This is a genomic window from Terriglobia bacterium (genome assembly GCA_035712365.1).
Classification (GTDB): domain Bacteria; phylum Acidobacteriota; class Terriglobia; order UBA7540; family UBA7540; genus SCRD01.
The window spans coordinates 1-57,671 of record DASTAW010000017.1 but is presented as its reverse complement, the minus strand read 5'-3'; the positions used below and the strand labels follow the sequence as shown (position 1 = coordinate 57,671).

Sequence of the window (57,671 nt, the reverse complement as noted above, 5' to 3'; positions counted from 1 at the left end):
CTTGAGAAGGTCCGCAGGCGCGACCGTGACCAGGTGAAGGCCGATGCGCAGGCGATCTATCGGGCCGAGAGCCGCCAGGCGGCGCGGGCGGCTTTCCGAGTCTTCCGCTCCCGCTGGCAAAGCAGCTATCCGGCCATGGTGAAGCGCCTGGAGCGAGACCTGCCGGAGTTGCTCACCTTCTTCAGCTTTCCGCGGCACCTCTGGAAAAAGCTGCGAACGACCAACGCCATCGAGCGCTGCTTTGTGAAAGTCCGTCGCCGCACCCGGCCCATGGTCTGCTTCGTCAACGTCGAAAGCCTCGACCGCATCATCTATGCCATCTTCAATGGAATAAATGAGAAGCATCAATGGAAAAACCGAACCCTCCACCTTTTTACACAAGCAGCTTGACATCACCGCTTGGGTGCAACGCTTACCTGGGCTCACCCATATGACATGCTTCGCTTTCGCTCGATGGGCGGAGACGGGCCACGGGCAGACGAGTAAGATACCCACACCTTGCAAATCAGCAATTGAGTCCGGCTGCTTGTCTCGATGCCACGGGAAGGCCATCGAGAAAATTCCTTGCGCCTCGCGGCCGAATCCGTCAACCTGAAATTCAGCAATGAGCGTGACGCCAGTGGAAAAAAGGGAGGTTGCGAGCGCGCATAAACCGGATGCGCGCTTCGAGCGCGGCGCCCGGCCGGTTTCCGAGTCAACGCCGCTTTTGTGGCTGACGGTGCTCAGTCTGGACGCACCTGCGGTGGCCGTGCTGTGGCAATTGCTTTTTGCCAAGTCGTTCCACGTGCGGCTTGGCGCGGGCGTCACTCTTCTTCTGGCGCTGGTGGTGTGGCTGATCTATGTAGCGGACCGGCTGCTCGACGCTTTGGGATCTCCCCCCGATGATGCCGAAGCCACGCGGCATATGTTTTATCGCCGGCATCTTTGGTTGTTTCTGTTTCCCCTCTGCGCCGGGTCCGTATTGGCGGCGTGGCTGGCGCTGACGCAGTTAGACGTCAGGATCTTTGGCGACGGCGTCATCGTCCTTCTTGGCGTCGGGATTTACCTGCTCATCGTGCATCTGGTGTCGCCGCGGCGCGGGTGGCTGCTGCCCAAAGAAATGCTGGTGGGTATTCTGTTTGCGCTCGGCACGTGTTTTCCGGTTTGGCAGAACATGACGGAGAGCACCGTCACGCTGGCGCCGTCTTGCGTGGTTTTTGCAGCTTTGTGCTGGATGAACTGCGCGGCCATTGAGTACGCAGAATGGAGCCGCCTGCGCGGCCGTCGATTCGGGCTGCCACACCCATGGACCGTCTGGATGGGCAGGCGTTTCACGTTGCTTTCCCTTGTGGCAGCCGCCATTGCCGCCACTTATATGATTTCCGGTTACGGACGGCTGCACTGGCAAATTCCGGCAGCGGAACTGCTCAGCGCCCTGGCTTTTACTTTAATTCGTTACAAGGAGAAATCACTGGCCATTGATCAATTCCGGGTGCTGGTGGATGTGGCATTGTTTACTCCGGCCATCTTTCTTCTCCTTTAGAATCAATAAGAACTCGGGGGTGGTAACCAAGCCCCATCGGGGCCGGATGATGTTTTCCCGATCTGAAAAAGCCCTCGAATTATGGGTCGGGTCGCGGACGGCGCGACGCAAGTTATGCTAAGATGCACACCGTATGAGGAAGGCGAAGCCCATCGTGCTGCTCGGTGCATTCCTTTTTGCGACCATGGGAGGCTGCTTCGGTCCGCTGATGGCAGGCCATGCGTCGATGAATTGTTGCACTTCGATGCCTTGCGCTCCGGCAAGCCAGCTTCAGACCTGCTGCACCACGGGAGTACCCGGGCCAGCCAATCAGCTTCAGCAGGCAGCCGAAGTCACCGCTCCGGCTGTCGCCTACGCGGTCGTGGCAACCCTTCCGCATTCCAGCGCAATTCCCGGCGCGATACGGGCAGCGAACGTCCAGTATGATGTCCATTGCTACTCACCGCCCGGCGAGCTTTACACCATCCACCACTCTCTCCTGATTTAGCAACCCGCCTCGCAGCGTGAAAACCTTCACGCTATCGTTTCTCCATTTCACACCATCAGCTTTATCAGGAGGTCCGTCATGCGAGGAGTCTTCCATATTGCTTCGCTCTCTTTAGCGCTTTGCGTTGTTCCCGGCAGCCCATTTGCCGCGCGTCCGGGGCCGCAAGCCAAGCTGGGATCCGGAGCGGGAACCACACTGTGGCAGTCGCCTGCGCGGTTGCGCCATGTGATATCAAAAACTTCCGGGACTCTCGAGATCAATGATCGAGGTGTCGAATTTCGTCCGAACAAGGGGTCGCCGCTGCGCTGGCCGTATACCGAGATTCGGAGCTTCCGCCTCGAAGCGAACCGCCTTGACCTCGAAACTTATCAGAATCGAGGCTGGCATCGTTCGGGCGATCGCGCATTTCACTTCCGCCTTACTGACCCCGTGCCGCCGTCAGTGGCCGAAGCCCTTGCGCGCCGGGTCCAAAAGCCGGTGGAGAACGGCCGGCCTGATCCTGACGCCTCCTGCTTTGCGTCTCTGCCCGCCCGCCATCGCACTTTTGGCGGAGGAACCAACGGAGCACTCTGTTTCCGCGACGGAGGGATCGACTACGTGACGTCCGGCGGGCGCGGCGGCAGGAGCTGGCGCTGGGCGGACATCGAGACGATCGCCCATCCCGGTCCCTACCACTTCCGCATGCAGGGCTACCGCGAAACCTTTGAGTTTGAACTCAAGCAGCCAATGTCGCGCAAGCTGTTTGACAGGCTCTGGGATGCCGTCTACAGCCGCGATCTAAAAGGCCTTGCGTATTCCGAAGGGAGGCAGCAGTGAGCATTCTTCAACCACTCAAAGGGTATGGTCATCGACGAACGGGCCCGGCCCGTGGCCGGGACATTGCTCTGCCCGTCGCTATTCTGCTGGTTGCTGTTGCCTGTCCGATTTCAACGCCAGCAAGGGCCGCGCAGCTTGCGGAAGGGCCGACGCCGGCGCAACCCGCCCAATCGCCCATGCCTTTGGCGCAACTGGTAAAAGAAGCGGAACAGAACAATCCGCAAATCCTGGCGGCAAAGCGGGAATGGCAGGCAGCCACGCAGGCGCCTTCCCAGGTTTCGACGCTGCCAGACCCCCAAATTACCGTCCAGCAGCTCGCGGTTGGAAGCCCACGCCCTTTCGCCGGGTTCTCAAATAGCGACTTCGCCTATATCGGAGTGGGCGTTTCCCAGGATTTGCCTTATCCGGGCAAACTGCGGCTTCGAGGGGAAATTGCCCGCCGCAAAGCGGACACTCTGCGACAGCAGGCTGACGCGGTCAGGCGGTCAGTTATTGAACAAGTCAAAGCCGCATATTTTCGTCTCGACTATGTTCGACAGACGCTTTCGATCCTCGAAAAGGACAAGAAACTTCTGGAGCAGATTGAAAAGATTGCAGAGGCCCGTTACCGGACAGGCCAGGGCAACCAGCAGGATGTGCTCAAGGCGCAGTTGCAGCAGACAAAACTCCTGCGGGACGCCACGCAATACCGCCAGCAAATGCAAACCCTCCAGGCGCAACTCAAACAGCTTCTGAACCGGCCGCAGGATTCAGCGGACATCATCACGGAGAAGCTCACAGAAACCTCACTGCCCTATAGCTCCGATGACCTGCTGGCAGCCGTCCGCACAGGGAACCCGGAAGTCGGCGCTCAGCATGAGATGGTGCAGGACCGCAGCCTGCAGGTGGAACTGGCCCGGAAGGATTTTTATCCTGACTTCAGCCTGCAATACATGTGGCAGCACACGGGCGCGCCCTTCCGCGATTATTACATGGCGACGTTCGGCGTCAGGCTTCCCATTTACCGCAGTCGGCGGCAGAGGCCGGAAGTGGCCGAAGCGGGCGAACAACTGAATAGCGCGCGCCGTGAATATGAAGCGCAGGTCCAGCAGACCTATTTCGAAGTGCGCGACCAGTATCTGGTGGCCGACTCGGACTCCAAAGTCCTCAAGATTTATCGCGAGGGACTGATTCCACAGGCTACGGCCACGTTCAATGCCGGACTTGCCGCCTACCAATCAGCCCAGCAGGACTTTGAAACGCTGCTCAGCTCTTTTGTGGACGTACTCGACCTGGACATCGAGTACTGGCGCACGCTGGCCGAGCACGAAAGCGCGCTGGCCCGGCTTGAACAACTGACCGGAATCCAGATTCCCTGATGAAGCAAGCCGGAGAGAGGAAATGGCCATGAAGGATTATCGCAAAGCATTCCAGATCACGCTGGGGCTGAGCATCGCGCTCGCCGCTGCCGTGGCGTTGATCGCGTGGCGCTACGTCGCGCAAGAACGCCGGGCTTCAGGGCCGAAACAAATGGGCACGGCGGCCCCGGCAGCCGAGCAAAGCCCTGCTGCTGAAACCGCTCCCGGAGCCGCTGCTGCCGCGCTCGCGCCGGTCCAGCTCTCCCCCCAGCGGCTGCAAAGCATCGGCGTCACCAGCGGCGAGGTTGTATTGCGGGAACTGACGGACGAAATCCGCGCGGCGGGCAACGTTGCGGTGGATGAGCGCCGCCAGGCCTACGTGCAGACGCGCTTCTCAGGCTGGATCACCAAAGTTTATGCGGACGCAACCTATCAGTACGTCCGCAAGGGCCAGCCGCTCTTCACCATCTACAGTCCGCAACTGGTGACGACGGAGCAGGAGTATCTGCTGGCCAGAAAGAACAGCGGCTTGCTGGCGCAGAGCACCGTACCGGGCGTGGCCTCGGGCGCCGAATCGCTGCTCACCGCCGCGCGCGCGCGACTACAGCAATGGGACATTCCATCGCGCGAGATTGACCACATTGAGAAGACCGGGGAAATCCGGCACGATCTTGAGATCGATTCTCCGGTGTCGGGCTATATCACCGAGCGCAACGCCCTGCCGAACCTTTACGTCGAGCCGGCCACGCGGCTTTACACCCTTGCCGACCTTTCCACCGTCTGGGTCAATGCCGAAGTTTTCCAGAGTGACATCGGCCAGATTCGCCGCGGCCAGCCCGCCACGGTGACGACCGACGCCTATCCCGGCCGCACGTTTTCAGGGCGCGTGGATTTCGTCTATCCCGAAGTCAACATGGACACACGAACCACAAAGGTGCGGCTCGTTTTCCAGAACCCGGAACTGAAGCTTACGCCCGGCATGTTCGTTAACGTCATGCTGAAAATTCCGATCGGCCGACGTCTTGCAATTCCGGTGCCCGGAGTGTTCCACACCGGCACGCGCAACGTGGTTTTTGTCGATCATGGAGGCGGGTATCTCGAACCGCGTGAGGTGACGCTGGGGCGGCGCGCGGGTGACTACTACAGCGTGCTCAAAGGACTGAAGCCGGGCGAGAAGATTGTGACCTCGGCAAACTTCCTGGTCGATTCCGAAAGCCAGCTCCAGGCAGCGCTCGGCTCCTTTGTACCGCCACCGCCCGGCGCCGGAGCAGCGGCCTCGATGAACATGGCGAACGCCCGTCAGGCAACCGTGGACTTCACCACCTCACCGTCCCCGCCGACCAAAGGCCAGAACACGGTGCGAGTCAAGCTGACGGGGCCCGACGGCAAACCGATCACCGGCGCAGAAGTGAAAGTCCGGTTCTTTATGCCGGCCATGCCGGCCATGGGCATGGCAGCGATGCAGAGCATCTTCACGCTCACCGACCGCGGAGGCGGCTTCTACCAAGGCAGCGGACAACTCCAGACTGGAGGAACGTGGCAGGTGGCGATCACAGCGCAGAAGAACGGGCAGACCGTGGCCATGAAGCAACTGAGCGTCAACGCGCAAGGAGGGATGTAACGTGATAGCCCGCCTGATTGACTGGTGCGCGCGCAACCGATTCCTGGTTTTTACCGGAGTGTTCCTCCTGGTCCTCGCCGGCATCTGGTCGATGAAAAATATTTCTCTGGACGCGCTACCCGACATTTCCGATGTTCAGGTGATCATCCACACCGGCTGGGCAGGGCAGCCGCCCAATATCATCGAGGATCAGGTGACTTATCCCATCGTCACCACCATGCTTGCGGCGCCGCGAGTGAAAAACGTCCGTGCTGAAACGATGTTTGGCGATTCGTATGTCTATGTCGTTTTTCAGGATGGCACCGACCTCTACTGGGCGCGCTCACGAGTGCTGGAATACCTCCAGCAACTGCAGGGCAAACTGCCTTCGGGAGTGAATCCGGTGCTGGGTCCGGACGCCACCGGCGCAGGCTGGGTTTACGAATACGTTCTGGTGGACCACAGCCACAAACAGAACCTGGCCGACCTTCGCAGCCTCCAGGACTGGTATCTTCGCTACCAGCTTGCGACTGTTCCCGGAGTCGCGGAAGTGGCGACCATCGGCGGATTTGTACGCCAGTACCAGGTCCGCCTCGACCCTGAAAAGCTCCAGGCACTGAACATTCCGCTCTCAACGGTCATCGAGCGCGTCCGCGCGAGCACCAACGAAGTCGGCGGACGCCTGCTCGAACTCGGCGGCGCGGAATACATGGTGCGCGGGCTCGGCTATTTCAAGTCTCTCGATGACCTTGCTGATGTTCCCGTCGGTACGCACAACGGCGTGCCCGTGATGGTGAGCGACCTGGGAACGGTTGCCTTTGGGCCAGACATTCGCAGCGGAGCCATCGACTGGAATGGCAGGGGCGAAACGGTGGGCGGAATTGTGGTGATGCGTTTTGGGCAGAACGCGCTCAACGTGATCAACGGGATCAAACAGAAAATCTCAGAAATCAGGTCTTCCCTCCCTGCCGGTGTGGAAATCGTTCCGGCATACGACCGATCTGAGCTGATCCACGAGTCGATCGGCACGTTGCAGCGGGACCTTCTGGAAGAAGTCATCATCGTCAGTCTCGTCATCATCATATTCCTTTTCCACTTTCGTTCTGCCCTTATCGCTATCCTGACTCTTCCCATCGCCGTCGTTGCATCCTTTATCCCGATGTACTACTTCCACATAACCGCCAACATCATGTCGCTGGGCGGGCTGGCACTGGCCATTGGGGTCCTGGTTGACGCCGCCATTGTGATGGTGGAAAACGGCTATCGCACCCTCTCGGAACGCCAGCACGAACTTGAGGCAAGCGCCTCGCCGGCACTCCCGCCGGAGGGGGAACAACCGCCAGGGCCGGGTGTTGCCGAGACAGGCGGGAGCGGGTCTGCAGAGGCTGTTCCGGGCGCCGTCAGTCGCCGGGAACGCCGCAGGCTCCTGTTATCCGCAGCCAAGCAGGTCGGATCTCCCATCTTCTTTTCGCTCGTCATCATTGTGGTTTCGTTCCTTCCTGTCTTTCTGTTGGAAGCGCAGGAAGGCCGGATGTTCCGTCCGCTGGCCTGGACCAAAACTCTGGCCATTGGCTTCTCGTCAATCCTCGCCATCACCCTTGTCCCCGTGCTGATGCTGATCTTTATTCGCGGGCGTTTGAGGCCGGAATCAGCCAATCCCATTTCACGATTTACGCAGGCCGTTTACCTTCCTGTTCTGCGCTGGTGCCTGCGCCACCGGGTCCTCACTCTGCTTGCCAATCTTCTTTTCTTTGCATTGACGATCCCTCTGGCGTTTCGCATGGGCAGCCAGTTTATGCCGCCGTTTTACGAAGGCGACGCCTTGTACATGCCGACGGCCTACCCGGGCATTTCAATTACGCAGGCCTCCAGCCTGATGCAGGAGCAGGACCGAATCATCAAGTCCTTCCCTGAGGTTGAAACCGTTATGGGGGCCGTGGGCCGGTCGGACAGCGCAACGGACAACGCCCCGCTTTCCATGTTTGATACGACGGTCGTCCTGAAGCCGCGATCGAAGTGGCCCGCGGGGATGACGTACTCGAAGCTGGTGCAGGAGATGGACGCCAAGCTGCAATTCCCAGGCCTAACCAACACCTGGACGATGCCCATCCAAAACCGGCTGGATATGGAACTCACTGGAATAAAAACACCTGTTGGCCTGAAAATCCAGGGCGCGACCGTGGCAGACATTCAGCAGGCCGGCGAGCGTGTCGAAAGCCTGCTGTCGGGCCTCGATGGAGTGCGCTCGGTGTTTGCGGAACGCGTCTCGCAAGGTTTTTATGTCAACGTCCAGGTGGACCGCGCGCAGGCGGCGCGTTATGGCTTGACGGTGGCGGACGTGCAGCGGGCCGTGACTTCTGGAATCGGCGGTGAGAATATCGCAGTCAATATTCAGGGGCGCGAACGGTACCCGGTGAACGTCCGCTACAATCGCGACTTCCGCGACAACCTTGATGCCCTTGGGCGCGTGCTGCTTTCCACGCCCAGCGGAGCGCAGGTGCCCCTAAACGAAGTGGCAAGCACCTCCTACTCGCGCGGCCCGGCAATGATCCGGGACGAGGACGGGCAGTTGACCGGTTACGTTTATGTGGACTTGAATACCAGCGACTACGGAGGTTTTGTTCAAAAGGCCGATGCGCTGCTCCAGCAAAAGTTGAATTTACCTCAGGGCACTTCCTATCGTTGGTCCGGTGAATACGAGTTCGAGGTTCGGGCGAAGGAGCGGCTGGAACTGATCGTCCCGCTGGTGTTCTTCGTTATATTCATGCTCCTCTACCTGATCTTCCGTTCTGCGACTGAGGCTTTTGTGCTGATTCTTCCAACCTTCTATGCCCTGACCGGCGGCCTGATCTTACAATGGCTGCTCGGCTATGAGTTCAGTGTGGCGGTCTGGGTGGGCTACATCGCGCTGTTTGGCATTGCGATTGAAACCGGCGTGGTGATGGTTGTCTATCTGCACGAAGCGCTCGACCGGCGCCTTGCCGCGGCCACGCCTGTTGCGCATGAGGACATCGAAGCCGCCGCGATTGAGGGCGCGGTCATGCGCCTGCGGCCCAAGCTGATGACCGTCAGCGTGGTGCTGGCCAGCCTGATACCGATTTTGTGGGAAACCGGCGTGGGGTCCGACGTCATGAAGCCTATCGCCGCGCCCATCGTCGGCGGTATGGTGACGTCAACCATTCATGTGCTGATCCTTGTCCCAGTGTTCTTCGCCATGATGAAAGAACGCGCGCTTCGTCGCGGCACGCTGCGGGCGTCACAAGAAAACAGCGATGAGGACATAGCATAGACCTTCCGTTGTATCAGCGAGATACAGAACATATCCTCGGCCGGGCAGGCGGATAAAGCTTCGTCTCCGGCTGGTTGTTCAGTGGCCAACCTTCCGAGTGGTACAATAAAAGCAATCCCAGGAGAAAGCCATGAGACGCAGCCGGCTCTCGATTGCGGTTTTAATCATTGCGATTGCCGTCGGCGCGGCCTGGCTGGTCCATCGCGAGTTGACTCCAAAGCAGCCGGCCGTCTGCGAGATCTGCGGACGCGGAATCATGAAGCAATTAGAATTTCGAATCGAGACGGCCCATGGCGCCATCGATGCCTGCTGTCCCGCCTGTGCGATGCACCACATCATCAACAACCCTGGAGAGGCGCGTAAGGAACTGGCCACCGACTTCAACTCCGGACGCCTGATTGCCGCGCGTTCGGCATATTACGACATGGGCGGCGACGTGCAGTATTGCACTCGCCACAATCCTGCCATCCAGCGCATGCCGGGCCATGGAGTGGAGATGCGCATCTATGACCGCTGCCTGCCCGTCCTGGTCGCCTTCGCCTCACAGGAAGACGCCGAAGCCTATCGCCAGCAGCACGGCGGCCAGGTCGTCACCTTTGAGCAGGCCCTCGAAAACATCCACAAAGATTAAACGAATCCCGCACATCTAGAGCTAAGCCCTCCCAGGAGCGCGTTAACGGAAACCCATTTTGCGCGGCGCGACAGTCGGGCGGGATTTTGACTTCTCTGGCCGGAAAGAAGCAAATCCGCAACCGCAGGGGCTGCCTGCCCCTCGGCTAAGCTCAACTGAACAACAATGATAGCCGTTACCTATGGTTGCAGGTCAAACAATGTTCATTTTTTATCGTCGTTCACGTATAATGAACATTGATGTTCAATGAACAGCCGGAGCCAGGCGGTAAGGTAGAGACAACCTTCACCTGAGAAGAAAGAAAGGCTAACCCAGATGCTCGAACATACCGCCGAAGTGGAAATACTGGAGAGGGCCCTGAACGCGTTCCAGGAGGCCATCGGTCCCAAGCTCCACGCCGAACTGGTTGAGCCAAGGGGGCCGCGCTGGAGAAACGCGGCTGCTGTGGTCCGGCTGGCCACGCACGGCGTCACGAAGCGGTTTGTGGTGGAAGTCAAACGCGTGGTTAATCCGAACAGCCTAGGCAGAGTCGCAGAACAGGTTGCCCGCCTGCCGCAGCCTGCTCTACTGGCGGCAGAGTATGTGAACCCGAATATGGCCGAGCGGCTGAAGCGGATCAACGTATTCTTTCTGGACACTGTGGGGAACGCCTACCTGGACGTGCCGGGCGTTTTCATCTACATAAAGGGCCAAAAGCCCCCGGCCAAACTCTTCACGGAACGGCCGAGGCGGGCATTCCGGCAGGCAGGCCTCAAAGTGATTTTTGCGTTGCTCTGCAAGCAAGAACTGCTCAACGCTCCGTATCGAACCGTCGCCGAGGCGGCTGATGTGGCCCTTGGAGCAATCGGCTGGATTTTTGGGGACTTGGAAAGGCTCGGCTATCTGCTGAAGCTCCCCGAACATGGCAGGAAGCTGGTCCAGAAGGAGCAACTGCTGGAGCGATGGGTAACCGCTTACCCGGAACAACTGAGGCCGAAGTTGGTGATAGGGCGGTACGCCGCCCCGGATCGAGACTGGTGGCAAAAGGCGCACATCCAAGAGCAGCAGGCCTTTTGGGGAGGCGAGATTGCAGCCGCCCGGCTGACCCAATATCTGAAGCCGGAAGACATAACGATTTATGTGAGAGGCCTGCCGGGCCCGCTGCTGGCCACCCACCGGCTGAGAAAAGATGCTCGGGGAAGCGTGGAAGTTCTGAAGGCATTCTGGGACGCCCGCGTGGACTGGACGAACCAGGGGACTGTCCATCCCATCCTGGCGTATGCCGATTTACTGCGTACCGGAGACGCCCGGAATCTTGAAACGGCTAGGCAGCTTTACGATGCTCAAATTGCTCGATTTGTCCGCGAACATTGATCAATCGACCCTCGAATTTTATGAAGCGCTCGGCGGGGCTGCTGCATCCATGGGTGTCCCGTTTTTCCTGGTTGGGGCAACTGCGCGGGACACCATCATGGAAAAGGGGTTCAGCATCCGCAGCGGACGCGCCACAAAGGACGTTGATGTTGCAGTACGGGTCTCTGGCTGGAATGAATTCGACCAATTGAAGCAGGCTTTGCTCGACTCCAAGCAGTTTGCTGAAGCCAGAGAGACTCAGCGGCTGATCTACCGTAACGAGCTGCCGGTGGACATCATACCCTTTGGAGGGACCGCTGACCCTGACCGCAAGCTAAGCTGGCCTCCTGACCATGATTTCATCATGAGCACGTTGGGCTTTGAGGAAGCCTACCAGGCCGCGCAGCTAGTCCGCGTGAGAGCCCGCCCGCCTTTGGACATTCGCGTGGCGTCCCCGGCAGGGCTGGCGATCCTAAAAATTGTCGCCTGGGCTGATCGCCCGTCAGAAAGGGACAAGGATGCCTACGACCTGGCGTTTATCATGGAAAATTACCTGGACGCAGGGAATTACGGCCGGTTGATGGAAGAGCATCATGACTTAATGGGCGTTGAGGATTTTGACTACACTCAGGCCGGTTGCCGGCTGCTGGGGCGTGACATCGGCAGCATCGCCAAACCGGAAACGCGTGCCAGGATTCAGCAAACACTCCAGGCCGAAACTGCCGGAACAGGCCAATACCGCCTCGTCCGCCAGATGGCAAAGCATTTTGAATCGTTTGGGGAAGACGAGAGACGAATTGACCACATTCTGGTTTTCCTGAAAGAGCTCATCAGGGGGATCAAGGAAACTCCGTTGTAGTAGTGAGATGGGCCTTCCGCCGTTTTCCAATCCCTGCTCTCAGTCGGTCTGCTGAACCTTCTGGCGATTTCCAAACGGCGCCGCGGGTGTTACTACCACGCGGTCATGGCGTCGGAGAAGAGTTGTGCCAGGTCGTCGGCTGAGGCAGATCGTGGAGACAGTTTAGTGACGCGGTGCTGGGGCAGCGTGCCTTCCACGAGGGCCGGGATGTCGCTCGCGTCGTATCCAAGCGCGCGCAGGCCGTTGGGCACCTTGAGGTCGAGCATGAACTCGACCACCTGATCGGCGAGAATCCTGCCCGCATCTTCCAACTTCGCGCCGGTTACTTTGGCCCCGAGAATTTCCGCCGCCTTCATGTGGCGCTCCGGGCATGCCTGCGCCGTGAAACGATAGACGGCGGGCGCGTTCAGGATCACCGAGATCCCGTGCGGGACCATGGGATGATCAACGCTGTAGCCGCGAGGCCGGAAATTCCTCACCAGCCCCGACACTGGATATGACATCCCATGCGGTAGATGCACACCGGCGTTTCCAAATCCGATGCCGGCATACGAGGAGGCCAGCAGCATGGACGCCTGGGCCTCGTCATCACCCGGATCGGCCACGGCGCGCTTCAAGTAGGCGGCCACAAGCCGCAGCGCCTCCAGGCTCCAGACGTCGCTGATGGGGTTCGAACCTTGATACGCCGGACGCATAATCGGCCGGTCAGGCCGGGGGCGCTCGAGGTAAGGCAATGCCGTGAAGGATTCGATGGCGTGGGACAGCACATCGAGTCCCGAGGAGGCGGCCACTTCCGGAGGCAGCGTGCGCGTGTTCTCCGGATCGACCAGGCCGATGGTTGGTTTCAACCGGCGGTGGGCAATTCCGGTCTTGGCATGGAGCGACTCGAGGTCACAGATGGCAACCCCGGTGGTTTCGCTGCCGGTGCCCGCCGTAGTGGGTATGGCGATCAGCGGCTTGAGCGGACCCGGGACGGGCTGGCCCCTGCCGATCGGCGGGTTGACGTATTCCAGGAAGTCAGCCGGGTAGCAGGAGTAAAGGTTGGCGGCCTTGGCGGTGTCCATCGTGGAGCCGCCGCCCACCGCGACAAACGCATCAAAGTCGTCCGCCTGCGCTGCGGCAATGGCTTCCTTGAATGATTCGTCGGTGGGCTCGATGCGCACGCGGTCGAAAACTGAATAGCGGATTTTCTGGCCGCTCAGCGACTCAAGCACCGTGGCAACCGGCGGCAGGCTGCGCAGATTCGGGTCCGTGAGCACCAGAACGTGCCGCTTGCCCAGGTCAGACAACTCCGCGCCTAGCTCGCGCGTGACCCCAGCTCCGAACCGGATGCCGGATGTCACCATCTCAAACGCGTATTCGCGCTCCATAAGTTCCTCCTGGGGCGGGCCTTACTTCTGGCGACCGGCCCGGCCGCTTCATTTCACTGGAAGAATTGCCGCGCACAGTATACTACGGCCTTGAGAATGAGTAAGTACCGGGCGCTCCTGGGAGGGAGATAACGTCGCCGGGATGTTGAATAGAATTCCGGGAAGGAAGGGCTGGCATGCCGTCCCAGCAGGCCCGGAGGTAGAACTAAAGTAACATTGGCTTGCCTCGCCAGAACGGTTAGCATGCTACGGTGTGGGGCAGTCTTGCCCTGGGAGAGTAGTCCGTCAAATGACGTTCTTGCAGGCGCAGCCAAAGGGGGCTTTTCAGGCCGCATGACCCATCCATAAGGGTGAGACAGGCCTGGAAAGGGAGGTTGAAGGTGAATTTCAATAAACGGCTCCAGAAAGTCCATGATTCCGGAGCTGAACGTGCAGCCTGCAGAGTCTTCGTGGCGAACAAATCAGCCAACCGGAAGGTCCTGATTGTCGCGGACGAACCCGCTATCGATAATCTCCTGACCTTGATCAGGAAGCTGGACAGCCGGCGGGTAGTCGCCGCAAACTCAAGACTTGATTTGTTCACGCTTCATCGCAGGTCGTTTGACACCGCCATCCTTGACCTGAGGTGTTCACGGGGCAAGCCCGCCGGCAGGGGCTACGGCATTGGAGAGGTCTGGCCGAACATGGTGGGAAAAGTCCTTGTGATCAACGCCGAAGTGAATGACCAGAAAACGTTCGAATCAGTCGAGCGATACATCTATCATCGGCGGTCCGTCGAGGGGCTTTTGTTCGACCTGGCAAGGTTTGTCCGGTCTCTGTTTGGTCATTCGCCCTCGCCGAACGAGACTTGACCCGAGCGGCGGCGCAAGAGGCAAAACTCCCCCCGCGTGCGCTATTGCGCGCCTCTATGTTACCAACCTGTCTCGCATTCGTGAAGCTCGGCCGAATTGCTTGCCGGAATTTCTCAGCGCCAAACGAATCAGACTTCTTCCTTCGCGGGGAAAGGCGGGTGCGAAAACCGCCCCCGAAATGCCGCACACCGGGCCAGCGGACGCTTCACAGGAGCGCCAACAGGGTGTGCGGGCCTACTTCCACTCCCAAAACTTGGAGCGAGTATTCCCTTCGGCATCCGCATCAAACTCAAAAACGGCGGCGACGGTATTCAATCGCGCCAGGTTGGGCGAGGCCGTGCTGTAATAGATGGCGCCGCGATAACTAACCGCGCCGCCATCGCCAAACCTGCCGACACCCTGGCCTTTCCATGTTGCGTTGTTACCATCAGCCCCGACAATGACCCCATGCCCTTCACCATAGAGTGTGCCGTCCGGCCTTGACTCTGACCAGTAGGTCACGACTTCCATGACGTCGAATCCGAGCAGCTTTCCAGTCGATTCAACCGACACTTCCACTTTGAATCCCTTGTCCACCGACAGGACTCTCCTTCCTGTTCGCTTGCCCTTCAAATCAGCAATCATTTCGCCGAGCATAGTCCCCTCCTTTGTCGGGCGACGTGACGCGCCCTGTTTTAGCTTTCGATGCCGGAACAGAGGACTGTAGTGTACACCAAGTCTGGCCAGATTCCCGCCTTCAGCAACGGACCCGCTGCGAGGGGTCAAATGAGCTCCAGGGACTTAAAGAGTTACCGGCACCACCGGTTATGCCGCCCGAAACCCCGGTACCAGCGCCGTTGGAACTAAAGTTGAATTGTTAAGGTGACGGCCCCAGGCTAGGATGGGATTGTCGATTTGGTAGGTTCGCCCGTGGGGAGGGGGGCCCAAATGACCTTGCTATTGCAGTTTCTCGCAGTTCTCAGTGTCTTTTGTTTCCTCTATTTTCATGCGTTTGACGAGAACGGAACACCCAGGAAAAGACAGTCGCGGCTTGTACCCGTTTTGCGTGGCCCTGAACGCCGCTCGGTAACCCGCTCACAGTGGAAAAGAGGGGAGTACTGAGGCGTAAGCTTTTCAAGCGCGTTATGCCAGGGCGGCAACGAGCCTGTCGAGGCGCCGCCCTGCAACACCTCTGAACTGACCCCGAACTCCGAAGTTCCACCTGATTCCTGCCAGGTTTTCTCATTCAATAAATCGACATCGTGGAATATTCCGCGTTGCAGTCGCCTGCAAGAACGACTCGCGTCGCGGGGGCGCAGGCACTAGAATAGTAAGTTTCGCATTCGTCATCTAATCACCGAAGAGAGGGGCCGTTCCTGACTGGCCCGGAAGCGAGGATGAAAACCCTAAGATGAAAGCGCTATTTCTCGAAAACATTCACGAAACCGCCGCCGCTCCATTCATTAAGGACGGCTATGAAGTGAGAACGCTGCAAGGCAGTCTGGATGAGTCCGCGCTCATTGATGAGGTCAAGGACGTGGAGGTGCTGGGAATCCGCTCCAAGACCAGGGTCACGGCGCGCGTGCTGGACGCTGCCCCCCGGCTGCTGGTGGTAGGCGCGTTCTGCATCGGCACGGACCAGATTGAGCTGCCCGCCTGCTCGGACCGTGGCATCGCTGTCTTTAATGATCCCCATAGCAATACGCGCTCTGTGGCGGAGCTGGTGCTGGGAGAGATCATCATGCTGGCGCGGCGCGTCTTTGACGGCAGCGTGGCGCTCCACCAGGGGTCATGGCAGAAGAGCGCCGCAGGCTGCCACGAGGTGCGCGGCCTGACCGTGGGCATTGTGGGCTATGGCAAAATCGGCTCGCAGCTTTCAGAGCTGGCCCAGGCCATCGGGATGAAAGTGATCTTCAATGACGTGTCGGAGGTGCTGGCGCGCGGCAACGCCAAGAAGGTCAGCTTTGAGGAACTGCTCGAAAAATCGGATTTCGTAACGCTGCACGTTGACGGCCGCCCGCACAATCGGGGGTTCTTCGGCGCTGATGAGTTTCGGCTGATGAAAGAGGGGTCATATTTTCTGAACTTGAGCCGGGGCTTCGTGGTGGACCATGAGGCGCTTGCGGAAAACCTGCGCTGCGGAAAACTGAAAGGGGCGGCCATCGACGTTTTCCCGAAGGAGCCAAAGGCGAAAGGCGGCGCTTTTACCGATAAGCTGCAGAACCTCCCCAATGTGGTCCTCACGCCGCACATCGGCGGAAGCACGGAGGAGGCCCAGCTCCACATCGCGCATCTGGTTTCAGCGCGGATCCACCGTTACGTGGAAGCCGGCGATACCATCCTCAGCGTCAACTTCCCGCACTGCCGTCTTGAACTCGCGCCAGAGGCGCACCGCCTGGTGCACATCCATCGGAACCAGCCCGGCATGCTGCTGGCCATCAACAAGGTGTTCGGAGACCGGGGAATCAACGTGGAACGCCAGGTGCTGGATACCAGGGGCGAAGTCGGCTACGCCATACTCGACATCAACCAGCAATGGGACCCAGGGCTGGTCAGCGCGCTTGAAAGCATACCGCACACCATCCGCTCCCGAGCCCTTTACTAGGCAGGGTGCAGATGGGAAGGCCATTTTGACGTGCTGCCGGCAGGCGGTGGGGCCGCCGCCGCGTACTTCATCTTGCTCATCTTACAGGCGTTTGAGCTTGTTCACCGCGGGGCTCGGCAGCACCGCCGAAGGCGCTCGGTTCGGCGGCGGGTAACTGAGTGTATGCGATCTTCAGCAGGAACGGCGTGGCAAATGTGGTTACCACCGCCATGAGCACGAGAGCGGTGAACAGGCGCTGCCCGATAAAATTATTGGACAGGGCGATATTTGCGATGACGAGTTCCATGATTCCCCGGCCATTCAGGCCGATCCCGACCGCCCAGCTTTCCATCGGCGTCAGTTTGGCGAGGCGGCCGCCCGCGTACCCGCCGAAGATTTTGCCCACAACAGCGGCTGCCAGAATCGCCGCGACCAGCCACCAATCTCTCAGGCTTGCAGCGTCAAATTCAAGCCCGATTGCCGCGAAAAAAATGGGCCCGAGGAACCCCATGGTGATGTCGGAAGCCGTTTTCTGAACTTCCCGGAACCTGGCCTCACCAAGCACTTCGTAACTGAGCAGCATCGAACCAAAAAATGCCCCCACGACGAACTGTAATCCCAGGACCTGAGAAAAACTGGCAAACGCAATGACAAAGAGCAGAGCGATGGCAAAGGCAGACTCCCTGCCCTTCAGCCGGACCAGTATGCGGTAAAGACGGTCTTTCCGCCGGAGAAACCGATGGGGAGAATAGCGCTTGGCAACTCGAGCGGCCAGGATGAACACGGCCATGAAGGTGACGGCCTTGAACAGCGCAATCCCGGTGGAGGCGAGGGCTGTGGAAGGCCCCCCTCCCTTTACTTTTACGTCGAGGATGACGCCGAGGATCAGCAGGGATGTCACGTCGTTGAATACGGCCGCCGAAATGATCCTTTGCCCGATCTCGGTCTGCACTTTCCCAAGGTCCATCAGGATTCGAACGCTTACGGGAAGAGCGGTGATGGCGATGCAGAGGCCGATAAAGATCGATCTCGTGGGGCCCAGATGAAATGCCTGGCCCACCAGGAATCCCAGCAGCATGGGCAGGATGAAGCCCGCCACCGCAACAGACGCGCTGCGGCCGCGGAAGGAATCCCACAGCGTCTTCAGGTTCATGTCCATCCCGGCCAGGAAGACCAGCAGCAGGACGCCCAGATCGGCAACGGCTTTGATTTCATCCGTGAAGTGGACAACTCCAAGGAGAGAAGGGCCCAGCACCACGCCTGCTGCGATTTCGCCAATCATGGCAGGCTGGCCGAAATGTTCTGAGATTTCTCCGAAAGTACGGGAGAGCAGCAGAAGCAGGAGTAAGGCTTCGATGAGCGGCAAGCAGATTCTCTCCAATTGACCGGCAAGAACCAGACGATCCTGCCCAATTCCCCCCATTGTAACTGTCCGCAAGCGAAATAGTCGAGGGGAACAGCAGAGCGAAAGCACCCCCTGGGGCAGGCGCTAGCGCAGAAACAGGCTGTAAGTGAGAACAATAAGGACAATAGCCGTGAAGCAGGTGTACTTCCAGTTCCTGAGGACCCCCATGAAGTAAACCATCGACACGGCCACTCGAATGAAGGGCGTGAGCATGAGCACGGCAATGCCCAGATTAATCAGCAGGCGGGGCCGGACACTGCCATGCAAGGCCAGGCGGACCTCTCCGGTTACGAATTCAAACAGGTTCGTGCCGGCGATCTGGTAATCCAGCGCCAGGCCACCGGTGCGGAGCCATCTCCAGAACATCCCGAGAACGATCAACCCCAGGCTGAGCAAGATGCCGTCCCGGAGGACGACACCCACCACAGAATCCATCTCGAACTGCCGTGCCTCCCCTACGGGCCCGGTCCTGGTGGAAGGAACTGGTGGACTCATCGCTAAATGCCCTGCAGGCCCCTCGTTATCATCTCAACCGCCATGAGCAGCAGAATCACAAGAAAGAATAGGCGCACGGCCTGGTTGGTCAGGCGGACCAGCACTCGCGTGCCCAGGAAAGCCCCGCCAACCACTCCCAGAATCACCGGCACGGCCAGCCCCGGATTGATGAGTCCGGCCGCCAGGTAAACGCTGGTGCCGGCGAGCGCCGTGACGCCGATAATCAGGTTGCTGGTGGTGGTGGAGACCTTGGGAGGGAGACCCATCACCAGGTCGTGGATCAGGACCTTCACCGCGCCAGCGCCAATTCCGAGCAGGCCGGCCACGATTCCTGCTCCAAACATCAGGGGCGCGCCCATGTAAGCCCGGACGGCCTTGTACTCCACCGTTTGCCCGGTAACGACATCCGGGTAACTGCCTTCCATCTCCAGCCAGCGGGTAAACGCGTCCTGCGACGCAGGCTTTTGCCCGGAGGGATGCTTATCCATCAGCAGCGCAATCCATGACGCCAGCAGCACCGCCCCAAAAATGATGTAGAGGGGCTGCGGCGACGATGCGAGAGTGATGCGGGCCCCCGCGATCGCCCCGGCGATGGTGAACATTTCAAGAAACATTCCCACTTTAAGATTGGTGAGGTGGTCGCGGACATACGCCGAGGCCGATCCGCTGGAAGTTGCAATCACGGAAAGGATGCTGATGGCGATGGCATGCTTGATGTCGATTCCAAGGAATGTGAGCACGGGGATGAGAATGATCCCGCCCCCCATGCCGCCCATCGCGCCTACGAAGCCTGCCAGGACAGAAACCGGAAATAAGAGTTGAAATGAGACCATGCGTTCTTGAGGCGCTGGCCGCGCATACCGGCGCAGAACTGGGTTGCACAACAAGTCTAATTATAGATAGTTTTTCGGATCTCGTGCGAAATGTCCCGTCCGGCCGCGCGAGCCGCAGATTCTGACCTCTGCGAGATAGCAGTTTTCGAAGAGTTTACCTGAGCGTATTCGTTGGCACAAGCCTCAGCGGCGGCTGGCACGCAGGTCTCAGCCGGGCAGCTTGACAGCCGTAGCCGGCTTTGATAGCGTCCATCGCTGCCTTCATGTTTAAGGAGTTTCGCATGGACAGACGAGAGTACTTCAAGCTTGGCATGGCCGGGGCCGTGGGCGCGGCGCTTTCGGCGCAGCCGCTGGCGGCACAAGAGCGGGAGACCCGTGCGACACGCGGCTTGCCGACGCCCGTCATCAAAGACATCCAGGTGATCACCACGCAGCCGGCCGGCGTGCGGCTGGTAGTGGTGAAGATTATTACTGATCAGGACGGCCTTTACGGTTACGGTTGCGCCACTTTCACGCAGCGCGCCGATCTGGTGGTGCCCGCGGTGGAGAAATATCTGAAGCCCCTGCTCGTGGGCAAACCCTGCGACCGCATCGAGGACACCTGGCAGGCCTGCTACAACAGCTCCTACTGGCGCAACGGGCCCGTGCTGAACAACGCCATCAGCGGTGTTGACCAGGCGCTGTGGGACATCAAGGGCCGCCAGGCCAACATGCCCGTCTACCAATTGCTGGGCGGCAAGGCGCGCGAAGCGGCATTGGTCTACGGAACGATTGGAGGCACGGAACCCTCGGAGGCCGTCGATCGCGTGCGCGGGCTGATGGCTCAGGGTTTCAAGGTTGTCAAGGTGATGGTGGGCGTGCCCGGTATGTCGTCCTACGGCCCAGCTAGCGGCCCGCCCATGCGCGGCTTGCACTCGGGGCCGGTGTGGGAACCGGGTCCTTATATGCGGCTGACGCGGAAGGTGCTCGAAGAATGCCGCGCGCAACTGGGTGAAGAAATCGAACTGATCCACGACGTACACGAGCGTGTGAGCCCGCACCAGGCTGCGCAGTTTGCCAAGGAATTGGAGCCCATTCGGCTGTTCTATCTCGAGGACGTGCTCTCGCCCGAGCAGATTGACTACTTCCGGCAGATCCGGCAGCAGTGCGCAACCTCGCTCTCCATGGGCGAGCTGTTCAACAGCCCGCACGAATGGAAGCCGCTGATCGAAGGCCGGCTGATCGATTACATCCGCGTGCATCTCTCGCAGGCGGGAGGGTTGACGCCGGCAAGGAAGATCGCCATTCTCGGCGAAATGTACGGCGTGAAGACCGCGTGGCACGGGCCGGGAGATGTTTCGCCCGTTGGCCATACGGCGCAATTGCACCTCGACCTTGCCAGCACGAACTTCGGCATCCAGGAAGGCGGCATCATCACCGGCCTCGAGGCCGAAATCTTCAAGGGCTGCGCGACTTTCAAGGACGGCTATCTCTACGCCACCGACGCGCCAGGCTGGGGGATCGAAATCGACGAGCAGCTTGCGGCCAAACATCCCTTCCGCGACGGGCCTGACCACCTGAACGGCGGCTGGGGCATTGTCCGGCGGTACGATGGAACGGTGATCAAGCAATAGCCACGGGATGAACGGCTTTTGGAGCGTTAGCACGTCATGTCATTCCTTTACAAATCGGGCGAAGAGATAAAGTGCGGAGATCACATAAAGCTCAATGGTCATCCCGGCAGGGTTGAATTTACAGTGACGCGCTACACGGGCGACCCGGCGATGGATTGGCACATCGATGAGTTTGGCGGCGGAATCATGATCAAAGATGAGCATGTCGGTGATGTATTTCTGAGCGTCGAGAGCATCGAGGAAGACGCGGGGTTGGAATTCGTGTCCAGGGCCCCAAATGAGGGTCCGTGAAGGGTACTTTTTCACCGATGCATTCTCATCCTGAGCGCAGCCAGGAACCTGCAGTCTCCCTTCCCCGGCGGTTCCTGCCTGTGAGCCGTCAGCGCTGAGGGACTGCAAGCCGGGCCAGCGCCGTAAGCCCCAGTCCGCGCCCGCAGTCGGTGGCATAGATGATGGATTTCGAGTCTTCTGTCCAGGCGGGATGCGTGGAGTTGCATGTACCGCGAGTCAGCCGGACGTCGCGACCTGTTTTCAGATCGACGAGCGCGAGATGCCAGGCGCCGCCTTCTTCCCGGCTGTAGGCGAGCCATTCCCCGTCCGGCGACACGGCCGGAAACCGCGACGGGGCCGGGGAACCTGTCGAAATTGGTTTGACTTGGAGCGATGCCGGATCGGCGCTAAAGAGTTCCAGCTTTCCGAGGGGCTGCGCCGAGTAAAGGACCCGGTCATTCGAACCGAACGAGACGTCCCAGACGTCGTCACTCGGTCCGGCGACTTCCCGTGCCGGCAGCGGACCCGCCTGCTGCTTTCGCTCCATCAGGTTTACTACCCAAAGGCTTCCTCGGCCTTTGACTTCCCTGATAAACGCCAGCCATCGACCGTCGGCTGAGACCGCGGGCATAGTGGCGTCCTCGACCATGGTGACCGGAAGAGCGCGGTGGTCTCGTTGGTCAGGCTGGCCGATTCGGACGATGCGCGACTTTGCGCCGGAGAGCTCCACCCAAAGCTGGCCGACGCCAGACGACCATGCCGGGTGAAAGGCGTCTGAAGCGAAACTGAAGCTCCGCGTATGCGTGCCTTGCAGGGAGGTCAGCTCGAAACCGGCAATCGTCATGCTTACGAACCAGGTCGCACCGCTGCCTACAGCGGGCTCCGTCGTCATAAAACTGCCCAGCGGAGAGACCACTCGGCCGGCATAGTTGTCGAACTGACCGCGTAGGCTTCGAAAATTACTCGCCACTCCCGCGCCAAATAAGAAGAAAAAGATCATTCCGAAAATTGCTGCGTCCCCGGTCCGCAGCCGCAGAGTGAGAGGCGTGCCAGATGCGCGATTAAGCTCCCAGAGCATGAAGAGCCACAAGGCAATCTCCGCGTAAAGCCGTGGGAAGCTGAGAAGGGACTGCCACCCCGCCGGTGCGGAAGGCATCCAGCGGTAAATCGGAAGACAGACAAGCGTATACAGGGCAATCCATGCAGCCAGCACACGCATCTTCCCCATACGAATCAGATAATCCGCAACAAGCGTTGCGGAAAGAACCAGCACGCAAAAGTGATAAGGACCCGGCGCAGTGGAAAGGACCAGAAGCAGCGCGACGAAGCTTCCCCATTCCAGCCTTGCCCTTGCGGGATCGGTCCGGCGCGAATTAACCAGCCAGAGAATGGAGACGAAAAGTATGGCCTGGCATAACGGCTGCAGAACAGCGAAAGCCGGCGGGAAATGCATCAGAGGGTGTGGATTAAGGTCCGGCTCTCCGATGAACAACCGACGGAGCAGTGCCGTGAGTGAGTTCCAGCGCACGGCGTAAGGGTCTAGAACAGTTCCTGACATTGCCCGGGGCAGGCCCTGGAATAAGTAAGTCCGGTTGGCCGGCCACCCGAAGAGCGCAACTGACAGTCCTGCAAGGATAATGCAGCCCGCCACCAGTCCGAAGACGGCACGCCATTGCTTTTTCCGAATGAAGTAGAACAGAAAAAAGGCGGGATAAATCTTGAGAGCTGAGGCCGCCGCCAAGGCAGCTCCGGAAGTTGCTGGCAGGCCTCTTAAATAAGCCCAGGCGGCCAAAGTCAGCAGGAAAAGCACGAGAACGTGCATCTGGCCGTAGAGGAAGTTGATCGAGAGCGGGTCCAAGGCGAGAAAGGTGAGAATCATCACCCGTCGCAGCCCGAGCTTCGACATCTGGTTCAGAAGAAGAATGGCCAAACCTAAGAAAATCAGGTTCACGATCAGCCACAACCGCTTGGCTTTCAGCGGCGGCAATGAGGCCATCGGCTCCACAGGCAGCATTGAGAGCAGGGTCAGTGACGCAAATCCTACGATCGGGTTCTCGATTCCGGAGTAGTCTTTCTGCCGTGCAAACCAGGTCCAGTCGTACACCCGCTCCAGCGGTAAACCCTGACGATAAATGCGGGCAGCCAGGTAGTAATTGGGGAAATCGGTCTTGAGCGACCTCCACCCGGGCAGAAAACCTCGCCACAGAAACATGCCGATGAGAAGCAGCAGAACTGCAGACTCGGCTCGCGGGAACACCCTTGTGCCGAGGCGGGCCGGGTCGGACTGCGCCGCTCCGCTTCCAGATTGTCCTGCCGCCGGACCTTTTGGGTCGGCCGGCGAGTGGGCGATGTTGTTCATCTGCCAAAGCATACTAGAAGACCAGCCTTCAGAATTTGTCACCAGGGTGTCAATGGGCAGCAAAATGCTTGTTGGCGGGTGGTGTGTCCAGGGCACGCTATGTGCGATACCGGCCTGCAACACTGGCTTGCAGGGTGCTAGTGCCGGCGTCCAAGTCGGCCCTGCCGGTGGTGATTAGCGGAAAGAACGCGGAAAACAGCTTCCCGAAGCCGAGGATGCAAATCCCGGAAGCCTCGCCCAACCACTCCGATGGAACTGGATATATAATTGAGATGACGGGCGTGCAGGTTCCAATCTCGTGACGAGAAGATTTAAACGATTACTGGGTCTGGCTGCGGGATGGAGCCTTGTTTCCCTGGGCGTATTGGGCCTTTTGCTTCCCATCCTTCCAGGCCTGCCGTTCCTTCTGCTCGGAATTACGGTCCTCTCGGCGGAATATGTATGGGCACGCAGGCTTCTGCAAAAACTGCGTGACCTGTTCCCCTCGCTCACTCGCCGGTCCGATTCCGCCAAAGCACGCGCCGGCGAATGGGTGAGGCGGATAGTCCCCACCGGGCCGGACGATTCCCGCCGTTGAAGCATTCCCCAAAGCAAATCGGACGGCCTTCATCAGCAGTCAGGGCCGCCAGGCCGCGGTTACCGACCCTTGCGGCCACCATCACCGAACAACCTGTGTGGACACGCCGTGCGATTGCCGGGCCTATCTCGTCGTGCGCGATCTCTGCGTGTTCTGACTCCAGCCTGAACGATTTTTCCGCCGGTCTATTCTTCCCAGCACTTCGCACACGAGACTGCCTCCGAATTTGGGGGACTGGAAAACGGAAACAGTTGCTGCTAAGATTCGTGACCCACAAGGAGATTGAACATGATTTCACGTCGCGGGTTCCTTCAAGCCCAGTTGGCCGGTATAGCTGTGGTCATTTGCAAGCCGCGTCAACTGGCGGCAGCGCAGGCCGGCAGTTCGTCAAAACCTTTACCCTGGATTAATTATGTCCGCATATCGGGCAACTCCCTCAGGCTGGACCGAGTTGACGAGATCGTCCGGGAAGCGACGGAGACGCACGTCTTCGGCATTGAGACTGACAATGACATCGAGGGACGCTATGAGAGTTTTCTCGATCCAGCCGAAAAGCTGAAGGCGATCAAAGCAGTGGCTGAGAAAGCGCACGCCGCGGGCAATTATGCCTTTGTCTACGTTGCGGGATTCGAGTGCATCACTGCGAACGCCGCCACCGTAAAGCACTCCCTCTACAAGGACCATCCTGACTGGGTCCAGAGGAAGATCACGGGCGAGCCGGCGCTGTTTGGGGGAGGCACGGCCTTCTGGATCCGGAAGGGCGATGAGGATGTCTGGGTCAGCCCCTATGTTCCCGAGTGGCGCAAGATTTACATGGAACACGTCCGCCAGATTGCGGCCACGGGCATCGACGGCATCTACGTGGATATCCCCTACTGGATGACGCATTTTACCGGCTGGGAGAAGACCTGGGCCAGCTTCGACAAGTACACGGTGGCCGAGTTCAAGAAGCGCACCGGGTTGAATGCCATGACCGGCCTGAAGCTGGGCGATTTCTCCGATGCTAATTTTCGCCGCTGGGTGGATTTCCGCATCACCACGATTACCGAGTTCATGAAGGAAGTCGGGGACAACTTCAAATCAGTGAACCCGAAAGGCGTGACCATAGCGGAAATCTATCCGGGTATTGAATTCGAGGCCGTGCGGGTTGGCTCAGATGTTTATCAACTTTACGACGTGATCGACCTGATTGCTCACGAGTATGAATGGAGTGGAGTAGGGAACGCTTCGAGGAAGACGTCGCTCGACTGGCTGCACTTCATGATCGGCATGTACAGCTTTCGCGCCTTTGCCGGCAAAAAACCGACCTGGATGCTCAGCTATTCGTGGGACGGCGAGAAGGGCGTCAGCCCCGGCGAGGAGATGCAGAACCTGTTTTCTGCACAGCTCATGGCGGGTACAAATTGCTGGGACGTCCATGGCCACGTGATGTCGGGCTCGAATGACATCGCAATGCGAAAGAAGATTTTCGCCTGGATCGAGCAACACGACACGACGTTTTATAATTCGCGGACGCCTATTCACCCGATTGGCGTCTATTTCTCGCCGCGCACGCGGGACTACTTTGCGGAAGAATTCCTCGATTCCTACTTCGGGACCATGGCGTTGCTGATGCATTCCCATCTAGAATTTCAGATTGTCACACCGAGGACCCTGGCTGATTTTCGCGGGCCGATCCTTGCCTTGCCGGACGCGCGCTGCCTGAGCGACGTGGAAATTAAGGCCCTGGAATCCCACGCCAGGTCCGGAGGCAAGCTTATTGTTTCGGGCCAGTCTGGCCAGTGCGATGAAGGCGGCCAGGTTCGCCCGTCCAATGCGCTCCACCATTTTCTTGGAATCCGGAATTCGGGCGAAAGATCAAGCGGCGCTGCCGGGGGAGGATACGTCTACCTCCCCGAGTGCCCAGGACGCGCGTATTGGCAGACATTGGGCAAGGAGTTCAGCCAGGCCGCTTCCCAAGGTACGGCCACCGGGCGGAGTTTCCAGTCGCTGAGGCATGAATTCGACACGAATGCCATTGGGGCTCTCAAAGTCAATTTGCCCGTACAGATTAACGCATCACCTTTCGTCACGGCCCAGACGGCGCGGGTGGATGGCAAGGCCCATGTCTTCCTTGCCAACTTCAAAGGCCTCCGGCCGCGGCAAAATGCAACGCAGATTCCGGAAAAGAACGTCGAGATCTTCTTCCCTCCAGATACGGGGAGCAGAGCATTTGTTTTGCCTTTCCTGGGGAAGGCCCGAAATCTTCCCGTCGAACGGAGTGGCGAACGGCTTCGCGTTGTCGTGCCCGTGATCGATAAGGGTGCGGTCGTGTGGCTCGAGTAGAGGCTTCACTCGTGAATAAAGCGCCGTCGATCAGAGACCGACGATCCTGGCTTTGACCACCCAGACGCTCCCGGCACGGCTTACGTTTCCTTTCCAGGTTACCGCCATCAACCAGACAGACTGGTGATAATCAATGATGTTCCTCAGCCAAACGAAAGCTCCTCCTGCCTTACGATTAGTTTCCAAATCGAAAACAATAGAAAAAATCCTTGACAAAGTAATGCCTTCGCGTTAGAACTGCCCACATACAGGTGTTATAGAGGCTTAGATAGGTACATTCCCCAATTCAGTTCTTGCGCGATGAGTGGGTCCTGTTATTCGTTGTGATTGTCTGAGTCGTCGGGTCTGAACTCCTCAAGGAGGGAAAAATGCGGGCGAGCTACTTTTCAACCACCGACCCCAGGCGTGCAGTAAACTTCCTTCTTAAATTCCGGGGCCCTGTTTCCTATTTCGCTCTGGCAAGCTGCATATTGGCAGGGCTGGCAATCTGCGCCCTGCAGCCTGTTGCCGGGTGGGCCCAGGGGACAGACACAGCATTGCTGCGCGGAACTGTCAAAGACCCCACCGGGGCCGTCATTCCGGATGCGGCGGTCACCGCGACAGCAATTGCAACACAGGTGCAGACCGGAGCGCGAACCGACAGCGCCGGTCTTTATATCTTCAACTATCTCAAGCCGGGGATTTACCGCTTGAAGGTGGAAAAGGCCGGCTTCAAAACTTGGGTTTTCCCGTCGATGGAGCTACGAATCGGAACCCAGACGGACCAGGACGTCACATTGCAAGTCGGGAGCACGCAGCAGATCGTGGAAGTCACGGGCGCGGCGCCGCTGCTGAATACGGTGAGTGCGGCATTAGGCACAACCGTCAACAATCAGTACATCCAGAGTTTGCCTTTGCTGGACCGGAATATCGCGAACCTCTCATACCTTTCCGGAGGCGTCACCCAGGTTTCGGGCGCCTCGGCGGACATGCTGGGCGGCACCGTATTTGCCTCGAACGGGCAGCGATACGGCACGGCGGAGTTCAGGCTGGATGGAGTGCTGGCGACGCGGCCTGAGGGTGGCGAGGGCGGCAACACGGACGTGGGCTACATGCCCGACGTCGACGCTTTACAGGAATTCAGATTGCAAAATAACAATATGTCCGCCGAGTACGGAAATAACGGCGGCACGGTGGTCAACGTCGTTACCAAATCAGGCACCAACAAGTTCCATGGTAGCGGGTACTGGTTTTTCCGCCGGCCAGGCCTGGATGCGAACGATTTTTTCACCAACCAGGGTGGCGGGACCAAGGGCCAATACACTCACGATCAGTACGGAGGATCGGTTGGTGGGCCGATCGTAAAGGACAAGACCTTCTTCTTCTTCGACTACGAGCGGTTTCGCAACAACTCCCCCATCGTTGTGAATAAAACGGTTCCAACTCTGCTCGAGCGGCAAGGGGACTTCTCACAATCATTCAATGATGACGGGAGTCTGAGGCAGATCTTCAATCCATACCAAGTTGCTCCTGATGGAAGTGGAGATTATGTGCGCCAACCATTTGCTAACAACATGATTCCTATGGGCGCCACAAACCTCTGCGCTCCCAAGCCCACCTGCGTCGACCCCATCGCCGCGCAACTGGTTAACCTTTACCCACAGCCAACGGACGCCGGTGTAGGGCCCGGGCATCTGGGCAATTTCTCCGATAAGCTGATTGAAACGAGTCCATCCTGGCAGATGGACCTCAAGATTGACCAAAACTTCTCGGCGGCCAATCGCCTGACGGGCCGGTTCAGCATGAGCCATGGCTCGACCAACACTCCGGATGACTTCCTGACACCCGTAGTCTCAAAAGCCATCACGCACGACGTGGCTCTGGAGGATACCTGGACCGTAAGCCCCACCCTGCTCTGGGTCAACCGGGTGGGAGTAATCCGTGATAACTATCCCGAGCAGGCATTGGTAACAGTAGATCCCTTGAGCATAGGCTTTCCCGAGAGCATGATTAACAACGTCTGGTACCGAGAGATCCATTTCCCCACCATCTCGCTCGATAACTATGCAACTCTTGCGTCCAACAATGGCTGCTGTACGGACACCGTGGAAGGCGATACGCAGTGGATGTTCGATTCCGTAGCTACGAAGATGTACGGGAATCACAGCCTCAAGTTCGGCGGCGAGGAACGGATCTTCCTTAACAACTTCTTCCAGCCGGACACAACCTCCGGGTCTTTTTCGTTCGGACAGGGAGAGACCATGCAGAGCGTCTTCAGCCCTGACTTTTCCCAGGGCAGCAGCGTGGCCTCGTTGCTGCTGGGCTGGTATGGCAACGGTGGCTTCGCGCTGCGTCCTCACGTGTCCAACAAATCGTCCGTCGGCGCTGTGTTTGTGCAGGACGACTGGAAGGCAACTTCCCGCCTGACGGTTGGGGCGGGACTGCGCTGGGAATGGACGGTTCCATATAGCGAGCGGCAAGACCGCAACATGTTCAGCTGTTTCTCGTGCCCCTCGGGAATCACCGTTCCAGGGGTGGGCCCGCTTACGGGAACCATGATTCTTGCCGGACCCCACAACCGGCACGCGAACGCTTCTATTTTTGACCTCGGGCCGCGCCTCAGCTTTGCTTACCGGCTTACCGGAAACACTGTTATTCACGCAGGCGCGGGACTGTACCATGGGATGAGCTTCGCCACCAACTGGCAATACGGCGGAGGCGCCTGGCAGTCCGATGCCAGCTCTCCCTCATCCCTGGATGGCGGAATCACTCAGCTCGCAACCATGGGAAATCCTTTTCCCCTTGGCTTCAACCTTCCCCAGCAGGGGAAGTATGGACCACTCAGCCTTTGGGGTTACTATGCCGAGAATCATGGAAGCGACACCTTCAGAACGGGCGAAATTTACCAGTGGAATGCTGGCATCCAGCACCAGTGGGGCAACACGATGCTGGAAGTGGACTACGTGGGGAACCGCGGCACTCATCTGCCGTGGAACTACTCCACGGAGAACCGCGACTTTATTAACGCGGCGAACCGAGTGAAGTATGGATCGACCGGATTGGCGAACCTGGTGCCGAATCCTTTCGCTTACCTTTTCCAGCCGGGGCCAACTCAGATTTTCGATGCCCCTGGTTCGATCTATAACAATGATACAATTCCTCAGATCAACCTGTTGCGTCCTTACCCGCAATTCGACGGAGGTTTCACCGGCTTCCCGCTTTTTGTTGCCAACAGCAGCTACCATGCTCTCCAGGTGCGTTTTGAAAAACGGGCAGCGAAGGGCTTGTCATTTGTGGGTAACTATACGTTCTCGAAGTTCCTCGATAACTCCGATGCCGGAGGCAACGCCTGGATCGGTGGTGGCGGTGGCGCAGGCATTGGGTTCGTCGGTTCTCCGCAGGACTACACCAATCTTGCGCTGGAGAAGAGTGTCAGCGCCAATGACACGCCGCAGCGTCTGACCTTCGCAGTGATCTATGACTTGCCCGTCGGGCACGGGCAGCGATTTGGCTCGAATATGAACAGAGTGCTCGATGGAGTGGTTGGCGGATGGAAACTTACCCCGTTCGTCACTTTCCAGACCGGGCAGCCTATTTCTGTGGATGACTCGAACCTGCTTGTGGCCGACGGCCACCAGCGCCCCAATTTGATTGGCAACCCGTGCAGCGGCGCGAGCCTCGACAATATTGCCAATGGAACGGCGAGTTATTTTAACAATAGTGCCTTCTCGCACCCGGCAGACCAGATGGACGGCACTGCGCCGCGATACTTATCGAACTGCCGAGTGCCGGGCATCGCCAATCTTGACCTCTCGATCGCCAAGCAATTCCGCATCAGGGAGAACATGTTTATTGAAGTGCGAGGCGATTTCTTCAACTCCCTGAACAATCCTCGGTTCGGGGCTCCTGCGGCGAATACGAACGATGGGACCGGCTATGGTGCTGATGGATTCGGTGGTATCTTCTACCAGGAGAACCAGCCTCGACACGGCCAGATCGGCATCCATTTTGTGTTCTGAAAGGTCAGGCTTGGCTGGTTATCCAGCCAAGCCTCTTTCGCAGCAGCCAGGCCAGGCGATTTCGCGCATCTTGCCTCTCTCGCGAAGGTTTTTGATAAGTGTCTTTGACCTGAAATCAATCCCCGCTATTCTGAATATCTGGTCAGAGGCTCGGAATGGGAAGAGTGCCAACCTCGCGTCTTATCTACGCCATTCTAGCCCTTTATCTCTGTTTCTGGGCGCAAGCCGCTCACACTTTGCCCAATAACCTTGCTGATGCACAGCAGCATGTGGCGCACGCAACGGCACTGGTCCAGCAAGGCGATTTGAAAAATGCCGAGGCGGAATTGCGCCAGGCAGCCAAGCTCACCCCTGACGATCCTGCCTGTCTTGCTTTTCTTGGGGCGGTGCTGGGCATGGAGCAGAAGCTCCCCGAATCAACTTCTTATCTTGAAAAAGCGCTGCGCCTCAACCCTCTGGACGTGCGGACGCGCCGTAACCTTGCCTCAAACCAGTTCCAAATGGGGCAGTTTCAGGCAGCCAGGCAGAACCTGGAGCGGATACTGAAGGCGGAGCCGGGCGAAACCACATCCACGCTTCTGCTGGGAATGGTGGATGAAGAACTCAAGGACTATCACACGGCCCTCCCGCTTCTCGAATCCGTGCCACAGGAAGTGCAGAAGCATTCCAAAGCCCAGGTGGCGCTAGCCCGCTGTTATTATCAGACCGGAAAATCGGAGAAAGCACGGGAGGTCCTTCGGGGGCTCGAAAATCATTCGGAGGGACCTGAAGGGATTTTCCTGGGAGGGCAAGTTGCAGACCAGGCGGGCGATTATGACCTGGCGGAACATTTGTTCCGGTCAATTGAGGCGACCTATCCCGACAAAGCGAGTCTCGGGTATAACATTGCACTCGCCCAATACCACGCCGGCCACTTTAGGGAGAGCCGGGCGACGCTTCAACGTCTGCTGGATGCCGGACACGAGACCTCAGATATCGACGACCTGATGGCCTGGTGCGAATTTAAACAGGACCACGTCAAGCAGGCGGTGGCGCTTATGGACAGGGCCATCGGCCTCGATCCTTCGCGCGAGTCCAATTATCTGGACGTGGGCCTGATGCTGTTGCACGACAATCGCTACAACGGCGCGCTGGTTGCCGCTCGGAAAGCCGTCCAGGTAGCTCCCCACTCGTACAAGGCCTACCGGTTTCTTGGCCTTGCCCAATATAAATTGGGTGAATTGAAGGCTGCTGAAAAAACTTATGCGCAGGCTGTGGAACTGAATCCGAAGGACCAGCAATCGCTGCTCGGGCTCGCCTCTGCCCAGGTGGATGACGGAAGAATTGATGAGGCGGAGGCCACGTTTGAGAGGATCATCAGCTACTTCCCCAAAGATCCCGACCTCTACTTGCAGTATGGCAGGATGCTGCTGACCTACCGCGGCGCCAACGGAAGCAAGATCGAAGATCGGGCCATAGCTTTGCTGAGGAAGGCGCTTACTCTTGATCCATCGCTCGCTGAAGCGCACTATCTGCTTGGCAACCTTGAGTTGACCAAGGGCGACACCGGGAGGGCCCTGCCGGAACTCGAATTGGCGGTGAAGCTCGACCCGAAACCGAGCGGCGCGCACTACGCCCTGGCTCGGGCCTATCTCCGCATGGGCCGTCAGGAAGAAGGTATGGAGCAAATGCGCCTTTTTCAGCAGCTAAAGGGGAAGGAAAAGAAGGGCGACACAACTCTCGCGGGCTCGCACGATCCAGCCGCGCGGAAAAACTCAAACGAGTGAGAAATTCTACGAGATTCCGTCCGCGAGCATGCAAAAGGGCGTGGTGATGCTGGTGGGCTGTTCAGTGATCCCGGCCCTCCGCGGGCGCTGAGCAGGATCGCGCCGAAGTGTTTGGCCAGACCTCCGCAGTGATGGCGGAACCCGGCCTGGTATCGTAAAAGTTTCAATTCATAACAGGACCCGACGAGAACGCGTCGGTTCACTAGCGGTGTATCGTACCGAAAGCTCTTAACCCATCCGGCGAGGGGAGGCATGATTACTGATGAATCGCAGAAATTTCCTGAAGAACAGCAGTGCTCTCGTGGCAGCAGCGGGGGTCGGCGCAAAGTCGGCCCAGGGCATTGTCCCTGCCCACAATTGGGGGAAGTACGATTTTGGCTCGGGCCCGGCCGTAACCGACCGGCTGAACCAGGGGCCCTTCCCACAGTACCCTCCAGACGCCATTATCCCGAGCGACGAAGTCGTGATGACAACCATGCCATCGGATGAGGTTGTGCCCGGCTATGGCAAGGGGCTGATAACGTACATCACGGCGGACATGGGGACGGCGGAGATCAAGTCAGACAACATCCCGCAGGCGATCGAAGATCTGGTCCGGTTTCCGCTGGGACAAAAGCTTTATATTCGTCCTACCTGGAGAGAAATCCAGCCAAATCCGGGGCGTCTTGAGTTTCCCGATTACCTGAAGCTCATTTTCGAGTTGTCCAAAAAATACGACAAGCGTATTGCTTACCGAATTCAGATGAGCGCTCCGGACTATCACGAACCGGCGCTGCCCCAGTTCATCCTTGATAAGGTCCCCATGGTAAAACTGACCGGGGGCACATGGCCTGGCGCCAATCGCGAGAACAACCCGAACGCGCACTATCAGCCACAATTTGCTGATCCTTTCTTTCAGCAGGCATTCAAGGAGTTGGTTGGATTGCTGGCGGCGGAGTTCAACGGAAGTCCCATGATCGAATTCATGGATACCTTCATGTACGGATTCTGGGGCGAGGGCCACACATGGCCATTCACCAATACTCCCTTTCCAGACTATCAGACCGCGGAGAGGACCTGGGTGAACATGCTGGAAGTCCAGCTCGAACACTTCACGAAGACGCCGTTGCTCACCAACACGCAGCCGGATTTCAGCAGAGTTGGAAATTCGGAGGTGCTCGACCGCACGGTCCGCAGCAACAATTGGATTCGGAGCGACACGATTTTTATCGAGAACGAGCAGATCGAGGCCCTGAGCAATCGCCCGCCCTGGATTGGCGTCACAATCGAACAGGGCATACCGGCCCGACCACCGCAATCTGTTCGCGTGGACGAGGGCGTGTCGCCTTCCGATGACATGATTGCGCACGTGATGGACGTTGGAGCCAATTACTGGTCTCTCTGGAACTTCCACGGGATCAGCGCCGAGAACTTGACGAGCTGGTACCACGCGTTTCCGAAGTGGTTTGACCGCATTAATGCGCGCATCGGTTACCGGGTAAGACCGTCGTTCATCTGGAGCTACGAGGACAAAGGATACCTCGGGCTGATTATCGGCTTTGCGAACGACGGCATTGCAGGCGTTCCGGGTGTGCTGCGGGTCAGCGTGGAAAGCCCGGATGGAAAAGTGCTGAAGAGCGGCTGCCTCGACCCCGGATATCCGTTGCCGGGAAAAGTCCGTCAGGCGCAATTTGTGCTGCCCAAGGGAACCAAGTGGCAAGGGCTCAGACTGAGGGCGGCGATCGAAGTGAAAGGCATGCGATATCCGGTAAGATGGGCCTGCCATCAGAAATTGAATGAAGACGGTACGCTCACGCTGCGGCCAAACGGCCGGCACGCATCATAAGGCGGCGACGATTCTCAGAAATTAGGGCGCCGGCTAATGCTGGCCGTCCAGCGATCCTGGCGGAACCAGAAGGGGAGGAGAATTGATGCGAGATCACGATTCTGGTCTGTCAGAGAGGCCAGAGAACGCCTCAAAGGTTCAAGCGGCAAATCCATCCCGACGCACTTTCCTCAAGAATGTTGCTGCCGCGTCGGCGGCCGCAGTCGGTGGCCGTGCGGGCGCAATCCAGGCGGCAGTCCCGGCGAACGCGCAGTCAGAGGATGGCGGCCCACAGAAATCAGAAAAGAAGGTCGTGGCGATTCAGGTCCCCGCCGTGTCCTTCAGTGATGAAGGAGTTGACAAAGTTCTCGATACGCTCCAGGAGCGGGCCGGTGTTAACACGCTGATGATTGCGGTCTTCAGCTATGGGCGGGGTATTGAGGGAAGGCAAATTCCCGGACATCCGCTGCCCGACCACGGAGTCCAGAAGTACGATACGGACACCTTCCATGGCGGAGACTTCGCCGAGGTCCATGCGGAATATTACGCTGGAACGATCTTTAAGAATTTCCGGGCGCCAGATCTGGGCAACTTTGATGTGCTGGGCGAAGTTGTCCCGAAGGCAAAGAAGCGGGGAATGAAATCCATCTGCTGGTTCGAGGATGTTTACAATCCGCGATTGCTGGACAACTTTGAAAAAGCTGCGGAGGTGGATGTCTATGGCCGCAAGACGGACCAGTCGTGTCTGAACAATCCTTACCTCCAGAACTTTCTCAGCTCGATGGTTGAGGATTGGACCAAGTCCTACGACGTGGACGGAGTGATGTGGTGCTGCGAACGTCAGGGCGCACTGAATAATGCCATCGACGCTGACCGTGGCCAGGCGGTCCTAACCTGCTTTTGCGAGCACTGTGCACGAAAGGGAGAACAGCAAGGCATCAACGTCGATCGGGCACGGCAGGGTATGATGCAGCTTGATCACTGGGTGCGGGCAGCATGGACGGGGCCCAGGCCAAGTGATGGTTATTTTGTCACTTTCTGGCGGCTGCTGCTGGAATACCCCGAGATCCTGGCCTGGGAGAAGCTCTGGACGGACAGTCAGCGGGAAGTTTACGGTCGAATCTACGGCACGGCCAAAAGCATCAATACCAACCTCGAGGCGGGGTTCCATGTGATGCATCTGAACTCCTTCAATCCCTTTTACCGCGCCGAACAGGACTATCGAATACTCAGTCAATACGCCGACATTTTGAAGATTTGCATGTACAACAACTGCGCCGGTCCTCGCATGGCCAATTACATCGACGGCGTCCACTCAACCATTTGGCATGATGCGCCGGCCCAATCCGTGCTGGAGTTGTACTACAACATTCTGGGATATCAGGGGGAGGCGCCGTTAGACAAGCTGCGCACGGCCGGGTTCTCGTCGGATTACGTTTACCGTGAAACGAGGCGAGCTCTAAATGATGTTAGATCGGCCAAGGTGCCCGTGGGCTCTCCGAATACCGATCTTGCAGGTCCTGCCAATGGACCAGATGCCTCCGGACCAGACGGGAAGACAAGGATCTACCCTGGCATCGACATTGACATTCCTACTGGCAAGGGACAAAAGAAGACGCAGCCCTCGGACGTTCGGAATGCCGTGAAGGCGGCTTTCAATGCCGGCGCTCCAGGGGTTATCCTGTCGCGCAAGTACTCTGAGATGAGGCTTGAGAATTTATCCGGCGCCGGGGCCGCACTAAAAGATCTCGGCATCCGAACTTAAGGCGTCGCCAGGCCCTGTCTCCTCCCGCAGCGACAAAGGATTTCAAAAGCAGCGGGCCCCAGGACTCATCCTCGCCTCTCTCAGTTCTTCCGGCGAAAGCACCGTCGAATCCCTCCGCGCCCATCGCGGTGCTGGCGGTGTGTGCCGAGCCAGGCGGAGAATAATCTCCACCCGAGTCAGGTGTATTTGCCGCTTATGCTCTGGCAATTGCTTTCCGCAGGTCCAGGACGTTTACCGAGAATCCTGTAACGCGGTTGGCGTCAAGCCTAACGCCGCGCGTACGGGCGCCGATCCTCAGGCCAGTGCGCTTCAACGGCTGGCGGGTTTCTGCAATCTCGTTCCGCTCGATCACTGCGTTCTTCGTTACACCTTCCACGTCGACTCCGACGCCCGTTTCTCCGCCGCTGTCAATAATGCGGTTTGCTTCCAGCCGGTTTCGATCAGGCGAGTAGGCTGGATCGTCTCCCACTCTCTCGAAGATCACCCCGACCTTGCCGCTGTTCCGGATTTCGTTGTTTCGCACAACATTGTCGGTATCCTTCTGCCCCAGCCGGACGCCGTATTCGGAGTTGTTCAGAATGGTGTTGTTTTCTGCCAGCCCGAAACGCACACCCCAGCAGAAGTAGTAACCGATGTAATTGTTTTCCAGCCTGTTGTTGCGGGCAATATGCCGCTCGGAGCCGGTGCCGGAATGGATGCCAAATCCCACGTTATTGACGCAATGGCAATCTTCAATCAGCAGGTCATTACATGTCTGCGCGCTGATGCCGTCGGCGCAGGACTCCCGCGAGATGACTTTGCGCATCTCGATCCGGTTGCTCTTGTTCAGCCATACGCCACCCAGGATGTTTCCCCAATTGTGGTAGAGAGACTCCTGCTTCGCGCGGTTGCCGTCCAGGGCGATATTCTCAATTCGCACGTCCGAAACACCGTCTACGTTGAGCAGTGGGAAGAGCGTCCCAATCGTCGCTTTGCCTTTCACGGTGAAGTCATCGTCGCTCAGCGGCTTGTTCAATTTGAATCGGTTGCCGTTGCGCGCCACGAGCGATCGCTGGATGAACCAGGCTCCCTGGTGCCACTCGTCAATCACTTGGAGGCACACTCCGTCGCCCACCTCGAAGCCGCTGGGATCGGCCAGTACGACTTCCTGTTGCCAGGAAGTGGAGTCTTCCGCCAGTTTTGTTTTAACTTCGGGCTCTTTGATCAGGACGGAATCCTGGCCACTTCCCAGAATTCGCACACCGGACCGCAGCGACACTGAGTTCCGCATGCGGTAAGTTCCGGGCAGGATGTGCACTGTCCCTCCGCCCCACCCCGCGATGTAATCCACCGCCGCCTGAATCACTTTTTCGCTGGCTCCCACCAGGTCGGCCTTCTGAGGTCCGACTGTGACGCTGAGAGCGTCCCATCTGGGCTCGCCTGCGGCCGTTGAAGGGGCTGCCGCCGGCATCGTCCCATCCTGTTCGCTCGCTACGCCGGGCACCGCAAATGCGCTTCCGGCAAGCGTCGCCGCAGCCCCGATGAAACCACGGCGCGTGAATCCAAGACGATCAGGCTTTGCCATTCGAGTTCTCCTTATCTGGTCATGTGATTACACCGTTGTTGGGGAAGACTAGCGTACCTTGATCACAAGATATAAAAACGGAGGCTGCACAGCCTCGAACCAGTGAGGCACCTTAGGAGGGATAATGATGATGTCCTCCGGACCCAGTTGGTGCGGTGTGCCGCCCTGGCTCGATTTGCCACGCACTTCGTTCGGGGCTGAATTTCTGGCGTCGATAATCTTTCCGCCTGTCACAAAGGTTGCTGTTCCCTTGATGATGTAAATAATGTCCGTGTCGAGCGCGTGGACCTCCACCTCGCCTGGACCGTCCCGCCGTGCCGTTAACACCTGGTAGACAACATGTCCGGCGCTGCCCTCAACCAGTTTTGCGCCCTTGGCAAAGGCGGCAGCTACCTGCTGTTGCGAGTAGTACTGGACCTTTGGTGAAGAGTCCTGCGCTGCAGTTGCCGCCGCGGTCCACGCAAGCATGACGCCGATAACACAGACTCCCGTGAATGCTTTCTTTAGAATGTTCATACAGACCTCGCTTTTGAAATAGTTTCCTGTTTTAGGCGCCACCGCCATTCTCCTATTTCCCCGATGCAGGAGCTTTCGAGAAATCGTAAACAAAGATGCCGCGTCCGACGCCGGCAGGATCTCCCACCCTCGCCATCTGAAATGCCATGAACCGCTCGTCAACAGAAACGCCGCGCCAGACGCCAAAAGTAAATATCGTAATCGCTTCATCCATTCCTCCTAAGGTCAGCGCATCATCGCTTGGGGAATCACAAAGTAGTAAAAGAGGCCGATGCAGATCAGCACGCCCACCAGGACCAGTGTCCATCCCATGTTGTGCCGGATCACTTCGCCTTCGTTTCGCACATATCCTGTTGTGGCCACGCCGACGCTCGCTGTCTGCGGAGCAATCGGCTTGCCCACTTCCGCGCCTACCGAGTTCAGCGATGGCGCCAGCAACGGCGGGAAGCCCAGCAGGTTGCCCACCATCGCCTGGAAGGCCCCGAACATGGCGTTCGTCGAGGTGTTGCTACCTGATAATGCCACGCCAATCCACCCCAGGATCGGCGCCACCACAATGAACCATACGCCCAGCTTCGAGAACGCATACGCCAGCGATGAAGCCATGCCCGAGTAATTAAAAATATAGGCCAGCGCAAAGATAAAAACGCCCACCAGCAGCGCTCCCCACATCTGGCTCATCGTCCGCCGGAAGACGGCTTGCAGGATTGACTTTCCCGGACGCAGCATCAGCGCGATCAAGATCCAGGAGACCATAATCGACGTTCCGCCGATGAACGGCTTGAACCCAAACGAGGCGCTGATCAGCTTGTGGCTCAGGGATGAAATTCCCTCCACATTGAAGCTCGCCAGCGTAATGCCGGGCAGCGACGACCACGGGCCGGTCCAAAGGACCACAACAATCACCAGCAGGAAAAACGGGGCCCACGCCGCCAGCACCCGCCGCCGCGTCAGTCCGTGCCCGCTGGAGGGGTCCGTCGCCGTTTCCGGCACCGGGACGCCTCCATAGCCGAGCGTCTCAGCGGGCTTCCAGAAGCGCAGCAGCACCAGCAGTGCGACAAAACAAACCACCGCTCCGCTGATGTCGGGTAAATAAGGTCCCAGGTACTGCGAAACAGGATATTGCCCGGCGATGTATGCCAGCGATCCCACCACCGCCAGCGGCCAGGCGCCACGCAGCCCGCGCTTTCCCGCCACCAGGTAGATCAGCACCCAGGGGGGAACCAGCGCCAGCAGCGCAACGATCTTTCCGATGGATGCCGACAAGGACATCAGCGGCAGGCCCGTCACCGCAGCCAGGGCGATGATGGGAACGCCCAGCGCTCCGAACGATACCGGAGCATTGTTGGCTATCGCCGCCACACGGATGGCGTCCAGGTCGCGAATGCCCAGGGCGATCAGCAGCGGCGCGACCACCGCCCACGGATACCCGAAGCCAACCAATCCTTCCAGCAGCGCGCCAAAGGCCCAGGCCAGCAGAATGGTCTGCACTCGCACGTCGGCGGTGGCCTTGGCGGTCAGCCATTTCTGGAAATCGCCGAAAACTCCCGTCAGGGTCAGCGTGTTGAAGATGATGACGCCCCAAAAGGTGATCCAGTCAACCGCCCATACTCCCGTGGCACTTCCATACAGGCAGGCCTTGACGGCATTGCCCATTGGAACCTGCCACACCAGGAGCGCAAGCCCCAGGGTTACGATGGCTCCAATCAGCGTCGCGAGCCACGCCGTCACCCGAAACACCGCCAGCAGCACCAGGAGCAGAATCACCGGGAGCAGAGCCATCAGCGCCGTCAGCCCCACACCGTGCATCGGATCGAGCACCTGATTGAACAAAGCTCTCCTCTCCTTTGCTGCGGGTCTGGGCACGGCCGGTGCGATGGAACAACCCGCCAGAACGCCCGGTTGATCGGCACGGCTGCGCAGCCCGCAGACGAGTCGTGCCAATCACCTGCACTCAGGAGCCGCTGCAAAATGTTGCCGGGATCCGCGCTGCTTTCCCCCAAGGAGTGTAAGCCTGATTTGGCGGAATTTGAACAGGTGTACAGCAGAAAATTTCGATGACGTTTTCCTTCGGGCGAGCGCACGAGAGGCCTGCGCCTGCCACGGCCCGGTTTCCTCGCCACCGATTTGTGCTTGCGAGGTCGAGCGGCGAGCGATTGACATTCACCGGTCTGCGGGCCGATGTTTGCGCTGCAGGAGAGCGCGCAATTTTTTCCCACTGTCCTGAAATTAGACATGTTTTGCAAAGAGGCGCTAAAATTCCCAGCGGGCTTTTGATAAGTGCTTATTTTTCACTTACTTAAAAAATCAACTTCAAATGTCCCAAACGTCCCATTTGTCCCATTTGGGGTAGGTGTTCAGTTATGTAGGCTCTGTAACAAGCCTACTTGCAATAAAGCAGCACCGCCCGCCGCGCACGCGCCGGGCACGACACACCGGGCAGTGCCTTTCCGGATGGCACATGGTTTTGGCGGGGCGAGGGCGGGCTTCGTCCCCCCGAGCATCAATTCTTCCTGCGCAAGAAAAGGTTCTCCCCTTGATTATTGACAAGAGCCGTGGTATGAAGTATTGTCAATGACTGAGGGGAGAGAAGATGAGCAAACCGAGTGATCTGGTCCAGGGAACGCTGGACCTCCTGATTCTCAAAACGATTACGCCCGAGCCGCGGCACGGGTGGGGCATCGCGCAGCGCATCCGGCAGGTGTCGGGCGAAGTGCTGCAGGTGAACCAGGGCGCGCTCTATCCCGCGCTCCATCGCCTGGAGCAGAACGGCTGGATCAGGGCGAAGTGGGGAGAGTCTGACAACAACCGCCGCGCCAAGTACTATTCGCTGACGCCGGCTGGCCGCAAATATCTGGAGCAGGAAGAGGCCAACTGGATACGCCTCTCCACGGCCATTGGTCTGGTGCTGGAAAAGGCGTAACAAATGCGTTATTGGACGGTTGAAAGAACCGCGACTACGAATTGCGGGTTACGAATTACGAGTGATGGGTTCTGAAATCTGAGATCTGAAATTTGAAATTTCAAAGTGAGCCGTTTGCGGAAGGTCGCGGGGCGGAAATTACGAGTTACGAATTACGAATGCGTTTTGTAGTTCTGCGTTCTGGATTATGAGTTATGGATTCTCAAATCCGAAATTTGAGATTTGAGATTTCAAATTGAACTGCCCGGCTAGACACTGACCCCTGATCCCTAACCACTGGCGTTTCACCATGCGCTGGATTTACAGATTGCCACTTCGGCTGCGGTCGCTGTTCAGCAAGAACCGCGTTGAGAGTGAACTCAACGACGAGATGCGCTTCCATCTGGAAAAGCTGATTGAAGAAAACGCGGCCAAGGGTATGAGCGCGAAAGAAGCCCGCTATGCAGCCCTATGTGAATTTGGAGGTATCGAGCAGATGAAAGAAGAATGCCGCGACAGTTGGGGCGTGCGCTTTATCGGTGAGCTCGGGCAGGACGTTCGCTACGGCCTGCGGCAGTTGCGCCGCAATCCGGGCTTCACAATTGTTGCTGTCCTCACGCTCGCGCTTGGCATTGGCGCCAACACAGCGATTTTCAGCCTTCTGAACGCCGTCATGCTGCGGCAGTTGCCGGTCCAGAATCCCGGCCAGCTTGTTTTGCTGGGAACGGGCCACGCAAGGGGCAGCACGTCGACGTTCGCCTACACCAGCATCTATTCCTATCCCTTTTATCTTGGGCTTCGGCAAAAGAACCAGGTGTTTTCAGAGACAAGCGCGGTTCTGAGCCTGTTTTTCGAACACATGCACGGCAAGGTGGGAGAGAGTGCCAACCTGGAACCCGTGAATGTGCAACTCGTTTCCGGGACGTACTTTTCGATGCTGGGCGTCAGCCCCATCATGGGGCGGATGTTCTCCAGAGCAGATGACGAGCCCGAGGGAGGCCATCCCATCGCCATCGCCAGCTACTCCTGGTGGAACCGGCGCTTTTCACGCGACCCGTCGATCGTGGGCAAAACGATAACTTTCAGGTCGACCGTTTATACCATCATCGGCGTTACTCCGCCTGAATTCTTTGGCACCGAGGTTGGCGAGTCGCCCGACCTTTGGATTCCTCTCTCGATGGAGAAGCAGGTCTCGCCCGGCTGGAACGGGCTGGACGACAAGTGGTTTGAGTCGCTCTATATCCTTGGGCGTCTGAAACCCGGCGTCTCGGCCGCGCAGGCCGAGGCCAACGTGAATCTGCTGGCCCGTCAGATCTGGCAGGGTTTTGCGGGTTCTGTTCTTACTAAAGACCAGCAACAGCGGCTCGAACGCGCTCACATCCCGCTGACTCCCATGGCGCGAGGTCTCTCCCACCTTCGCCTGGACTTTTCGCTGCCTTTGCAGGTGCTGATGGTTGTCGTCGGGCTCGTGCTGCTGATCGCCTGCGTCAACATCGCCAATCTCCTGCTGGCCCGCGCGGCCACCCGGCAGAGAGAAATCGCGGTTCGCATGGCCATTGGAGCCGGGCGTCGGCGGCTGGTGCGCCAAATGCTGACCGAGAGCCTGATGGTCGCTCTCGCTGGCGGGATTGTGGGAATATTGTTCGCCACGTGGGCCAGCGCGGCGCTGCTGGCGATGGTATCTACGGGCCAGTCGCCACTGCCGCTGAGCGTATCGCCCGATGCCCGTGTGTTTGCCTTTACGTTTGTGGTTTCGTGCCTCACCGCGCTCCTGTTTGGAACCGTCCCGGCACTTCGCGCCACGCGGATTGACCTGACGCCGGCGCTCAAGGAAGCCAGAGGCGGAGCTCCTGCAGCGGGCCGCGGCCGCCTGGCCAAATCGCTGGTTGTTTCCCAGGTTGCTCTCTCGCTGGTGCTCCTTATCGGCGCTGGACTCTTCCTGCGCACTCTTATCAAGCTCGGCAGCGTCAATACGGGATTCGATAAGGACAACGTGCTTTTGTTCGCAATCGACCCGGCGGCCGTGGGCTACAAGGAAGATTCCCATCTCGTCAGTCTCTATCAGCAGATTGAGCAAAAGGTGAGCGCGGAGCCCGGAGTGCGCGGCGCGAGTATTTCCTTCTTTACCTTCAACCAGGGTGAATGGAGCACCGACGTTGTGGTGCAAGGGCACGCTCCACAAACCCACCAGCCAAACGTGGAGCACAACGTCGTGGGGCCGGATTATTTCGCCGCGATGGGGATTCCCTTGCTCGTTGGCCGTGTGCTGGGCCCGCAGGACACGGCAACCTCGCCAAAAGTCGCCGTCATTAACGAAACGATGGCGAAGATATATTTCGCCGGCAGCTCGCCCATTGGCCGCCGGTTTGGCATTGGGGATGAACAGAAGGACAGCGGAAACATCGAAGTGGTGGGCGTGGTGGGCGATGCAAAGTACGTCAGCCTGGATGAAAAACCTGAGCCGGCGGCTTATTATCCGTATACCCAAAATACAGGCTACTACCACGACTTCGAAGTCCGCTACACGGGCGCCCCTTCGGCAATCATCGCGGAAGTTCGCCGCGCGGTGGGTGAGGTGGACCGCAGTCTCCCCATCACATACCAAAGCACACTCGTGGAGCAAGTGGGCCAATCCGTGGCCAGCCAAGCCCTGGTAGCCCGGCTTTCGGCTTTCTTTGGCCTCCTGGCAGTTTTCCTCGCCTGCATTGGTATTTACGGCCTCATGTCCTATGCCGTGACCCGCCGGACAAACGAAATCGGCATTCGCATGGCGATGGGGGCTGGCCGCTCGAATGTTCTCTGGATGGTTATGCGCGAGAGCCTCATCCTGGTGGGAATCGGATTGCTCGTTGGGCTGCCGATTTCGCTGGCGGCCGGGCGGCTGGTGTCAACCATGCTCTTCGGGCTCAGCTCGAGCGATCCGCTGTCAATGGCTGCTGCCGCCATTCTTCTGATGATGTTTGCCATGCTCGCAGGTTATCTGCCTGCCCGCCGCGCGGCCAAGGTCGATCCGATGGTGGCGCTGCGGTACGAATAAGGCAGTGGTTAGTGATTAGTGGGTAGCGGCTAGCAGAGAGGCCATAGGGGCAGAGCGATGAAAGGGGAGCCACCGCTATTTCGAATTACGAACGAGTTTTTAGTTCTGCGTTCTGGGTTATGAGTTTAGGTCTGAAATTTGAAATCTGAAATTTGAGATTTCAAATTGAGCCGTTTGCGGAAGGCCGCGGAGCGGAAATTACGAGTTGCGAATTGCGGATGACTTTCTAGGTTCGGGGTTTTGGGTTATGGGTTCTGCAATTTGAGACTTGAGATTTCAAAGCGCACTAACCGGCTGGTCACTAACCCCTAACCACTAACCCCTGGTTTTTGCCATGCGCTGGATTTACAAATTGCCGCTTCGGTTGCGATCGCTGTTCAGGAAGAGCGGCGTTGAGAACGAACTCAACGATGAAGTGCGCTTTCACCTCGAAAAGCTGATCGAAGAGAAGCTCGCCCAAGGCCTGGACGCGGAAGAAGCACGCTACGCAGCACTGCGTGAATTTGGAGGTATGGAGCAGATGAAAGAAGAATGCCGAGACAGTTGGGGCGTGCGCATTGTCAGTGAACTTGGGCAGGATCTCCGTTACGGCCTGCGCCAGCTTCGGCGCAATCCGGGCTTCACACTTGTTGCTGTTCTAACGCTTGCGCTGGGCATTGGCGCCAACACAGCAATTTTCAGCGTGATTAACGCGCTGATGCTTCGCGCGCTGCCGGTCCGAGCGCCCGATCAACTCGTTGCGATCGGCAATCCCAGCCACGTTCATGGCTGGTCGAATGGGACTCCGCGCACGGATATTTTTTCGTATCCTCTCTATTGCCAGGTGCGCGACCAGAACCGCGTGTTCTCGTCTCTGCTGGCCAGCGCACACATTGACAGTTTGCAGATCAGGATTGACCGCGGCGCGGAAAAGGCCAGAGGCAGGCTTGTGACCGGCAATTATTTCGAGACGCTTGGCGTCCAGCCGCTGCTTGGCCGGACGTTCACGGCTGCGGAAGACCGTGTTCCTGGCGGAGATCCGGTTGTGGTGATCAGTTATGACTACTGGCGCGACCGCTTCTCGGGCGATTCCGCCGTGATCGGGCGCACCGTGCGCCTGAATAATTATCCTTTAACGATCATCGGAGTGGCTCCGCCCGGATTCTTCGGCGAGGTGGTGGGCGACCGCGCGGACCTCTGGGTTCCCATGATGATGGAGCCCCAGGTATTGCCCGGGCGCAACTTTCTGGAGACGCCCGACATCTCGACTTTGCTGCTGATGGGGCGGCTTCGCCCGGGCGTTACCATCCCGCAGGCACGGGAGGATGCGGTTGCGGTGGTCAGGCAAGCGCTCACTGAAACGCTTTCGGCCAGCCTTACCGCGGACGACCGCGGCGCCATGCGGACTATGAAATTTGATGTTGAGGTGTCGCCGGGCGGGCGAGGCCTTTCACGGCTGCGGGAGGAATTTTCAACTCCTTTGCTCCTGCTGATGGGGCTGGTCGGGGTGGTGTTGCTGGTGGCGTGCGTGAACGTCGCAAATTTATTGCTGGCGCGATCGGCAACCCGCCAGCGTGAGTTTGCCGTGCGGCTGGCGGTGGGCGCCGGGCGCGGCAGGGTTTTTCGCCAGGTGATGACAGAAGTCATGCTGCTGGTTGCCATGGGCGGCGCGCTGGGCTTGCTGGTGGCTGAATGGGGAGCTGGCGCTCTCGTGAGTATGACCAGCCGCGGCAGCACGAACATGCTGGCGGTGGGCGTTGACCGGCGAGTGTTTGTGTTCACCGCCGTCGTATGCCTGGCGGTGGGCCTGCTATTTGGCCTGGCGCCCGCGCTTCGTTCTCTCCGTGCTGATTTGGACAGCGCTCTCAGAGAGGGCGACCGGGGCGCCAGCCGCAACTGGGGCCGCGCAGGCTCCCTTCTGGTGGGCTCGCAGATCGCGCTTGGTGTGCTGGTGCTCATGGCTTCGGCGCTGCTCGTCCGGAGCCTTCGCAAACTGCAGGAGGTTGACCTCGGATACAGCCGCGATCATCTGGTGCTGGCGAAAGTGGACCTTGTCACCAGCGGCTACAAGGGGCCGGAAATTTTGAACCAAACCCGCAAGCTGCTGGAAGGCCTGGCAAGCCTGCCGGGCGTGCGCAGCGTGACGGCATCGTCGAACGGTCTGTTCAGCGGCGACGAATCGAGTGACGATATTCGCATCGACGGATTCACTCCCGTCAAAAAAGGGGATCTGCACTCTGCCGACGACGAGGTTGGGCCGAATTATTTCAGCGCCATCGGTGTGCCCATCGTGCTCGGGCGCGAAATCAGCCAGCAGGATTTCCAAAGCGGCGCGCGGGTGATGGTGGTGAACGAGACCTTCGCCAAGTTCTATTTTGGCCGCCGCAATCCCCTGGGGCATAAGGTGTACATCGCGGACTCCGATCATCCCGGACAGCCGCCTTACGACATCATTGGCGTGGCGCGCGATGTTCACGATCACGGTATTCGCGCGGCGGTGCGCAGGCGCGTGTACGCACCTCTGAGCAGCGCCAGCTTCGACGACTTCGGCGCTCCGAACCTCGAAGTGCGAGCCGTGGGGAACCCTCGCGCATTGGCCAGCAGCGTGAGAACCAGGATTCACGATTCGGATCCGAACGTCATTATTGACAGCGTGGAGACAGCAGGCGATCTGGTAACCGATTCGGTCACTTCGCAGGTGCTGGTGGCGAAGCTTTCGGCGCTTTTTGGCCTGCTGGTTCTGGCGCTGGTGTATGTGGGTGTTTACGGAACTCTGTCCTATCGCGTCGCCGGACGGACGCGGGAGATCGGCGTTCGAATGGCGCTCGGCGCAAATCGCCGGGACGTTCTCGGGATGGTAGTGCGCGAAGCAGCTCTGATGCTGCTGGTTGGAGCGGTGGCGGGAATATTGGGCGGCATGGCGACGGCGCGGATTTTCAGCTCGCTGCTTTTCGGAGTGAGTGGGGGCGATCCAGTGTCCATTGGCGCAACCATCGCCACTCTGGCGGCGGTGACTCTGGCCGCCGCTGTCGTTCCCGCCCGCCGCGCGGCCAAGGTTGATCCGATGGTGGCGCTGAGATACGAATGAGGCAGTGGTTAGTGATGAGTGGTTAGTGACGAGCCACGGCAATTACAAGTTGCGAGTTGTGAATGCCAATATTTGAGATTTGAAACAGGGCGTAGGAGCGGCTTTACCCCGCGGGTGCCGGTTCTGGGTTCAGGGCTCTGAGTTATGGGGAGAGATTTGAAATCTGAAATTTGAGATTTGAAATGGGACGGGCGGCGGCTTTACGACGCCGTTGCTAGCTCTGAGTTCTGCGTTTTGGGTTATGGGATCTGACATCTGAAATTTCAGATTTCAAATTGTGCCGCCGACGTGGCAGAGTAGAGTCGTGCGTAGGGGTGTCACTACTTTTTCATAAAAATTAAGAACCGCAGAGTTGAAAAACAACTCTGCACTACCCGGCTGGTCGCTGACCACTATTTACTTGCCACTGGATTTTCATCATGCGCTGGATTTACAAATTGCCGCTTCGGCTGCGGTCGTTGTTCCGGAAGAAGCGCGTGGAAGACGATCTGAGCGCGGAGCTGCGCTTCCACCTCGACAGATTGATTGAAGCAAACGCCGCCAAAGGCATGAGCGTGGAAGAAGCCCGCTATGCGGCTCTTCGTGAGTTTGGAGGGATTGAGCAAATGAAAGAAGAATGCCGTGACAGTTGGGGCGTGCGCGTGATCCACGAAGCCGCCCAGGACCTCCACTATGGGCTCCGCCAGCTTCGGCGCAATCCGGGCTTCACTGTGATCGCAATCCTCACCCTGGCGCTTGGCATCGGCGCCAACACGGCGATTTTCAGCGTCGTGGACGCGGTGCTTTTGCGACCGCTCTCCTATCCCCATCCCGATCAAATCGTCCTGATGTTCGATGTTCCACTGAAACAATCGGACGCGCTCGGAGGAATTTCCTACAGGGACTTCACCGAGATACGCCAGCAGAACCGCGTGTTCAGCGAGATGGCTGGAAATTCATTTCACGATCTTACCTTGACCGGAACAGGCGAGCCATCCATTGTGAACACTGCGGATGTGACGCCCGAGATATTTCTGCTGCTGGGCGCCAAGCCCCTGGCGGGCCGCACGCTGCTGCCCGAGGATGGCAAGAGAGGCGCCGCGCCCGTGGCCCTGCTGAGCGAAAACCTCTGGCGCACCCGCTTTGGTTCCGATCCGGCCCTTATTGGCCGATCCATCAACCTGGACATGCGTTCTTTCAGCGTTGTCGGAATCCTGCCGGCAAGCTTTCACTATCCTGACGGGGCTGTCCATCAGGACGTATGGATTCCCATCGCGCAGGACCCTGTGTTCGGACCTTTGACATTGAAGCCCGGCGTGCCTGTGATGAGCGGCGTTGGCCGGCTAAAACCGGGCGCATCCATTGCGGAGGCTCAGGCCGAGATGGACACGCTGAGCGCGCGGCTTGCGAAGGAATATCCCGCGCAAGACTCCGGAGTGAAGATCCGGATTGTGCCCTTCCGGCAACTGGTGGTTGGGGACGTGAAACCCGCGCTCCTTGTTTTGCTGGCGGCGGTTGGCCTGGTGCTGTTGATCGCCTGCGCCAACATTGCGAACCTGCTTCTATCGCGCGCCACTTCCCGCGCGCACGAGATTGCCATGCGGACCACGCTGGGGGCGGGACGCGCCCGCATTGTCCGGCAATTGCTGACGGAAAGCGCTTTGCTGGGATTGCTCGGCGGAATTGCTGGCGTGGTCCTTGCGGCCTGGGGGGTCTGGAGTTTCCGTCCTTTTTTGCCGCCGGATGTGACCCGGATCAATTCAATTCACGTTGGTGGGCCGGTCCTTGTGTTCGCGCTGTTGTTGTCTCTTGCCGCCGCGCTGGTGTTTGGACTGGCGCCCGCGTTCCTGGCAGCCCCGTCCAACTTGCAGACAGCCATCCAGGAGGGCAGCGAGCGTGCCGGCCAACGGGGCGGCCGGTATATGCGCAGTTTCCTTTCGATTGCAGAAATTTCGCTTGCAATGGTGCTTTTGGTTGCGGGCGGCCTCCTCATCCGCAGCTTTGCGCGGGTCACGTCGGTCAATCCGGGTTTCGACCCGGAGAACGTCACAGAGGCTGAGGTTTCTCTCCCCCAGTTTGAATATTCGACACCGCAGCAGTGGACGGCTTTCTCCAGGGACCTGTTGGCGCGGCTTCATGCGCAGCCCGGCCTGCGGGATTCCGCACTGGGGGGTCCGCTCCCGATGGACCGCCAAGGCGAAGCCAACTTTGCATTTACCATCGCAGGGAATCCTCCGCTTCCACCTGGCAAAACCAGCACCGCCGATTACGCCACGGTGAGCCCTGAATATTTTCGCGTGATGCGAATTCCACTGCTCCGGGGCCGCTTTTTCTCCGAGCAGGATTCGCCGTCCAACCCGATGGTGGCGATCATCAGCGAAACGCTGGCACGGCGCTATTTCCCGAACCAGGACCCGATCGGAAGACAAATGAGGTTTGGATTTCCGCCAAACAGCGATGTGTCGCGCAAAATCGTCGGCGTGGTCGGCGACGTGCGGGACGTAGCGCTCAGCCGGGAGCCCGGTCCGATGATGTATGTGCCCTTCCCCCAGGCGCCTCTTTGGGGAGGGGAGGTCGTTGTAAGGAGTTCGTCTAGCCCATCGAGCGTGGCCCGCCACATCAGCGAAGTCGTACACTCCATTGACAAGGACCTGCCGGTGACGGATGTCCAATCCTTCCCGGACGTGCTCGGCGCCTCCGTCGCGCAGGAGCGGTTCCGCACCTTACTGATGGCCTCATTCAGCGCGATTGCGCTGCTCCTCGCCACCATCGGAATCTTTGGGGTGATTTCGTACTCGGTGTCGCAGCGCACCCGGGAAATCGGCATCCGCATGGCGCTGGGGGCGGAGAAGGGAGACGTTCTAAGGATGGTTATTGGGCAGGGACTGAAACTGGCGCTGACCGGGGTTGCGATCGGGATTGCCGGGGCATTCGTGTTGACGCGGTTCCTGGCGGGCTTGCTTTACAGCGTCACGCCCACCGATCCGCTCACGTTCGTCGCCGTCTCAGTGGTCCTGATCGCCGTGGCGCTGGCGGCATGCTACATCCCCGCGCGCAGAGCGTCGAAAGTGGATCCCATGGTGGCGCTGAGACACGAATAAGGCAGTAGTTAGTGGTAAGTGATTAGTGGCCAGTGAAGAGATGATGAATCCGGGTAATTACAAATTAGGAATTATGAATGACTTTGTGGTCCTGAGTGGTGGGTTTTTCAGTTCTGGAATTTGGCATTTGAAATTGGATAAGTGAAATCGCGGCATCGCACTGCGCGTGCACCTGGACTCCGTCGCTCGGGCTTTCTGTTTCATCCTTCACACCTCACCCTTCACCCTTCATCCTTAAAGGCTCATCGTTCACCCTTCGTAATTCAAAGTTCATTCTTTCATCGACGGGAGAAATTCTGGCAGTATACTGTTTCTCTGTCTTCGGCGGCCTTATCGGTCGTCCGGTGGCAAAAGATCCATCCGGAGGTTTCAACAATGCAGCGCCGTACGTTCCTGAAGAATTCTGTTCTGGCGGCCGGGGCCGCTTTTTGCGCGCAGGGCGCGGAGGCCTGGGGCCTGCCCGCACAATCGTTCGGCAGGTTCAAACTTGGAGCCATCAGCGACGGCTTTTCGCCGGACCTGGGTGACGCCCTGAAGCTCATGAAGGGCTACGGCCTGTCGTGGGTTGAGATTCGCGCCATTCGGGGAAAATACAACACCGAGGCAACGCCGGAAGAGATCAGGCGGGTGAAGCAACTGCTCGGCGAGTATCAGTTCAAATGTTCGGTGGTGGATTCGGCCCTCTACAAGTGCGCGCTGCCGGGAACAAAACCTGTTAGCGCCCAGAAGGATGCCTATCCTTACTCGGGCCAGATGGACCTGCTGAAGCGCGCCGCCGAACGCTGCCACGCCTGGGGAACGGACAAGGTTCGCGGCTTCACCTTCTGGCGCGTATCCGAGCCGGAAAAAATCTATTCGCGCGTTTCCGAAGAGCTGTCGAAGGCCGCGGAGGTGGCCCACGGGGAAGGCGTGCGGCTGGTGATTGAGAATGAAGAATCGTGCAACGGCGGAACCGGGCACGAAACCGCCGCGATTCTCAAAAAGACGCCGGCTTCGATTGTGGGCTTCAACTGGGACGTGGGCAACGGCTACACGCACGGCGAGGTGTCATACCCGGACGGCTATGACGCGCTCGACAAGAGCCGCATCTGGCACCTCCACCTGAAAGGGATGCAGTGCGGCCCGGGCGGCAAGCAGTGCCACGAAACCTTTGCCGACGAGGGCGTCATCAATCTCGCGGGCCAGTTGCGGGCGCTCGCTCGTGCCCACTACGACGGAACCATGTCGCTGGAATGCGAGTTCAAGGCCCCCGGCATGACCCACCAGCAGACCACCGAGCGTTCCATGCAAGGCCTGCTGCGAGTGGTCAAGAAAGCCCTGGCGTAGGCAAGCTGCGCCGCCGGCCGCTTTCCCAAGCGGACCCCGCCACGGTGGGTCAGCCAGCACTCGATTCCTGTATCTCAGATCACTTAATGGTGAGCGTCACCGTCGCTCTCTGTGTAAAACTGCCGGCGGTGGCGGTGATGGTCAGCGTTGAAACTTCCGGCGGCGGTCCACCAGAACCAACCGTGTTATTACCTCCGCCGCAGGCGGCCCAGGTCACAACCAGCAGGGCCACTGTGGCGAACATTAAGCCTCGCGCGGCACTGCGACGCCAGGGATCTCTTGCATTGCACGCCACCAGTAACAACAGCATCAAAAACGTTGCCCAGAAGATGAGCAGAGGTTTTGTGAATACGAAGGGCTTCGTCCCGCCAAATGGCAGTGCGGAAGAGCGTGCCGTCGTCTTGACCGTCAGAGTTGCCGAAGCCATGTCCGACCCGTCCAGGGCCAGCGAAGCGGGTGAGATTTCACATGTTGCGTTGCTGGGCGCGCCCGTACAGGCGAGCGTGGCAGCCTGGTTGAATCCGCCAACCGGCACGACCGAGACTGTGGCTGATGCGGAGGCGCCTGCGGCCACTGTCAAAGAGGTCGCCGAAACGGACATCTGGAAGTCCAGAATGTTTGTAACGGCAGAGGCGGAATTGTTTGCCAGGTTTGAATCCGATTCGGTTGCTGATACACTGGCTTGGTTCGTGATTGTATTGCCTGTGCCGGGTGCATTGACGGTTGCTGTGATTGTCACCATTGCGGAGCCCGGCGAGAGCAGCGAGCCAAGGTCGCAGCTAATCGAACTCGTTCCCTGGCAACTGCCCTGGCTGGCTTTCGCCGAGACGAACGTGAGTTCTGCAGGCAGCATGTCCGTCACGGTCACGCCCGTGGCATCTATCGGTCCTTCGTTAAGAACGGAAATCCTGAAAGTCTGATTAGTTCCCGCGGCGAGGGTGTTGTTAGACGGCGACATTCCGAGCGCGAGGTCTACTTTCGTCGATGTGGGGCTCGCATTCAGTAAGATGTTGACCTTACCGGAACTCCCGTCAATCCCCACCAGGTCGGGTAAGTTGTCACCATTAAAATCCGCAGCGGCCTTGACCCCGACAATTGCGCCTGGGAAGGTGTCCGTTAGCCGCGAAAAAGTCCCGTCTCCACGGCCGAGCAGAATGGCAGGGTATACGCCGGGCGTACAATTCGTCCGGTCGAAACAAAACGCCGTGTACCACCCGACCAAATCGAGCTTGCCGTCCCCATTGATATCGGTGGCCACCGCGACGGTTGAGAAAACGCCTAGGTCGATTGTGACTTCCGGCTGAAAGGTACCATCGCCGTTGCCCAGGAGAAGATCCACCCTGAGCGCCAGGTCCAATTTGCCGTCGCGATTGAAGTCGCCCAGCACGCCCTGCCCTCCTGCACTGAAGGGCAGGGGCGACTGGAAAGTGCCATCTCCGTTACCCAGCAAAACTCCTGAGGGGGCAGCGGTTGATTGATCCAGCGCGATCACGTCCAGATTTCCGTCGTGATTGAGATCGGCAAGGAGGACCGACACCGGCGACGGGCAGGGCTGATAGTCCACGGCTGGCTGGAAGGTTCCGTCCCCAATGCCCAGCAAGATACTCAGATCGCCATCGATGGGCGTGGCGGTCTGGGAGTTAGCGGCATTGACCACCGCCAGATCGGGCTTGCCGTCACCATTGAAGTCGCCAGCCGCAATTGAGTATGGAATCTTTCCCGCAGTGTAGTCTACGGCGGCCTGGAACGTGCCATCGCCCTTGCCCAAGAGGATGCTGACGGTGCCGTCTATTGCTTGAAGCGCGATGCCCTGGTTAGCGACAGCCAAGTCGAGCTTGCCGTCGCCGTTGAAGTCGCCGACCGCAATCGAATTTGGGCTTTGGCCGGCAGGGTAGTTCACGGCGGCCTGGAAGGTGCCATCGCCCTTGCCGAGCAGGATGCTCACGTTGCCCGGGTTGGTGGTTGTCCCGTCGCCAGCGTTCACGACCGCCAGGTCCGGCTTGCCGTCGCCATTAAAGTCGCCTGTGACTATGGCAACCGGGTTAATTCCCGCAGCATAGCTAATCGCATTGCTGAATTCGACTGCTGCCGCCACAGGCGGACGACAGAACAGCCAAAACAGCACGGCTGTGGAAACCAATAGACAAATTGAAATTGAGTGGTAGCGGCCGCTGCCCTTCATCGAGCACCTCCCCAGCGGATATCTCGACGCTGATTGGCCTTACTTTGGTCAGTTTTTCGCATTGCCACCATTGACGTGTCAATGGCCAGCCACGCTCTAATTTCGCTCCTGCTCATAACGAGGTTTGTGGTTGATGAAATGGGACTTAGAGGGTCATATATCTTACGAGTTGAACCTGTGGTAGACTTGCGTCAACAACAGGGTGGCCAAGTCCATGAATGCGGACTCTAGAGCTGCGGCGGGGGCGGCGCGGTTCGGCGTGTTCGAGGCTGATCTCGACGCCTGTGAGTTACGTAAGCAGGGAGTTAGAATCCGGCTGCAGGACCAGCCGTTTCAGGTCTTGCGCATTCTTCTGGAACGAGCAGGCGAGGTTGTGACCCGGGACGAACTGCGGCAAAGAATCTGGCCTGCCGACACCTTCGTAGACTTCGACCACGGGCTTAACAACGCTGTCAAGCGGCTGCGCGAAGCTCTGGGCGAGTCGGCTGATGTTCCCCGCTACGTCGAGACTGTGCCCCGGCGTGGATACCGTTTCATCGCGACGGTAGAAATGATCCGACCGTCTGGGAACGGAACCGAGCCGCTTAAGAACTGTGCCCCCGCGTCAGCGCCCGTCCTCTCATCGAGTGCATTCCCAATGGGGCTGGCAGCTACCCTGCAAGTCTCCCGGAAGCGGCCGACCCTGCAAACATGGCGGCTTGCCGTGGTGGCGGCGCTGGTTTTATTCCTGGCGTTATTGATCGCCCTGGATGTAGCTCGCGTGCGGGAGCAATTGTTAAAGGCTGTTGGGGCAGGCCGTGAATCGCCTCAGCGAATCCAGTCCATCGCTGTGCTGCCGTTAACCAATCTTTCAGGCGACCCCGCACAGGAATACTTCGCCGATGGCATGACTGAGGAATTGATCACGGACCTTTCCCAGATCGCAGCCTTGAAGGTGATCTCACGGACTTCAGTGATGCGGTTCAAGAAGACTGATAAGTCCATGCCGGAAATCGCGCGCGAACTCGGGGCGGATGCGCTGGTCGAGGGGACGGTCATGCGATCCGGCGGCCGCGTGCGGATCACCGCCCAGTTAATTAACGGGACCACCGACAAACATCTCTGGGGAGCAAGCTTCGAGCGCCGCGCTGAAGATGTGATGGCCTTGCAACGGGAAGTGGCGCGGTCAATCGCCGAGCAGATCCAGGTGACGTTGACGCCGCGGGAAAGTGGTATTTTGGCCAGCGCGCGGCCGGTAAGTCCGGAAGCTCACGACGCTTATCTTGCAGGTCGCTTTTATTTGAGTAGATCAATCGATCAGGAATTGCGGAAAGGCCGGGAGAAGTCCAGCGAAGAGGCATTCCAAAGAGCCGTCGGGTATTTCAAGGAAGCGGTTCGGGATGACCCCGGCTACGCTCGCGCCCATCTGGGGTTTTATGAGGCTCTGAGCTCACCACAGGTCCCGCACTTGGATCTACTCCCCAGAGCCAAGGTCGAGGTTGAGAAGGCGTTGGCGCTGGATGAGACGCTTGTAGAAGCTCATTTGGCCAAGGCTCTCTTGCTGACACAATATGAGCATGACTGGAGCTGGTCGAGTGCGGGCAAAGAATTCCAACGGGCGGTGGAGCTGAACTCAAACTCTGCATCCGCTCATGGCGGTTATTCCGACTATCTCCTGGAGATGGGGCGGCGGGATGAAGGCCAGAAAGAGAGGGGGTTGGAGCGGCAACTCGAGTCTGATGATCCAACCGCTCCCAATTTCGGCTCTGAGGACCAGGTCGAACAAATGCGGGACTACCTGGACAAGACAAAATCCACAGACGCCGGGTGGCACTGGTATTTGGCGAAGTGTCTGGAAGCCTCTGGGAGAAAGGACGACGCCATTCGGGAATGGGAGAGGACGATGGCCCTGTCTGGCTTTCCCGTGCTTGCCGATGCGCTAACAGACGGGTTCGCCAATGGCGACTTTAAGACCGCCCTTCGCGAATGGGTCGGTGGGCTGGAAGAGGAGGCCAGGCACAGATACATTCCGAGGATAGTGCTGGCGATGGTTTATGTCGACTTGGGCGACCGGGACCATGCTTTCGCCTGGCTAGACAGAGCCTACGAGGAGCGCAATTTCCTGACGGCGTATCTCAAGCAGGAACAAGCCTGGGATCCCATTCGCTCAGACCCGAGATTCAAAGACCTGGTTCGCCGCGTCGGGCTACCGCCTTAACCACCCAGCCCCGCGATTCGTGCCTTAGGGTGCGCTCTGGCCGTCGGGTTTCGACTGCCCATGGCTGCTACCGATCTTCGCCCCAATCACTTCGCCCGACACGATGATTTCCACTCGGCGGTTTTTCTGCCGTCCTTCCGCGGTGCTGTTATCCGCAATCGGCATAGCTTTACCGAGCCCCACGGCCGAAATCGTGTTCTGGGCCAATCCCTGCCCGATGAGATAGCCGCGGACCGCCTCAGCGCGCTGCTCGGAAAGCTTCTGGTTGAATTCATCGCTTCCCACGCTGTCGGTATGACCTTCCACTTGGAGAACCAGCCCGGGATGCGATGACACGATTCCTGAGAGCCGGGCCAGCCGCTCGCGGGCTTCGGGGCGCAGGTTGTATTTCCCGGTGTCGAATAACACATCGGCCATGGTCACCACCAGGCCTCGCGGCGTGTCGCGGGTTTCGAGAACCGCGTTGAGTTGGTCCAATAACTGGGCGCGAAGGGCTTGGGCTACCTGTCGGGCGCGTTCGGCGTCCTGCCGGGCCGCAGCTTCCTTCTCCGCCAAGACTTGGGCTTGCGCCCGGGCTGCCGCTTCCTTTGCCGCAATGGCTTCGGTTTCCGCCTTCAGTTGCGCTTCTCTGGCTGCCGCCAGCTCCGCCTGACGCTGGGCCTCCTCGTCGGCCTGGCGTTTGGCTTCCGCCGCTTGCGCCGCTGCCTTTGCCTCGGCTTCAGCTCGGGCCTTCGCGGCTGCAGCCTGGCTTGCCTGTTCGATCCGCTCGGCTTCCTGGCGCTTTACGGCCAGGGCGCGAGCGTCCTCTGAAAACTGCACCGTCTGCCTCGCCTGCGAGATGATCTGCTTCCTGCCTGCCTTCCTGGCCAGCAGGTTCTCTGACATTTTCAGGCTGCTCTCTGCCTTAGTGAAGATTTCCGGGGCGTACTTTTCTGCGTCGCGGGATTTGGCGATCTCCACGGAGTTTCTTGCCTCGTACATCTCCAGCGGGACGTGCTTGAGGTCAAGCGAGAGTGCCAGTGGGTTCCCTAGTTTCTCATACTGGCCGCGCTCCAGGAGAGGGTAGTCCTTAACTTCAAAGATTTTGCCCTTGGTGGATTTACCAGGCTGGTTCTCGAGGACAATCAGTTCACTGGGGCGACTGACCGCAAAATAGGGTTCGGCGGTGACAAACAGTGAGAAGGTCTGAAACTGCGTGGTAGCCTTGATTTGGCCATTCCCGGCCTTGCTGGCCTGGATTTCTCCCAGATTCATGGTGCGGCCATCCGGTGACGCAGCCCACAAGACATAGGTGAGGAATTCGCTGGCGAGTTGCTCGGGCCGAATCAGGCCTGTGATGGCGACCTCAATATCTGTTACGCCCTTTTTGGCCTCAATCCTGGCTTCTCCGTTGGCGCCTGGCATAAGCCGAGTGCCAGCCAGATCAACTCGGGTTGCTCCGCCGCCCACCTCATAGCCAACAGCCTTTATGGGCCTTCGAACCAGCGTGTTCTCCGGTGCAGCCTGCTGCTGGCCCGCGACGGCCAGTGCTGGCAGTAACAAAGCTACAAAGCCGATCAAAACCGCACGAGCACTTTTCCTATTGGGTGCGGCTTTCGGTTCCATATATTCCTCCCATCACCGCTCCGAGCGAACGGCTGCTTACCAGTCGCGGAATGCTATCCCACAACCTTTAAAATTACAAGTAATTGTCCTCGATTGGTGATGTCAAGCTGCTTGTGTAAAAAGGTGGAGGGTGCGGTTTTTCCATTGAGACTTCTCATTTATTCCATTGAAGATGGCATAGATGATGCGGTCGAGGCTTTCGACGTTGACGAAGCAGACCATGGGCCGGGTGCGGCGACGGACTTCCACAAAGCAGCGCTCGATGGCGTTGGTGGTGCGCAGCTTGCGCCAGAGATGCCGGGGAAAATCGAAAAAGGTCAGCAGTTCC

At 58.7% G+C, this 57,671-nt stretch carries 39 protein-coding genes (1 of these 39 running past the window's edge); 26 read left to right on the top strand and 13 right to left on the bottom strand.

Annotated elements, in window-relative coordinates; translation table 11 throughout:
- The 10 genes from VFQ24_04930 to VFQ24_04885 form a co-directional block, all read left to right on the top strand.
- Nucleotides 1–390 carry the 3' portion of a transposase gene (locus VFQ24_04930; GenBank protein ID HET9177686.1) on the top strand. The gene continues 42 nt to the left of window position 1, outside the view, so 390 of the gene's 432 nt are visible here — the last part of the coding sequence; its start codon lies off the left edge, out of view; its stop codon occupies nt 388–390.
- A gap of 214 nt (nt 391–604) precedes the next feature.
- Nucleotides 605–1,522 (top strand): hypothetical protein, encoded by a 918-nt coding sequence (locus VFQ24_04925; GenBank protein HET9177685.1) that lies wholly within the window; start codon nt 605–607, stop codon nt 1,520–1,522.
- Nucleotides 1,523–1,655: 133 nt separating this feature from the next.
- Nucleotides 1,656–2,009 (top strand): hypothetical protein, encoded by a 354-nt coding sequence (locus tag VFQ24_04920; GenBank protein ID HET9177684.1) that lies wholly within the window; start codon nt 1,656–1,658, stop codon nt 2,007–2,009.
- A 78-nt stretch (nt 2,010–2,087) separates the two neighbouring features.
- Entirely contained in the window at nt 2,088–2,825 is a 738-nt protein-coding gene (locus tag VFQ24_04915; GenBank protein ID HET9177683.1) for a hypothetical protein, read from the top strand.
- Complete coding sequence (locus VFQ24_04910) at nt 2,822–4,183, top strand: TolC family protein (GenBank protein ID HET9177682.1); 1,362 nt, start codon at nt 2,822–2,824, stop codon at nt 4,181–4,183. Before VFQ24_04915 ends, VFQ24_04910 begins: the two co-directional genes overlap by 4 nt.
- A 22-nt stretch (nt 4,184–4,205) precedes the next feature.
- On the top strand, nt 4,206–5,783 hold the full coding sequence (locus VFQ24_04905) for an efflux RND transporter periplasmic adaptor subunit (GenBank protein ID HET9177681.1): 1,578 nt from the start codon (nt 4,206–4,208) through the stop codon (nt 5,781–5,783).
- Between the two features lies 1 nt (nt 5,784).
- Nucleotides 5,785–9,051, top strand: coding sequence for an efflux RND transporter permease subunit (locus VFQ24_04900; protein ID HET9177680.1), 3,267 nt, complete (start codon nt 5,785–5,787; stop codon nt 9,049–9,051).
- Nucleotides 9,052–9,181: 130 nt separating this feature from the next.
- Nucleotides 9,182–9,682: a hypothetical protein gene (locus VFQ24_04895; protein ID HET9177679.1), complete on the top strand. Its 501-nt coding sequence runs from the start codon at nt 9,182–9,184 to the stop codon at nt 9,680–9,682.
- A 315-nt stretch (nt 9,683–9,997) separates the two neighbouring features.
- On the top strand, nt 9,998–11,035 hold the full coding sequence (locus tag VFQ24_04890) for a type IV toxin-antitoxin system AbiEi family antitoxin (protein ID HET9177678.1): 1,038 nt from the start codon (nt 9,998–10,000) through the stop codon (nt 11,033–11,035).
- Nucleotides 11,001–11,873, top strand: a complete 873-nt coding sequence (locus VFQ24_04885; protein ID HET9177677.1) for a nucleotidyl transferase AbiEii/AbiGii toxin family protein — start codon at nt 11,001–11,003, stop codon at nt 11,871–11,873. Before VFQ24_04890 ends, VFQ24_04885 begins: the two co-directional genes overlap by 35 nt.
- Before the next feature lie 92 nt (nt 11,874–11,965).
- On the opposite strand, the gene VFQ24_04880 is transcribed toward VFQ24_04885, so the two are convergent.
- Nucleotides 11,966–13,243 carry a hydroxyacid-oxoacid transhydrogenase gene (locus tag VFQ24_04880; GenBank protein ID HET9177676.1) on the bottom strand — a complete coding sequence of 426 codons (1,278 nt, stop codon included), beginning with the start codon at nt 13,241–13,243 and terminating at the stop codon, nt 11,966–11,968.
- Between the two features lie 449 nt (nt 13,244–13,692).
- On the opposite strand from VFQ24_04880, the gene VFQ24_04875 reads away from it, so the two are divergent.
- Complete coding sequence (locus VFQ24_04875) at nt 13,693–14,094, top strand: hypothetical protein (GenBank protein ID HET9177675.1); 402 nt, start codon at nt 13,693–13,695, stop codon at nt 14,092–14,094.
- 234 nt (nt 14,095–14,328) lie between these two features.
- On the opposite strand, the gene VFQ24_04870 is transcribed toward VFQ24_04875, so the two are convergent.
- Nucleotides 14,329–14,730 (bottom strand): hypothetical protein, encoded by a 402-nt coding sequence (locus tag VFQ24_04870; protein ID HET9177674.1) that lies wholly within the window; start codon nt 14,728–14,730, stop codon nt 14,329–14,331.
- Nucleotides 14,731–15,484: 754 nt separating this feature from the next.
- On the opposite strand from VFQ24_04870, the gene serA reads away from it, so the two are divergent.
- Nucleotides 15,485–16,678: a phosphoglycerate dehydrogenase gene (gene serA / locus VFQ24_04865; protein ID HET9177673.1), complete on the top strand. Its 1,194-nt coding sequence runs from the start codon at nt 15,485–15,487 to the stop codon at nt 16,676–16,678.
- Between the two features lie 76 nt (nt 16,679–16,754).
- Here serA and VFQ24_04860 read toward each other — a convergent pair whose 3' ends face one another.
- The 3 genes from VFQ24_04860 to VFQ24_04850 form a co-directional block, all read right to left on the bottom strand.
- The gene (locus VFQ24_04860) at nt 16,755–18,023 is read right to left on the bottom strand and encodes a cation:proton antiporter (protein HET9177672.1); all 1,269 of its coding nucleotides are present in this window, start codon (nt 18,021–18,023) and stop codon (nt 16,755–16,757) included.
- Between the two features lie 123 nt (nt 18,024–18,146).
- Nucleotides 18,147–18,557, bottom strand: coding sequence for a DUF1634 domain-containing protein (locus tag VFQ24_04855; GenBank protein ID HET9177671.1), 411 nt, complete (start codon nt 18,555–18,557; stop codon nt 18,147–18,149).
- Nucleotides 18,558–18,559: 2 nt separating this feature from the next.
- Nucleotides 18,560–19,390, bottom strand: coding sequence for a sulfite exporter TauE/SafE family protein (locus tag VFQ24_04850; GenBank protein ID HET9177670.1), 831 nt, complete (start codon nt 19,388–19,390; stop codon nt 18,560–18,562).
- A 281-nt stretch (nt 19,391–19,671) separates the two neighbouring features.
- Between VFQ24_04850 and VFQ24_04845 the strand changes: the two genes are divergently transcribed.
- Both VFQ24_04845 and VFQ24_04840 read left to right on the top strand, forming a co-directional pair.
- Nucleotides 19,672–21,003 carry an enolase C-terminal domain-like protein gene (locus VFQ24_04845; protein ID HET9177669.1) on the top strand — a complete coding sequence of 444 codons (1,332 nt, stop codon included), beginning with the start codon at nt 19,672–19,674 and terminating at the stop codon, nt 21,001–21,003.
- A 36-nt stretch (nt 21,004–21,039) separates the two neighbouring features.
- A complete protein-coding gene (locus tag VFQ24_04840; protein HET9177668.1) occupies nt 21,040–21,294 on the top strand; it encodes a hypothetical protein in 255 nt (84 codons plus the stop codon).
- Between the two features lie 88 nt (nt 21,295–21,382).
- Here VFQ24_04840 and VFQ24_04835 read toward each other — a convergent pair whose 3' ends face one another.
- Nucleotides 21,383–23,644 (bottom strand): glycosyltransferase 87 family protein, encoded by a 2,262-nt coding sequence (locus VFQ24_04835; GenBank protein ID HET9177667.1) that lies wholly within the window; start codon nt 23,642–23,644, stop codon nt 21,383–21,385.
- Between the two features lie 286 nt (nt 23,645–23,930).
- Between VFQ24_04835 and VFQ24_04830 the strand changes: the two genes are divergently transcribed.
- The 6 genes from VFQ24_04830 (at nt 23,931) to VFQ24_04805 (ending at nt 35,867) form a co-directional block, all read left to right on the top strand.
- On the top strand, nt 23,931–24,209 hold the full coding sequence (locus VFQ24_04830; protein ID HET9177666.1) for a PGPGW domain-containing protein: 279 nt from the start codon (nt 23,931–23,933) through the stop codon (nt 24,207–24,209).
- Nucleotides 24,210–24,497: 288 nt separating this feature from the next.
- Nucleotides 24,498–26,534, top strand: a complete 2,037-nt coding sequence (locus VFQ24_04825; GenBank protein ID HET9177665.1) for an alpha-amylase family protein — start codon at nt 24,498–24,500, stop codon at nt 26,532–26,534.
- 368 nt (nt 26,535–26,902) lie between these two features.
- The gene (locus VFQ24_04820; protein ID HET9177664.1) at nt 26,903–30,532 is read left to right on the top strand and encodes a carboxypeptidase regulatory-like domain-containing protein; all 3,630 of its coding nucleotides are present in this window, start codon (nt 26,903–26,905) and stop codon (nt 30,530–30,532) included.
- A 155-nt stretch (nt 30,533–30,687) separates the two neighbouring features.
- Nucleotides 30,688–32,298 (top strand): tetratricopeptide repeat protein, encoded by a 1,611-nt coding sequence (locus tag VFQ24_04815; GenBank protein ID HET9177663.1) that lies wholly within the window; start codon nt 30,688–30,690, stop codon nt 32,296–32,298.
- A gap of 262 nt (nt 32,299–32,560) precedes the next feature.
- Nucleotides 32,561–34,123 (top strand): twin-arginine translocation signal domain-containing protein, encoded by a 1,563-nt coding sequence (locus VFQ24_04810; GenBank protein ID HET9177662.1) that lies wholly within the window; start codon nt 32,561–32,563, stop codon nt 34,121–34,123.
- 85 nt (nt 34,124–34,208) lie between these two features.
- Complete coding sequence (locus VFQ24_04805; GenBank protein ID HET9177661.1) at nt 34,209–35,867, top strand: twin-arginine translocation signal domain-containing protein; 1,659 nt, start codon at nt 34,209–34,211, stop codon at nt 35,865–35,867.
- Between the two features lie 193 nt (nt 35,868–36,060).
- On the opposite strand, the gene VFQ24_04800 is transcribed toward VFQ24_04805, so the two are convergent.
- The 4 genes from VFQ24_04800 to VFQ24_04785 are packed head-to-tail and all read right to left on the bottom strand — an operon-like array spanning nt 36,061 to nt 39,780.
- Nucleotides 36,061–37,431 carry a right-handed parallel beta-helix repeat-containing protein gene (locus tag VFQ24_04800; GenBank protein HET9177660.1) on the bottom strand — a complete coding sequence of 457 codons (1,371 nt, stop codon included), beginning with the start codon at nt 37,429–37,431 and terminating at the stop codon, nt 36,061–36,063.
- Nucleotides 37,432–37,479: 48 nt separating this feature from the next.
- Nucleotides 37,480–37,947, bottom strand: coding sequence for a hypothetical protein (locus VFQ24_04795; GenBank protein HET9177659.1), 468 nt, complete (start codon nt 37,945–37,947; stop codon nt 37,480–37,482).
- 52 nt (nt 37,948–37,999) lie between these two features.
- Entirely contained in the window at nt 38,000–38,161 is a 162-nt protein-coding gene (locus VFQ24_04790) for a hypothetical protein (GenBank protein ID HET9177658.1), read from the bottom strand.
- Between the two features lie 11 nt (nt 38,162–38,172).
- Nucleotides 38,173–39,780: an L-lactate permease gene (locus tag VFQ24_04785; protein HET9177657.1), complete on the bottom strand. Its 1,608-nt coding sequence runs from the start codon at nt 39,778–39,780 to the stop codon at nt 38,173–38,175.
- 760 nt (nt 39,781–40,540) lie between these two features.
- Between VFQ24_04785 and VFQ24_04780 the strand changes: the two genes are divergently transcribed.
- The 5 genes from VFQ24_04780 to VFQ24_04760 all read left to right on the top strand — a co-directional run bounded on the left by VFQ24_04780 (nt 40,541) and on the right by VFQ24_04760 (nt 51,359).
- Nucleotides 40,541–40,870 carry a PadR family transcriptional regulator gene (locus tag VFQ24_04780; protein HET9177656.1) on the top strand — a complete coding sequence of 110 codons (330 nt, stop codon included), beginning with the start codon at nt 40,541–40,543 and terminating at the stop codon, nt 40,868–40,870.
- A gap of 307 nt (nt 40,871–41,177) precedes the next feature.
- Nucleotides 41,178–43,886 (top strand): ABC transporter permease, encoded by a 2,709-nt coding sequence (locus VFQ24_04775; GenBank protein ID HET9177655.1) that lies wholly within the window; start codon nt 41,178–41,180, stop codon nt 43,884–43,886.
- A gap of 334 nt (nt 43,887–44,220) precedes the next feature.
- The gene (locus tag VFQ24_04770; GenBank protein HET9177654.1) at nt 44,221–46,953 is read left to right on the top strand and encodes an ABC transporter permease; all 2,733 of its coding nucleotides are present in this window, start codon (nt 44,221–44,223) and stop codon (nt 46,951–46,953) included.
- A gap of 419 nt (nt 46,954–47,372) precedes the next feature.
- Nucleotides 47,373–50,033 (top strand): ABC transporter permease, encoded by a 2,661-nt coding sequence (locus tag VFQ24_04765; GenBank protein HET9177653.1) that lies wholly within the window; start codon nt 47,373–47,375, stop codon nt 50,031–50,033.
- Between the two features lie 375 nt (nt 50,034–50,408).
- Complete coding sequence (locus VFQ24_04760) at nt 50,409–51,359, top strand: sugar phosphate isomerase/epimerase family protein (GenBank protein HET9177652.1); 951 nt, start codon at nt 50,409–50,411, stop codon at nt 51,357–51,359.
- A 79-nt stretch (nt 51,360–51,438) separates the two neighbouring features.
- Here VFQ24_04760 and VFQ24_04755 read toward each other — a convergent pair whose 3' ends face one another.
- A complete protein-coding gene (locus VFQ24_04755) occupies nt 51,439–53,541 on the bottom strand; it encodes an FG-GAP-like repeat-containing protein (GenBank protein ID HET9177651.1) in 2,103 nt (700 codons plus the stop codon).
- Between the two features lie 214 nt (nt 53,542–53,755).
- Between VFQ24_04755 and VFQ24_04750 the strand changes: the two genes are divergently transcribed.
- Nucleotides 53,756–55,738, top strand: coding sequence for a winged helix-turn-helix domain-containing protein (locus VFQ24_04750; GenBank protein HET9177650.1), 1,983 nt, complete (start codon nt 53,756–53,758; stop codon nt 55,736–55,738).
- Between the two features lie 24 nt (nt 55,739–55,762).
- Here VFQ24_04750 and VFQ24_04745 read toward each other — a convergent pair whose 3' ends face one another.
- A complete protein-coding gene (locus VFQ24_04745; protein HET9177649.1) occupies nt 55,763–57,343 on the bottom strand; it encodes an OmpA family protein in 1,581 nt (526 codons plus the stop codon).
- Nucleotides 57,344–57,445: 102 nt separating this feature from the next.
- Complete coding sequence (locus VFQ24_04740) at nt 57,446–57,625, bottom strand: transposase (protein HET9177648.1); 180 nt, start codon at nt 57,623–57,625, stop codon at nt 57,446–57,448.
- Nucleotides 57,626–57,671: the final 46 nt, after the last annotated feature.

What these genes read in the sequence shown, in the direction of transcription:
- VFQ24_04815 (HET9177663.1), top strand. Translation starts at nt 30,688, where the DNA reads ATGGGAAGAGTGCCAACCTCGCGTCTTATCTACGCCATTCTAGCCCTT.
- VFQ24_04920 (HET9177684.1), top strand. Translation starts at nt 1,656, where the DNA reads ATGAGGAAGGCGAAGCCCATCGTGCTGCTCGGTGCATTCCTTTTTGCG.
- VFQ24_04770 (HET9177654.1), top strand. Translation starts at nt 44,221, where the DNA reads ATGCGCTGGATTTACAAATTGCCGCTTCGGTTGCGATCGCTGTTCAGG.
- VFQ24_04755 (HET9177651.1), bottom strand. Translation starts at nt 53,541, where the DNA reads ATGAAGGGCAGCGGCCGCTACCACTCAATTTCAATTTGTCTATTGGTT.
- VFQ24_04895 (HET9177679.1), top strand. Translation starts at nt 9,182, where the DNA reads ATGAGACGCAGCCGGCTCTCGATTGCGGTTTTAATCATTGCGATTGCC.
- VFQ24_04825 (HET9177665.1), top strand. Translation starts at nt 24,498, where the DNA reads ATGATTTCACGTCGCGGGTTCCTTCAAGCCCAGTTGGCCGGTATAGCT.
- VFQ24_04845 (HET9177669.1), top strand. Translation starts at nt 19,672, where the DNA reads ATGGACAGACGAGAGTACTTCAAGCTTGGCATGGCCGGGGCCGTGGGC.
- VFQ24_04820 (HET9177664.1), top strand. Translation starts at nt 26,903, where the DNA reads ATGCGGGCGAGCTACTTTTCAACCACCGACCCCAGGCGTGCAGTAAAC.
- VFQ24_04870 (HET9177674.1), bottom strand. Translation starts at nt 14,730, where the DNA reads ATGCTCGGCGAAATGATTGCTGATTTGAAGGGCAAGCGAACAGGAAGG.
- VFQ24_04835 (HET9177667.1), bottom strand. Translation starts at nt 23,644, where the DNA reads ATGCTTTGGCAGATGAACAACATCGCCCACTCGCCGGCCGACCCAAAA.
- VFQ24_04790 (HET9177658.1), bottom strand. Translation starts at nt 38,161, where the DNA reads ATGGATGAAGCGATTACGATATTTACTTTTGGCGTCTGGCGCGGCGTT.
- VFQ24_04915 (HET9177683.1), top strand. Translation starts at nt 2,088, where the DNA reads ATGCGAGGAGTCTTCCATATTGCTTCGCTCTCTTTAGCGCTTTGCGTT.
- VFQ24_04800 (HET9177660.1), bottom strand. Translation starts at nt 37,431, where the DNA reads ATGGCAAAGCCTGATCGTCTTGGATTCACGCGCCGTGGTTTCATCGGG.
- VFQ24_04925 (HET9177685.1), top strand. Translation starts at nt 605, where the DNA reads ATGAGCGTGACGCCAGTGGAAAAAAGGGAGGTTGCGAGCGCGCATAAA.
- serA (HET9177673.1), top strand. Translation starts at nt 15,485, where the DNA reads ATGAAAGCGCTATTTCTCGAAAACATTCACGAAACCGCCGCCGCTCCA.
- VFQ24_04795 (HET9177659.1), bottom strand. Translation starts at nt 37,947, where the DNA reads ATGAACATTCTAAAGAAAGCATTCACGGGAGTCTGTGTTATCGGCGTC.
- VFQ24_04745 (HET9177649.1), bottom strand. Translation starts at nt 57,343, where the DNA reads ATGGAACCGAAAGCCGCACCCAATAGGAAAAGTGCTCGTGCGGTTTTG.
- VFQ24_04885 (HET9177677.1), top strand. Translation starts at nt 11,001, where the DNA reads ATGCTCAAATTGCTCGATTTGTCCGCGAACATTGATCAATCGACCCTC.
- VFQ24_04750 (HET9177650.1), top strand. Translation starts at nt 53,756, where the DNA reads ATGAATGCGGACTCTAGAGCTGCGGCGGGGGCGGCGCGGTTCGGCGTG.
- VFQ24_04780 (HET9177656.1), top strand. Translation starts at nt 40,541, where the DNA reads ATGAGCAAACCGAGTGATCTGGTCCAGGGAACGCTGGACCTCCTGATT.
- VFQ24_04805 (HET9177661.1), top strand. Translation starts at nt 34,209, where the DNA reads ATGCGAGATCACGATTCTGGTCTGTCAGAGAGGCCAGAGAACGCCTCA.
- VFQ24_04840 (HET9177668.1), top strand. Translation starts at nt 21,040, where the DNA reads ATGTCATTCCTTTACAAATCGGGCGAAGAGATAAAGTGCGGAGATCAC.
- VFQ24_04905 (HET9177681.1), top strand. Translation starts at nt 4,206, where the DNA reads ATGGCCATGAAGGATTATCGCAAAGCATTCCAGATCACGCTGGGGCTG.
- VFQ24_04850 (HET9177670.1), bottom strand. Translation starts at nt 19,390, where the DNA reads ATGGTCTCATTTCAACTCTTATTTCCGGTTTCTGTCCTGGCAGGCTTC.
- VFQ24_04880 (HET9177676.1), bottom strand. Translation starts at nt 13,243, where the DNA reads ATGGAGCGCGAATACGCGTTTGAGATGGTGACATCCGGCATCCGGTTC.
- VFQ24_04810 (HET9177662.1), top strand. Translation starts at nt 32,561, where the DNA reads ATGAATCGCAGAAATTTCCTGAAGAACAGCAGTGCTCTCGTGGCAGCA.
- VFQ24_04765 (HET9177653.1), top strand. Translation starts at nt 47,373, where the DNA reads ATGCGCTGGATTTACAAATTGCCGCTTCGGCTGCGGTCGTTGTTCCGG.
- VFQ24_04760 (HET9177652.1), top strand. Translation starts at nt 50,409, where the DNA reads ATGCAGCGCCGTACGTTCCTGAAGAATTCTGTTCTGGCGGCCGGGGCC.
- VFQ24_04855 (HET9177671.1), bottom strand. Translation starts at nt 18,557, where the DNA reads ATGAGTCCACCAGTTCCTTCCACCAGGACCGGGCCCGTAGGGGAGGCA.
- VFQ24_04890 (HET9177678.1), top strand. Translation starts at nt 9,998, where the DNA reads ATGCTCGAACATACCGCCGAAGTGGAAATACTGGAGAGGGCCCTGAAC.